The 56,301-nt window shown below is 64.3% G+C and carries 54 protein-coding genes (2 of these 54 only partly in view); 27 read left to right on the top strand and 27 right to left on the bottom strand.

Annotation, left to right across the window (positions count from 1 at the left end):
* The 3 genes in view from J2X54_RS09965 to pcaH are tightly spaced (at most 22 nt apart) and all read right to left on the bottom strand, a layout consistent with a single transcriptional unit that may run on beyond the window.
* Positions 1–213 carry the beginning of a lyase family protein gene (locus tag J2X54_RS09965; RefSeq protein WP_310180192.1) on the bottom strand. 1,164 nt of this gene lie to the left of the window's left edge, so the window shows 213 of its 1,377 coding nt (coding positions 1–213); the start codon lies at positions 211–213; its stop codon lies beyond the left edge, outside the window.
* Between the two features lie 12 nt (positions 214–225).
* Entirely contained in the window at positions 226–741 is a 516-nt protein-coding gene (locus J2X54_RS09960; RefSeq protein WP_310180190.1) for a protocatechuate 3,4-dioxygenase, read from the bottom strand.
* 22 nt (positions 742–763) lie between these two features.
* Entirely contained in the window at positions 764–1,456 is a 693-nt protein-coding gene (gene pcaH, locus J2X54_RS09955) for a protocatechuate 3,4-dioxygenase subunit beta (RefSeq protein ID WP_070247506.1), read from the bottom strand.
* Positions 1,457–1,586: 130 nt separating this feature from the next.
* On the opposite strand from pcaH, the gene J2X54_RS09950 reads away from it, so the two are divergent.
* Complete coding sequence (locus tag J2X54_RS09950; RefSeq protein WP_310180188.1) at positions 1,587–2,372, top strand: IclR family transcriptional regulator C-terminal domain-containing protein; 786 nt, start codon at positions 1,587–1,589, stop codon at positions 2,370–2,372.
* Between the two features lie 5 nt (positions 2,373–2,377).
* Here J2X54_RS09950 and J2X54_RS09945 read toward each other — a convergent pair whose 3' ends face one another.
* Positions 2,378–3,289: a helix-turn-helix domain-containing protein gene (locus tag J2X54_RS09945; RefSeq protein WP_070247505.1), complete on the bottom strand. Its 912-nt coding sequence runs from the start codon at positions 3,287–3,289 to the stop codon at positions 2,378–2,380.
* A gap of 124 nt (positions 3,290–3,413) precedes the next feature.
* On the opposite strand from J2X54_RS09945, the gene J2X54_RS09940 reads away from it, so the two are divergent.
* Together J2X54_RS09940 and J2X54_RS09935 are read left to right on the top strand one after the other, a co-directional pair.
* The gene (locus J2X54_RS09940; protein ID WP_310180186.1) at positions 3,414–4,583 is read left to right on the top strand and encodes a 4-hydroxybenzoate 3-monooxygenase; all 1,170 of its coding nucleotides are present in this window, start codon (positions 3,414–3,416) and stop codon (positions 4,581–4,583) included.
* Positions 4,584–4,770: 187 nt separating this feature from the next.
* Positions 4,771–5,526, top strand: a complete 756-nt coding sequence (locus J2X54_RS09935) for a Crp/Fnr family transcriptional regulator (RefSeq protein ID WP_310180183.1) — start codon at positions 4,771–4,773, stop codon at positions 5,524–5,526.
* Positions 5,527–5,529: 3 nt separating this feature from the next.
* Here the strand turns inward: J2X54_RS09935 and J2X54_RS09930 are convergent, their stop codons facing one another.
* Entirely contained in the window at positions 5,530–5,730 is a 201-nt protein-coding gene (locus J2X54_RS09930) for a hypothetical protein (RefSeq protein WP_310180181.1), read from the bottom strand.
* Positions 5,731–5,892: 162 nt separating this feature from the next.
* Here J2X54_RS09930 and J2X54_RS09925 point away from each other — a divergent pair, with 162 nt between their 5' ends.
* From J2X54_RS09925 to J2X54_RS09915, 3 genes are all read left to right on the top strand, one after another.
* Positions 5,893–6,903 (top strand): fatty acid desaturase, encoded by a 1,011-nt coding sequence (locus J2X54_RS09925; RefSeq protein WP_310180180.1) that lies wholly within the window; start codon positions 5,893–5,895, stop codon positions 6,901–6,903.
* On the top strand, positions 6,872–7,684 hold the full coding sequence (locus J2X54_RS09920) for a PhnD/SsuA/transferrin family substrate-binding protein (RefSeq protein ID WP_310180178.1): 813 nt from the start codon (positions 6,872–6,874) through the stop codon (positions 7,682–7,684). The genes J2X54_RS09925 and J2X54_RS09920 overlap by 32 nt, the downstream gene beginning before the upstream one ends.
* 119 nt (positions 7,685–7,803) lie before the next feature.
* On the top strand, positions 7,804–9,468 hold the full coding sequence (locus tag J2X54_RS09915) for a methyl-accepting chemotaxis protein (RefSeq protein ID WP_310180176.1): 1,665 nt from the start codon (positions 7,804–7,806) through the stop codon (positions 9,466–9,468).
* A 17-nt stretch (positions 9,469–9,485) separates the two neighbouring features.
* Here the strand turns inward: J2X54_RS09915 and J2X54_RS09910 are convergent, their stop codons facing one another.
* Positions 9,486–9,800: an addiction module antidote protein gene (locus J2X54_RS09910; protein WP_310180175.1), complete on the bottom strand. Its 315-nt coding sequence runs from the start codon at positions 9,798–9,800 to the stop codon at positions 9,486–9,488.
* Positions 9,801–10,029: 229 nt separating this feature from the next.
* Here J2X54_RS09910 and J2X54_RS09905 point away from each other — a divergent pair, with 229 nt between their 5' ends.
* Positions 10,030–11,001 (top strand): DUF2268 domain-containing putative Zn-dependent protease, encoded by a 972-nt coding sequence (locus J2X54_RS09905; protein WP_310180173.1) that lies wholly within the window; start codon positions 10,030–10,032, stop codon positions 10,999–11,001.
* 200 nt (positions 11,002–11,201) lie between these two features.
* Positions 11,202–11,867: a hypothetical protein gene (locus J2X54_RS09900; RefSeq protein WP_310180172.1), complete on the top strand. Its 666-nt coding sequence runs from the start codon at positions 11,202–11,204 to the stop codon at positions 11,865–11,867.
* Positions 11,868–11,889: 22 nt separating this feature from the next.
* Here J2X54_RS09900 and J2X54_RS09895 read toward each other — a convergent pair whose 3' ends face one another.
* The 3 genes from J2X54_RS09895 to J2X54_RS09885 form a co-directional block, all read right to left on the bottom strand.
* Complete coding sequence (locus J2X54_RS09895) at positions 11,890–12,381, bottom strand: DUF6702 family protein (protein ID WP_310180171.1); 492 nt, start codon at positions 12,379–12,381, stop codon at positions 11,890–11,892.
* Entirely contained in the window at positions 12,381–14,747 is a 2,367-nt protein-coding gene (locus J2X54_RS09890; protein ID WP_070247415.1) for a M1 family metallopeptidase, read from the bottom strand. Before J2X54_RS09890 ends, J2X54_RS09895 begins: the two co-directional genes overlap by 1 nt.
* A gap of 177 nt (positions 14,748–14,924) precedes the next feature.
* Complete coding sequence (locus J2X54_RS09885) at positions 14,925–16,496, bottom strand: carboxylesterase family protein (protein ID WP_310180168.1); 1,572 nt, start codon at positions 16,494–16,496, stop codon at positions 14,925–14,927.
* 154 nt (positions 16,497–16,650) lie between these two features.
* Here J2X54_RS09885 and J2X54_RS09880 point away from each other — a divergent pair, with 154 nt between their 5' ends.
* A complete protein-coding gene (locus J2X54_RS09880; protein ID WP_070247413.1) occupies positions 16,651–17,019 on the top strand; it encodes a response regulator in 369 nt (122 codons plus the stop codon).
* Here J2X54_RS09880 and J2X54_RS09875 read toward each other — a convergent pair whose 3' ends face one another.
* Complete coding sequence (locus J2X54_RS09875) at positions 17,020–18,192, bottom strand: MFS transporter (RefSeq protein ID WP_310180165.1); 1,173 nt, start codon at positions 18,190–18,192, stop codon at positions 17,020–17,022.
* Position 18,193: 1 nt separating this feature from the next.
* Positions 18,194–19,876 (bottom strand): alkaline phosphatase family protein, encoded by a 1,683-nt coding sequence (locus tag J2X54_RS09870; protein WP_310180164.1) that lies wholly within the window; start codon positions 19,874–19,876, stop codon positions 18,194–18,196.
* A 242-nt stretch (positions 19,877–20,118) separates the two neighbouring features.
* Here J2X54_RS09870 and J2X54_RS09865 point away from each other — a divergent pair, with 242 nt between their 5' ends.
* From J2X54_RS09865 to J2X54_RS09835, 7 genes are all read left to right on the top strand, one after another.
* On the top strand, positions 20,119–20,751 hold the full coding sequence (locus J2X54_RS09865) for a hypothetical protein (protein WP_070247410.1): 633 nt from the start codon (positions 20,119–20,121) through the stop codon (positions 20,749–20,751).
* Between the two features lie 187 nt (positions 20,752–20,938).
* Positions 20,939–22,468: an efflux transporter outer membrane subunit gene (locus tag J2X54_RS09860; protein WP_310180159.1), complete on the top strand. Its 1,530-nt coding sequence runs from the start codon at positions 20,939–20,941 to the stop codon at positions 22,466–22,468.
* Positions 22,469–22,495: 27 nt separating this feature from the next.
* Positions 22,496–23,647: an efflux RND transporter periplasmic adaptor subunit gene (locus J2X54_RS09855; RefSeq protein WP_310180158.1), complete on the top strand. Its 1,152-nt coding sequence runs from the start codon at positions 22,496–22,498 to the stop codon at positions 23,645–23,647.
* 13 nt (positions 23,648–23,660) lie between these two features.
* On the top strand, positions 23,661–26,708 hold the full coding sequence (locus J2X54_RS09850; protein ID WP_310180156.1) for an efflux RND transporter permease subunit: 3,048 nt from the start codon (positions 23,661–23,663) through the stop codon (positions 26,706–26,708).
* Positions 26,709–26,742: 34 nt separating this feature from the next.
* Complete coding sequence (locus J2X54_RS09845; RefSeq protein ID WP_310180155.1) at positions 26,743–27,780, top strand: GGDEF domain-containing protein; 1,038 nt, start codon at positions 26,743–26,745, stop codon at positions 27,778–27,780.
* Between the two features lie 91 nt (positions 27,781–27,871).
* Positions 27,872–28,768: an alpha/beta hydrolase-fold protein gene (locus J2X54_RS09840; protein WP_310180152.1), complete on the top strand. Its 897-nt coding sequence runs from the start codon at positions 27,872–27,874 to the stop codon at positions 28,766–28,768.
* A 48-nt stretch (positions 28,769–28,816) separates the two neighbouring features.
* The gene (locus J2X54_RS09835; protein WP_310180149.1) at positions 28,817–29,476 is read left to right on the top strand and encodes an acyltransferase; all 660 of its coding nucleotides are present in this window, start codon (positions 28,817–28,819) and stop codon (positions 29,474–29,476) included.
* 27 nt (positions 29,477–29,503) lie between these two features.
* On the opposite strand, the gene J2X54_RS09830 is transcribed toward J2X54_RS09835, so the two are convergent.
* The 4 genes from J2X54_RS09830 to J2X54_RS09815 all read right to left on the bottom strand — a co-directional run bounded on the left by J2X54_RS09830 (position 29,504) and on the right by J2X54_RS09815 (position 34,396).
* Positions 29,504–30,979 carry a serine hydrolase gene (locus J2X54_RS09830; RefSeq protein ID WP_310180147.1) on the bottom strand — a complete coding sequence of 492 codons (1,476 nt, stop codon included), beginning with the start codon at positions 30,977–30,979 and terminating at the stop codon, positions 29,504–29,506.
* Between the two features lie 106 nt (positions 30,980–31,085).
* Positions 31,086–33,236, bottom strand: coding sequence for a TonB-dependent receptor domain-containing protein (locus J2X54_RS09825; RefSeq protein WP_310180145.1), 2,151 nt, complete (start codon positions 33,234–33,236; stop codon positions 31,086–31,088).
* 99 nt (positions 33,237–33,335) lie between these two features.
* Entirely contained in the window at positions 33,336–33,662 is a 327-nt protein-coding gene (locus J2X54_RS09820) for a hypothetical protein (protein WP_310180143.1), read from the bottom strand.
* A 59-nt stretch (positions 33,663–33,721) separates the two neighbouring features.
* Complete coding sequence (locus J2X54_RS09815; RefSeq protein WP_310180141.1) at positions 33,722–34,396, bottom strand: response regulator transcription factor; 675 nt, start codon at positions 34,394–34,396, stop codon at positions 33,722–33,724.
* Between the two features lie 341 nt (positions 34,397–34,737).
* On the opposite strand from J2X54_RS09815, the gene J2X54_RS09810 reads away from it, so the two are divergent.
* The 7 genes from J2X54_RS09810 (at position 34,738) to J2X54_RS09780 (ending at position 41,573) form a co-directional block, all read left to right on the top strand.
* Positions 34,738–35,004, top strand: coding sequence for a XapX domain-containing protein (locus tag J2X54_RS09810; protein ID WP_310180139.1), 267 nt, complete (start codon positions 34,738–34,740; stop codon positions 35,002–35,004).
* Positions 35,004–36,935, top strand: a complete 1,932-nt coding sequence (locus J2X54_RS09805; protein ID WP_310181155.1) for an amidohydrolase — start codon at positions 35,004–35,006, stop codon at positions 36,933–36,935. Before J2X54_RS09810 ends, J2X54_RS09805 begins: the two co-directional genes overlap by 1 nt.
* The gene (locus J2X54_RS09800) at positions 36,935–37,360 is read left to right on the top strand and encodes a DoxX family protein (protein ID WP_310180136.1); all 426 of its coding nucleotides are present in this window, start codon (positions 36,935–36,937) and stop codon (positions 37,358–37,360) included. The genes J2X54_RS09805 and J2X54_RS09800 overlap by 1 nt, the downstream gene beginning before the upstream one ends.
* Before the next feature lie 71 nt (positions 37,361–37,431).
* Positions 37,432–38,088, top strand: coding sequence for a YoaK family protein (locus J2X54_RS09795; RefSeq protein WP_070247398.1), 657 nt, complete (start codon positions 37,432–37,434; stop codon positions 38,086–38,088).
* A 125-nt stretch (positions 38,089–38,213) separates the two neighbouring features.
* Positions 38,214–38,789 carry a hypothetical protein gene (locus tag J2X54_RS09790; RefSeq protein ID WP_310180131.1) on the top strand — a complete coding sequence of 192 codons (576 nt, stop codon included), beginning with the start codon at positions 38,214–38,216 and terminating at the stop codon, positions 38,787–38,789.
* A 149-nt stretch (positions 38,790–38,938) separates the two neighbouring features.
* The gene (locus tag J2X54_RS09785; RefSeq protein ID WP_310180129.1) at positions 38,939–40,975 is read left to right on the top strand and encodes a M13 family metallopeptidase; all 2,037 of its coding nucleotides are present in this window, start codon (positions 38,939–38,941) and stop codon (positions 40,973–40,975) included.
* Positions 40,976–41,081: 106 nt separating this feature from the next.
* Entirely contained in the window at positions 41,082–41,573 is a 492-nt protein-coding gene (locus J2X54_RS09780; protein ID WP_070247395.1) for a VOC family protein, read from the top strand.
* A 28-nt stretch (positions 41,574–41,601) separates the two neighbouring features.
* On the opposite strand, the gene J2X54_RS09775 is transcribed toward J2X54_RS09780, so the two are convergent.
* The 6 genes from J2X54_RS09775 to J2X54_RS09750 form a co-directional block, all read right to left on the bottom strand.
* Positions 41,602–43,110, bottom strand: a complete 1,509-nt coding sequence (locus tag J2X54_RS09775; RefSeq protein WP_310180127.1) for a M48 family metalloprotease — start codon at positions 43,108–43,110, stop codon at positions 41,602–41,604.
* Entirely contained in the window at positions 43,110–43,475 is a 366-nt protein-coding gene (locus tag J2X54_RS09770) for a hypothetical protein (protein WP_310180124.1), read from the bottom strand. The genes J2X54_RS09775 and J2X54_RS09770 overlap by 1 nt, the downstream gene beginning before the upstream one ends.
* A gap of 13 nt (positions 43,476–43,488) precedes the next feature.
* Positions 43,489–44,886 carry a CHASE2 domain-containing protein gene (locus J2X54_RS09765; RefSeq protein WP_310180123.1) on the bottom strand — a complete coding sequence of 466 codons (1,398 nt, stop codon included), beginning with the start codon at positions 44,884–44,886 and terminating at the stop codon, positions 43,489–43,491.
* An 81-nt stretch (positions 44,887–44,967) separates the two neighbouring features.
* On the bottom strand, positions 44,968–45,366 hold the full coding sequence (locus J2X54_RS09760) for a GFA family protein (protein WP_310180122.1): 399 nt from the start codon (positions 45,364–45,366) through the stop codon (positions 44,968–44,970).
* Positions 45,367–45,374: 8 nt separating this feature from the next.
* Entirely contained in the window at positions 45,375–45,773 is a 399-nt protein-coding gene (locus J2X54_RS09755) for a hypothetical protein (RefSeq protein ID WP_310180119.1), read from the bottom strand.
* Positions 45,774–45,823: 50 nt separating this feature from the next.
* Positions 45,824–45,958, bottom strand: coding sequence for a hypothetical protein (locus tag J2X54_RS09750; RefSeq protein WP_310180118.1), 135 nt, complete (start codon positions 45,956–45,958; stop codon positions 45,824–45,826).
* Between the two features lie 223 nt (positions 45,959–46,181).
* On the opposite strand from J2X54_RS09750, the gene J2X54_RS09745 reads away from it, so the two are divergent.
* A complete protein-coding gene (locus J2X54_RS09745; RefSeq protein WP_310180117.1) occupies positions 46,182–46,472 on the top strand; it encodes an EexN family lipoprotein in 291 nt (96 codons plus the stop codon).
* Between the two features lie 131 nt (positions 46,473–46,603).
* Here the strand turns inward: J2X54_RS09745 and J2X54_RS09740 are convergent, their stop codons facing one another.
* Both J2X54_RS09740 and J2X54_RS09735 read right to left on the bottom strand, forming a co-directional pair.
* On the bottom strand, positions 46,604–47,689 hold the full coding sequence (locus J2X54_RS09740) for a nitronate monooxygenase (RefSeq protein ID WP_310180116.1): 1,086 nt from the start codon (positions 47,687–47,689) through the stop codon (positions 46,604–46,606).
* Positions 47,690–47,726: 37 nt separating this feature from the next.
* Positions 47,727–48,356: a response regulator transcription factor gene (locus J2X54_RS09735; protein WP_310180114.1), complete on the bottom strand. Its 630-nt coding sequence runs from the start codon at positions 48,354–48,356 to the stop codon at positions 47,727–47,729.
* A 169-nt stretch (positions 48,357–48,525) separates the two neighbouring features.
* On the opposite strand from J2X54_RS09735, the gene J2X54_RS09730 reads away from it, so the two are divergent.
* The gene (locus tag J2X54_RS09730; protein WP_310180111.1) at positions 48,526–49,491 is read left to right on the top strand and encodes a LysR family transcriptional regulator; all 966 of its coding nucleotides are present in this window, start codon (positions 48,526–48,528) and stop codon (positions 49,489–49,491) included.
* Between the two features lie 6 nt (positions 49,492–49,497).
* Here the strand turns inward: J2X54_RS09730 and J2X54_RS09725 are convergent, their stop codons facing one another.
* From J2X54_RS09725 to J2X54_RS09715, 3 genes are read right to left on the bottom strand one after another with little or no spacing between them, the layout of a single operon-like run.
* Positions 49,498–50,487: a tetratricopeptide repeat protein gene (locus J2X54_RS09725; protein ID WP_310180109.1), complete on the bottom strand. Its 990-nt coding sequence runs from the start codon at positions 50,485–50,487 to the stop codon at positions 49,498–49,500.
* 35 nt (positions 50,488–50,522) lie between these two features.
* A complete protein-coding gene (locus J2X54_RS09720; RefSeq protein WP_310180106.1) occupies positions 50,523–51,800 on the bottom strand; it encodes a D-amino acid dehydrogenase in 1,278 nt (425 codons plus the stop codon).
* Between the two features lie 17 nt (positions 51,801–51,817).
* A complete protein-coding gene (locus tag J2X54_RS09715) occupies positions 51,818–53,701 on the bottom strand; it encodes a DUF885 family protein (protein ID WP_310180104.1) in 1,884 nt (627 codons plus the stop codon).
* A gap of 311 nt (positions 53,702–54,012) precedes the next feature.
* Between J2X54_RS09715 and J2X54_RS09710 the strand changes: the two genes are divergently transcribed.
* Positions 54,013–54,519 carry a DUF6622 family protein gene (locus J2X54_RS09710; protein ID WP_310180102.1) on the top strand — a complete coding sequence of 169 codons (507 nt, stop codon included), beginning with the start codon at positions 54,013–54,015 and terminating at the stop codon, positions 54,517–54,519.
* Here the strand turns inward: J2X54_RS09710 and J2X54_RS09705 are convergent.
* Positions 54,474–56,054 carry an FAD-dependent monooxygenase gene (locus J2X54_RS09705; RefSeq protein WP_310180100.1) on the bottom strand — a complete coding sequence of 527 codons (1,581 nt, stop codon included), beginning with the start codon at positions 56,052–56,054 and terminating at the stop codon, positions 54,474–54,476. The genes J2X54_RS09710 and J2X54_RS09705 overlap by 46 nt on opposite strands.
* A 131-nt stretch (positions 56,055–56,185) precedes the next feature.
* Here J2X54_RS09705 and bla point away from each other — a divergent pair, with 131 nt between their 5' ends.
* Positions 56,186–56,301: the start of a class A beta-lactamase gene (bla, locus tag J2X54_RS09700; protein ID WP_310180097.1), read on the top strand. The gene runs 772 nt beyond the window's last position; only the first 116 of its 888 coding nucleotides appear in the window; its start codon is at positions 56,186–56,188; its stop codon lies off the right edge, out of view.

Genomic DNA, 56,301 nt, shown 5'->3' with positions numbered 1-56,301 from the left:
GCCGGCCGTGATCAGGGCGGGGATGTCGTACAGCTGGGCGTTGCACACGCCGGCAATTGCCCGTGCGGCCGACTGCGGCAGCAGGCCTTCGTCGGCCTGCGCCTGCGACAGCGCCTGCTCGAAGCGGAACATGCCTTGCATGATGGCCGCGTCGTCGAACACGGCGATCATGTCGGTGGTGGTCAAAAAACTGTCGAAGATCGATACACTCACTGCGGCTCCAGGCTAAACGTAGTCGAAGAAGGCGGTTTCCATGTCGCCTTGCATGCGGATGTCCCAGCGATACCGGCTATCCGAGGTTTTTGCGGCGAGCAGGGTGGGGCGGCGCGCGGTCGGCACCTGTTCCAGTATCGCAGATGTTGCCAGCGCCGGGTCGTCGGCCAGGAACACGGCGGTGAACTGGTGCTTGACCAGGCCACGCGCGAACACGGTCACGTAGGCCACCGGCTGGCCCGGCTGCGCGCCAATATCGGCCAGCGTAAAGGTAAAGCCGCCCTGGTCGTCGCTGGGAATGCGGCGGAAGGCTGGAACATCGAGCGCGGCCTCCGCGTGTTCAGCGCCCGGTTGCCATACCTCGATCTGGGCGTCGTTGATCGGGGTGCCGTCGCCGTCATAAATGGTGCCGGCAATCGCGATGCCGGCGGCGGCCGCGCTGGCGGCAGTGCCCAGGTCCACGGCCCATTGCCAGGCCTCGTGCGAGAAGGGGCCGATGGTTTGCGATGTGGTGATAGCTGTTGTCATGTCTGGTGCTCCGGTTGTGCTCTCAAATACCCATGGGCGTGGCGTCGCGTCCGCGCAGGACGATGTCGAATTCATAGCCGAGCATCTGGTCGCTCACGGTCTCGTCGAGTGAAAAGCGCGAGACCAGGCGCTGGCGCGCCGCCAAGTCGGGAATACTCTGGAAGATCGGGTCATAGTCGAACAGCGGGTCGCTGGGGAAGTACATTTGCGTGACCAGGCGCTGCGCATACACGTTGCCGAACAGGGAAAAATGGATATGGGCCGGGCGCCAGGCCTTGTGGTGGTTGCCCCACGGGTAAGGGCCGGGCTTGATGGTGACGAAGCGGTAGCGACCTTCGTCGTCGGTCATCATTTTGCCCCAGCCATTGAAGTTGGGGTCGAGCGGTGCGTCGTGCTGGTCCTTCTTGTGGCGGTAGCGGCCGGCCGCGTTGCATTGCCAGACTTCGACCAGCGAGTTGCGCACCGGCTTGCCGTCCTCGTCGAGCACGCGGCCGGTGACGACGATTTTCTCGCCCAGCGGCGCGCCGTCGCCTTGCGCAGTCAGGTCGGTGTCGTGGGGCAGCAGGATGCGCGGGGAGGGCGCGATATTGTCGCTCACCGGCACCGGTGCGGCGATGCGCAGCAAGGGCTGCAACGGGCCGCGCTTGAGCGTGGATTTATACGGCGGATAGACGAGTTCCGGGTAGACGCCGGCGGCGATGGTGTCGAATTTCACAGCGGTCTCCTTGTTGTTGGTGCGGTCGATAGTAGGCAAAGCGCAGCCAGGCCACAAGCCGGGCAGTGCATGCTATATTCGCTATGCGCACGTTTTGTGCGCATAGCGCCCAAATCTCGATTTATCTTCCATGAACACCGATACCACCGATACCGACGACATTCCCAGCCCGCGCGACTTCGTGGGCGGCCTGGAAAAAGGGCTGCAAGTCATACAGGCCTTCGACCAGGAACGCAGTCGCCTCAGTATCGCGGAGGTCGCCGCGCACACGGGACTGACGCGTGCGGCGGCGCGGCGCTACCTGATCACGCTCACGCACCTCGGCTATATGCGCCACGAGAACAAGCTGTTTTCGTTGACGCCGATGGTGCTGCGACTGGGGCAGTCGTACCTGCATTCGGCGCGCCTGCCTCGGCTGGCGCAGCCGCTGTTGTACCGGCTCGCCTACTCGCTGGGCGAGGCGGCGTCGGTGGGCATCCTCGATCAGGATCAGCTGGTGTGCGTGGCGGCGGTGAGCGCGGGCCAGATGGTGTCAAGCACGCTGCAACCGGGTACCCGCGTGCCTGCCTGGTGTACCGCCAACGGCCGCATGCTGCTCGCCAGCCTGCCGCCGGCGCAGCTGGAGGCATACCTCGAGCGGTTGCAACCGGAGCCGATCACCGAGCACACCATCACCGGCAAGGAGCGCCTGGCCCTGGAGATCACCCGCGCCCGTGCCCATGGTTATGCGCTGGTGGACCAGGAACTGGAGCTGGGCTTGCGTACGCTCTCGGTCCCGCTGCGAAACTTCCGCAACGAGGTGGTGGCGGCGATGAACATCAGCGTCCATGCCGGGCGCATGCGGCCAGGCGAGATGGTGGATCGCTGCCTGCCGGCGCTGATCAAGATCCAGGTGGAACTGAACGCCTTGCTGTGAGCACCCTACTGTGACGTTACCTTGAGCCGGAACGCCTTGGGCGTCGCACCCACGCGCTTCTTGAACAGGCGGCTGAAGTACGCCGGGTCCTGGAACCCCAGCTCGTAGGCGATGCTGGCGATGCTGGCCGGGACGTAAGTGAGCTTGCGACACGCTTCGAGCATCAGCCGGTCCTGGGCGATGTCGAACGCCGATTTGCCAGCCAGCTTGAGGCACAGGCGATTGAGGCGGGTGGGCGTGGCGCGCAGCGCGCCGGCGTAGTCGGCCACCTGCCACTGGTCCTTGTAGTGCTGCTCCACCTCGGCGCGAAAGCGCGAAAACAGCTCGAAGTCGCTGCGGCCCGACTGGTCGGCGATGCGGTGTTCGGCGTGTACGCGCACCAGCAGCAGCAACACGCAGCGCGCCAGCCAGTCGAGCATCAGTGTATGGCCGTGCTGCGGCCAGGTGGCCTCGGCCAGCAGCTGCTGCAGCAGGGCTTCGAGGCGCGTGCACATCTCGGGCAGCGCCGCCAGGTCGATCGCCAGCGGCGCCATGAACAACGAGGCGTACAGGTCGGCCTGGTTTTCGGCGGCCGAATACACCACGTTCTGGTCCACCGTCAGCACGTAGCCATGCGCCCCGGGCGCGAAGTCGAAGCCGTGCGCCACGGCGGGATTGATGGTGATGACAGTCGGTCCCCGGCACTTCCATAACTGGTCTTCCACCCCCGCGCGCACATCGCCACCGAACAGAAAAAGTACCTGAAACATGCCCGGGTGCGTATGCCGGTCGATATGCCAGTCGTACACGCGGCTGCGGGTTTCGATCAGTTCGATGTGGACGAATTCGGCGTTTTCCGCCCGTGTTTGCTCGCCGTACAGGGCGAAGCGGGGAATCCCGGCGTTGGCGTTATCTAGCAAGGTCGCAGTCTTGGGCATGATGGGCAAGGTCGAGAGTCTGTCGAAATAGTACAAGTTTTATGCGGTTTCCTCCATGTTTTTTCTGCCCGCGCGGCGCTACGATGCAGCCATAACATCTGCCACAACAAACCGGAGACACATCATGAAAACCCAGGTAGCCATCGTCGGCGCCGGCCCTGCCGGCCTGCTGTTATCCCACCTGCTGCACCTGCAGGGGATCGAATCGGTCGTCATCGAAACCCGCTCACGCGCCGACATCGAGGCGACCATCCGCGCCGGCGTGCTGGAGCAGGGCACGATGGACATCCTCAACGAATCGGGCGTCGGTGAGCGCATGCGCACCATCGGCGCGCTGCACCACGGCGTGGAGCTGTCGTTCGACGGCAAGCGCCACCGCATCGACCTGCTGGATCTGACCGGCAAGGCGATTACCGTCTATCCGCAGCACGAGGTGATCAAGGACCTGGTGGCCGCGCGGCTGGCGGCACAGGGCCAGATCCTGTTCGAGGTGTCCGATGTGGCGCTGCACGGCGTGGAGACCGACCAGCCCTCGGTCACGTTCACCCATCGCGGCGAAGAAGCGCGGATCGACGCCGATTTCATTATTGGTGCGGACGGCTACCATGGCGTGTCGCGCGCGTCGATGCCGGGGCAGGACCAGCGCCGCGACTTCCAGCGCATCTATCCGTTCGGCTGGTTCGGCATCCTGGTCGAGTCGAGCCCGTCGTCCGACGAATTGATCTATGCGCAGCACGATCGCGGTTTTGCGTTGGTCAGCACACGGTCGCCTACCGTACAACGGCTATACTTCCAGTGCGACCCGAAAGACCATGTCGATAACTGGTCCGACGACCGCATCTGGTCGGAGCTGCACGCGCGCCTGGAAAACAACGATGGCTGGAAGGTCAACGAAGGCCGCATCTTCCAGAAGGGGATTATCGCCATGCGCAGCTTCGTCTCCACGCCGATGCAGGCGGGGCGGCTGTTCCTGGCGGGCGATTCGGCGCACATCGTGCCGCCGACCGGCGCCAAGGGTATGAACCTGGCCGTGGGCGACGTCAAGCTGCTGGCGCGCGGCTTCGAGCAGTACTACAAGCAGGGCAAGGGCGGGCTGCTGGCCGGTTATACCGAAGATGCGCTCAAGCGCATCTGGCGCGCCGAGTACTTCTCGTGGACCATGACGCGGCTGCTGCATACCTTCGAAGGCGCCACGCCGTTCGAACGCGAGATGCAACGCGCGGAACTGGCCAATATCGTGTCGTCGCGGGCGATGGCCACCGCGCTGGCCGAGAACTATGTTGGTGACTTCTAGTCGCGCATTTCAAGCGGCGTGGTTTGAGTAGGACTGGTCTTACGCTGTGTTATGTTCCTAACCTACATTAGCCGTGTAGGTGGTCCTATAAGGTAGCGAACATAGCGGGGATATAGTGTTGTTCATCAGCCGGCACTTGTAAATAGGCGCCGGCAGCAGACAACAACCCTATTCGAAGAGGCCCGCCATGTTCCACGCTACTCAAACTTCCGTCTCCGCCAACACCATCGGCAACGTAGGTCGCACCATCGCGGCGGATGCCTCCCCGACTGTGAGCCTGACCGGCGCCCAACAGAACGAACTGCTGCGCGCCCTGTCGCGCGACGAACTGGTGGCCATGTTCGCCGACCTGGAACTGGTGCCGCTGGAAGCTGGCAAGCACCTGTTCGACATCGGCGACAAAATGGAATATGCCTTCTTCCCGACCAACGCCATCGTCTCGCTGCAATACGTGACCGAAGAGGGCGGCGCCACCGAGATCGCCGTGGTTGGCCGCGAAGGTGTAGTCGGTGTGTCGATGTACGAAACCGAACGCGCCAACTGCTCGGCCGTGGTGCAAACCTCCGGTTACGGCTACCGTGTGCGCGCTGCGGTACTGCGCAACGCCTTCTTCAGCGGCGGCGCCCTGGCCCAGCAACTGATGCGCCACACCAGCGCCTTGTTCGCGCAACTGGCGCAAACCGTCGCCGGTGTGCGTCACGGCAGCATCGAGCAGCGCCTGTGCCGCTGGTTGCTCGAACGCCTGGACCGCTCGCTGTCGAACGAACTCAAAGTAACCCAGGAAATGATCGCCAACATGCTGGGCGTGCGCCGCGAGAGCATCACCTGCTCGGCGGGCAAGCTGCAGGAAGAAGGCCTGATCGTTTACCGTCGCGGCACCGTGACCGTGATCGACCGCGCCGGCATGGAACGCCGCGCCGGTGGTTGCTACACCCCTGCATAATCCTCAATGTAAATAGCGCGGCGCTTGCTGGAGCTGGTCCAGCTTGCGCTGCACCAGCTGGTACCAGGCGTTGGCCCAACGCGAAGCCCTCACCGATTCTTCCACCGTAGCAGCGGACATGGTCCGCTGCACGGCCATCATCTGCCGATGCAGAGCGTAGGCCGCCGGGTGGGGTTTTTTGGCGATGTTGAGCGAGGTATCCATGGCTTCATTCTGACTCCCCGCCGCACTCGCGGCTGTACGTTGCCACACCTAGTGCCACCTTCACGACCCATCGAAAAACACATAACGATGCGTGTTTTCATTCGTTTTACCATCTAACGACCCTCCCTATACTTGATCCACGTGCCAGTTGGCGGGGATGAAATGGGTGAAAAGTACACAAGGTCGGAATACATCGATGCTCACCAGCACGCGGAAGTGGCGTTCGAGCGCGCCCGCCCACTGTGGCGCGCCGAGTGGCCGACCTGGCTGCTGATCGTGGCGATCTACGGCGGCTGGCTGCTCACATTGGCCAACTGGCGCGTGCTGGGCGCAGTGCCGGCCACTTTGTTGCTGATCTGCTGGAGCACCTGGTATATGTCGCTCCAGCACGAGCTGATACACGGTCATCCTACGCGGTGGCCATCGGTGAACCGGCTGTTCGGCTATGCGCCGCTGGCGATCTGGTACCCGTACCGCCTGTACCGCGACAGCCACCTTGCGCACCACATCGATTCCCACCTGACCATGCCGGCGCTCGATACCGAGAGCCAGTACATCTGCCCGCGCGAGTGGGCGGGCATGAACCGGCCGGTGCGCCTCGTGTACTGGTTCAACAAGACGTTCTGGGGCCGGGTGCTGGTGGGGCCGGCGCTGGCGATCGGCGGCACGCTATTCGAGGCGGTGCGCCAGCCGCTGCGCGGCGATTGGCGCTACGTGCCGATGTGGCTTGCGCACATCGCCATGGTGGCGGCGCTGCTGTGGTGGATCTCGTCGGCGTTCGGCCTGCCGGCGTGGTGGTACCTGCTGGTGATAGCGTACCCGGCGCAGTCGCTGGCCATGGTACGCTCATACCACGAGCACCGCCCGGCCCAGGACCACAAGCAGCGCATTGTGCTCAACGAGGCCGGGTGGTGTTTCCGCCTGCTGTTTTTGAATAACAATCTGCACCTGGTACACCACGATCTGCCGTCGTTGCCATGGTATCTGCTGCCGAGCGTGTACCGCGCCCGGCGCGAGACCTATAACGCGCGCAGTGGCGGCTTCCACGTGGACGGTTACGGTGAGTTGGTGCGCCGTTACGGCTTTACTGCCATCGACGCGCCGGTCCATCCCTTCATGCCCCAGCACCCTTCGAACGATCATGCACTGGAAAACCGCGCTGCCCATGTATAACGTCTCGCCCCGCTTGACGCAGGGTTACGAAACCCTGCTCGCGGAGCTGTTCGACCAGGTGGGAGTGCACGCCACGCTGGAGCAGCCTGGCACGCTGATCGACTTCTGGCGCCAGCCCGGCCTGCTGGTGAGCCAGACCTGCGGTTACCCTTACGCCGCGCAGTTGCGCGGCCAGGTGCAACTGCTGGCCACGCCCGCCTACGATTTCCCCGGCTGCGACCACTGCGACTATTCGAGCGTGATCGTCACCCGCACCGGCAGCGGCATCGCCTGCCTGGCACAGGCGCGCGGTCGCGTCGCTGCAATCAACGACGCCCACTCCAATAGCGGCATGAACGCATTGCGCCATGCAGTGGCGCCGTTTTCTAACGGCGCAGAGTTCTTCCGGGACGTGAAGTGGTCAGGCAGCCATGCGGCCAGCCTGGCGCTGGTGGCAAGTGGCGATGCGGACATCGCCGCCATCGATTGCGTTACCTATGGCTATATCGCGCAGGAGTACCCGGAGCGGCTGCGCGCGATCTCGGTGCTCGACTACTCGGCGTCTGCGCCAGGGTTGCCGTTCATCGCTGGCGGGCAGGTGCCTTTGGTGCTGGTGGAGCGCTTGCGGGCGGCGTTGTTGTGGCCGAGCGCGCGGCTGCGCGCGGCCATGGATGTGTTGCGCATCAAGGGTTTCGGTTATCTAGACGATGCGGCGTACGACCGCATCACCGTCATGGCCGCCGTCCCTGCCAGAACGATGGTAACTGGCCCATCCGCGACGGCATCCCCGGTTGTCACGTGATTGAGGCAACAACTGTGTAGATAATACGTTAGTATAATTGCCCATCGGAACATTGAGAGTATAGTGCCGGCAGGTCGCGTCAAGATGACCGCCACCCCTCACTTTCCATGGAAAAGACTATGAGTATCACCAAGCGCTTGATCTTGACCTTGTCGGTGGCCTTGCTGGCGCTGATTTTTGTTGGCGTGACTGGCCTGTCCCAGCTGTCCAACGCCCACCATCGCCTCGACATGGTGCAAACCCGTTTGATCCCGAGCATCGAAGGCCTGAACTCGGCCAAGGGCTTTGCCGCCGCCACCCGCCTGGCCGGCTATCGCCTGTCGGTGTTCTCCAACCTGGCAGACAAGACGGACCTGGACAAGGCCTACAACGACGCCCACGCCAAGTTCGACGAGGTGCTGGCCAGCTACGAAAAAAACCGCATCTTCGACGACACCGACCGCAAGATGCTGGAGCAGGACAAGCAGAACATGGCTGCCTACCGCCAGGCGCTGGTGCCGTTCATCGCCGGCGCCCATGCCGGCGACATGGACGCGGTGCGCGCCACGCTGTTGCCCGGCACGCCGCTGGCGCTCACCGCCGCTGCGCTGACCAAGGGTTTCGATGACCACATCGCCTATAACAACAAGCTCATCGCCAACGTTCGCGACGAGAGCGTGGCCGCCTACGATTTCGCGTTTACGCTCTTGGTAAGCGTGGTGGCGCTGGCGCTGCTGGTGACCGGCGCGCTGGCCTGGCAGCTGTATAAGCTGATCAAGGGCAGCCTGGAATCGATCCGCAGCACGCTGGTGCACGTGAGCGAAACGCTGGACCTGACGCGCAAGATCCCGGTGGCGCGCATGGACGAAATCGGCCAGACGGCAGTGGCCTTCAACCAGTTGCTGGCGAAGATCGGCCGCGTGATCGACACCGTGCGCGCATCCACCAGCGCGGTCGGTTCGGCTTCGAGCCAGATCGCTGCCGGCACCGGCGACCTGGCGCAGCGCACTGCCACCCAGGCCGCAGCGCTGGAACAGACGTCCGCCAGCATGCACCAGCTGACGTCCACCGTGGGCCAGAACGCCGACAATGCGCGCCAGGCCAACCAGCTGGCGCGTTCGGCCTCGCGGGTCGCCTCCGAGGGCGGCGCGGTGGTGGAGCAGGTGGTGGTGACCATGGGGTCGATCAACGAATCGTCGCGCAAGATCGTGGACATCATCTCGGTCATCGACGGCATCGCTTTCCAGACCAATATCCTGGCCCTGAACGCGGCCGTGGAAGCGGCGCGCGCCGGTGAGCAGGGCCGTGGCTTTGCCGTGGTGGCGAGCGAAGTGCGCAACCTGGCGCAGCGCTCGGCGGCCGCCGCGAAAGAGATCAAGACCCTGATCGACGACTCGGTGGAAAAGGTAGGCTCGGGCACCAGGCTGGTGGAGCAGGCCGGCACCACCATGCATGACGTGGTCTCGAGCATCCGCCAGGTGACCGATATCGTCGGCGAAATCAGCGCCGCCACGCAAGAGCAGAACGACGGCATCGCCCAGATCCACAAGGCCATCACCGAGATGGACGGCACCACGCAACAGAACTCCGCGCTGGTGGAAGAAACCGCCGCCGCCGCCGAGACCTTGCGCGAGCAGGCCGACATGCTGGAGCAGACGGTGGCTGCGTTTACCATCGCGGCCGGGCAGGGCGCCAAGACGGTCGTGAAGCCGGCGCCGGTGAAACCGGTGGCGCGCGTTGCGGCCAAGGCGCAACCGAAGCTGAAAGCGCCGGCTACCGCTGCCGATGAGTGGGAAGCGTTTTAACCGTCGGCCTTGGACTATCAGGCTGGCAGTGCGCGATGCACGCCGAGCTTGAGTCCGGCCGCATCGAGCACCGCCAGCAGCGTCTTGATGGTGGGATTACCGTTTGGGGAGAGGGCACGGTACAGGCTTTCGCGAGGAATACCTGCGCGCTCGGCAACGTTCGCCATGCCCTGCGCTTCGGCAACATGGCGTAACGCCGCCAGCAGTGCCTGACGACCGCCTTCTTTGTCTGCATCTTCCAGGGCTGCTGCGAGGTATTCATCGACCAGTGCTGGATCCTCTCGCAGTAGTTCCACGACTGCATCGTCGTGCGGGCGGGACGAATTACTCATATTGCATTTCTCCTGTTCCAGTCTTTCCAGTCAGTCAACGGTTTGCAGTCGCAAAAACTTCCGGCAATCATGCGTTGCAGTCTGACCAGTATCCGCGCGCGGGCCTGTCGATCAGCCAGACTTTACGTTCACAGCCTGATTGTTCTCATTTAACTGTCGCCCAAGTTATTGGATGGGTTAAAGTTCGATAAGTTCGCCTAACCAGGCCCCAAACGATGACCCCACCACAATGATAAAAAAGCTTGCAGCACTGTTGGTCTTCACCGTGGTCGCAAGCCAGGCCCTGGCGCAACCAGTTGCCCACCCGCGCGGCGGCGTCGATCCGCTGGCAGCCGACATCGACGCGCGCGATGCGCAGCGCTTCGCATTCTTGATGAAGGACGGCGCCGTACCCACCGCAGAGATGCTGCAGCGCGACTACCTTGACGGCGCTGGAGCTGGCGTCGGCATCTTCACGCCCATGCGCATCGTCGACGCCAGGCGCCTGGCGCGCGCGGTGGCCGCCAGGACCGACAACTATCGCTACGCGATCAGGGAGTGCCTGCCGCAGTTGCCAGCACTGCGCAGCGACCTGCGGGCGATCTACCTCGCTTTCGCCGGCTTGCTGCCGGAACGTCCCTTGCCGGCGATTCACGTGGTCTTCGGCGCTGGTAACTCGGGCGGAACTGCCAGCCGGGACGCGCAAGTGATCGGCCTGGAAGTGACCTGCTTGCCGGGCACCACTCCCGAGCAGTTCCGCACCAGGATGCGCGCGTTCTTCGCCCACGAGACGGTGCACACCTGGCAGGGTGACGACACGCCGCAAGCCGCAGCCGATCCCCTGCTGAACCAGGCGTTGCTCGAGGGTGTCGCCGATTACCTGGCGAGCCTGGTCACGGGCGAAGTGCCGGATCGGCAGCGCGATGGGTGGGCCCGAGAGCGTGAGCCATGGCTGTGGCAGGAGTTCCAGCGCGATCGCCTGGCCATGCAAAAAGACAGCGCCAGCCTGGCCAACCCGATGGCTGACAGCCGCTTCCGGCGCTGGTTCACCAATTACGGATCGGCGCCAGCAGGGTGGCCTCACGAAGCCGGCTACTGGATCGGCATGCGCATCGCGGAAGCCTACGTGGCACACTCGCCGGATCCGCGCGCCGCCATCGGCGAGCTGCTCGCGTTGCGTGATCCGGCGGCCATCCTGAAAGCCAGCGGCTATGCACCGTGAACAACGAGAGGCGATCGCACGCGATTCGGAATGGTTCAGGTGGGCGCTGCACAGCCTTGCCGAGGCGGTGTCGACATGGCCGGAGTTAGCCACCTTGGCGCGAACCAGGAGCAAGCGTTATGTTGAGAAGAGTGATTTGCTTTAATTGCAACTTTTGCCCACACTGCGCAATGACACGTCTCTCATCCATCAGGAAAACCATGAAGCTTGGCCCATCACTGCTGCTTGCCCTGGCAATCTCGTCGCCGTCGTTCTCGTACGCCCAGGCTACCTGTCCCGCCACGCTGAAATGGACAGACGCCACTGACGTCGAGCGCACCACCGCAAAAAAGGGCCGCGTGTGGAAAGCCAGGGTCGAGAACTACACGAATGCCTCGGTGGCCCACCTGGATGTCGACGGCAAACAAGCGGCGATCATCACCATATTGCCCAGCAATTCAAGCGATACCATCCGCCTGACTTCGGGCCCGGACAAACCCAATCCCGCCATGTTTTCCGAAATCTCCATGCTGCTTGCGCCTCCCATGACGCGCGGAGACTGGCCCAGGATGAAGAGCCCGTGCGCATTGGCCGATGGCGCCGGCATCGACTTTGACGAGACCGATATCCCGGGTCTGGAACACGCAAAGGGCGAGGATGGACCGACAGTAACAGGCACCATCAAGCGCGAAGGTCTGAACATCACCTATTCGATGGAAGCCGATGGCAAGGAAAGCTGGCAAGGCCGCCTCGGTTACGCGCCGGCCGCAAAAGAAATCGACCCGAACACCGATGTCCAAGGCTGGCATGTGTTCCGTGGCAGGGATTACGTGGAAACGCTGCCAGCCGGGCAGCCAGTGGCGCTTGGCACGGTCATCAAGAAGTGACCAGGAAGTGACCAGGAAGTGACTAAGGAATGAGCTGATCCAGATTGCCCTGGTCGAAGACCAGGGTCTTGACCGGCCCGTCCACCTGCACATTGACGGTGTTCTTCTGCGTTGGAATCAGGTCCGTCAGCACCGCGTTATGGATACGCGATCCGGCAGCCAAACGTGTGCGGGCAATCTCCTGGAAGATCACCACGCTGTCCGCATCGGCCTTCATGCCGATCCAGGTGAGCGGCAGGCGTTCGCCCTTGCGGCCCGACACGGTGAACTGCTGTTCGGCGTACTTGCGCAGCAGCGCTTCGCTGCCCGGCTGGCCGAGGTCCACCACGCGGCCGGCCTGCCTGGTGAGCAGCGTGGCCACGTCGTGCGCGGTGTAGGTGTGGACGATCTCGGTGCTGCCGGTGCGCTCGTTGTAGCTGATGTCGGCGATGCCCATGTGGTAGTTATGGGCGCTTGCCGCCGCGCTGGAGAACGCCAGCACGGCGGCGGCGCAGCGGATCACGCTGCGCAGCATCAGTTGCCCGCTTCGGCCTTGGACTTGTCGTCCTTGGCTTTCAGGGGGGTATTGTAGTCGCGCATCAGGTTGACCTTGTCACGCTCGGTCTTGAACAGCTCCAGGCGCGACTGGGTCGGTTTGCGCGGCCAGGCGTTGTTGCTGGTGTCGATATCGGCGGTTTCCCAGTACGGGTCCTGGGTCAGGCCCACCATCGGCTCGTCGGTGACGATCAGCTTGGTGATCTTCTTCGGCGAGTAGCGCCATACTTCGGCAGGCACGCGCTCAATGTATTTCTTGCCGCTCTTGAGTTCAATCTCGAGAATCAGCGGCATCACCAGCCCGCCCACGTTGGAGAAGTCCACCAGGTACAGGTGCTTGCCCTGGTCGAGCAGCTGCTTTTCCCACGGTTCGAGTTTGCCCACCGATTCGGCATACGTGTTGCGGTCCTTGTTGGTGACCGTGAACTCGTCATGCTCGTTGTAGAAGTCCTTCAGTTCCGGGTGGGCGTCGGTGCGCTTCGGGATGGACTTGTTCAACTGCTGCGAGATCGAGACTGGCTGCGCTTCCTTCTGCGCGCGGCGCCATGCCTTTTCCTTTTCCGGGTCTTGCGTGTTGACGCCGTACTCGCTGATGCCATCGACGCTGATGTCGACCGGGTCGGTGGTGTAGAACCAGCCACGCCAGAACCAGTCGAGGTCCGTGCCCGACGCGTCTTCCATGGTGCGGAAGAAGTCGGCCGGGGTAGGGCGCTTGAACTTCCAGCGCTGGGCGTATTCCTTGAACGCGTAGTCGAACAGTTCGCGGCCCAGGATGGTCTCGCGCAGGATGTTCAGTGCGGTGGCCGGCTTGGCGTAGGCGTTGTTCCCGAATTGTAGCAGCGACTCCGAGTTGGTCATGATCGGCACCTGGTTCTGGCTGCGCATGTAATCGACGATGTTGCGCGGTTCGCCGCGCCGTGACGGGTAGTTGTCTTCCCAGGCCTGTTCTGCCAGGTATTGCACGAAGGTGTTGAGGCCTTCATCCATCCAGGTCCACTGGCGCTCGTCGGAGTTGACGATCATCGGGTAGTAATTGTGGCCCACTTCGTGGATGATCACGCCGATCAGACCATACTTGGTCTGCTGCGAGTACGAGATTTCGCCGGTCTTCTTGTCCTTGGTCGGACGCGGACCGTTGAACGAAATCATCGGATACTCCATGCCGCCCACCGGGCCGTTGACCGAGATCGCGGTCGGATACGGGTAGTCGAAGCTGAACTTGTTGTACTGCTCGATGGTGTGGATGATCGCCTGGGTGCTGTACTTCTCCCACAGCGGGTTGCCTTCCTTCGGATAGTAGGACATGGCCAGCACATTGGTGCCGCCCTTCTTGTAGCCCTGTGCATCCCAGACGAACTTGCGGCTTGACGCCCAGGCGAAGTCGCGCACGTTGGCGGCCTTGAAGTGCCAGGTTTTCGCGGCGGTGCTCACCGATTTTTCGGCCTGCTCGGCTTCGGCCTGGGTGACGATGACTACCGGCTTGTCCGACGTCTTGGCCTTGGCCAGGCGGTCGCGCTGCGCTGCGGTCAAGACGTCGCCGGGGTTTTGCAGTTCGCCGGTGGAAGCGACCACGTGGTCGGCCGGCACCGTCAGTTTCACATCGTAGTCGCCGAATTCCAGCGTGAATTCGCCAGCGCCCAGGAACTGCTTGTGCTGCCAGCCCGTGACGTCGTAGTAGGCGGCCATGCGCGGGAACCACTGGGCGATCTCGAACAGGTCGTTCTTGTCCGCTTCAAAATGCTCGTAGCCGGAGCGGCCGCCCAGCACCAGCTGCTCGTTGATGTTGTACGACCAGTCGATATTGAAGCTGTAGGTCTGGCCCGGCTTCAATGGCGCTGGCAGGTCGATGCGCATCATGGTGCGGTTGATGACGTGCCTGAGCGGCTGGCCGCCGGCGGTGACGGCGCTGATCTTGAAGCCGCCGTCGAAGTCGCGGCCGGCCAGCACGCCGCGCAGGCCTTCGAACTTGAAGCCGTCTTCGGCGCCGCGCGGCTTGGTCCACGCTTCACGCGATGGCTGCGTGAGCATCATGCGGGCGTCGGAATCCTTCTTGTAGATGTTCTGGTCGAGCTGCACCCACAGGTAGGTGAGTGTGTCGGGCGAATTGTTGTGATAGCGGATCTGCTCCGTGCCTGTGATGGCGCGCTTCGACTCGTCCAGCGTGGCGCGGATGGTGTAGTCGGCGCGCTGCTGCCAGTAGGCCGCGCCGGGGGCGCCGGAGGCCGTGCGATAGGTATTGGCGGTAGGGAGAACTTCGTCCAGTTGACGGAACTTGTCGTCGAAAGGTTCGGCCGCAAAGGCGGACACGGTCAGGCATAAGGCCATCAGGCCGAAGGTTGTACGCATAGTTTGGATTCCTGCTCTTTGCCCGAAGAAAAGGAGCTAGTGTATCGCAACCATCTGAACTATTTCCTGCAGATACAATAATATACAAACCAACATACGGTTTACCTGGTTAGGCACCTGTGCGGTGCAAAAATGGCGCATCCTGGCTCGGGACGCACCATTTTTGCCCAGGTCCGATCAGCGTTTTTTGCCTGCCACCGCGTCCTGGAACTGGAACCGGGCGTCGTCCGGCGCGGCGATGGTATGCGGCGCCACGTCCAGCAGCATCACCGGCGAGCCAGCGCCCGGCTGCGCCTTTTGCCAGTTCGGCAGGCCGGCGCCATTCGGGTTGCCGGTCTTGATGAAGTTGGCGAAGTAGCCCTGCATCTGCTGCGACAGCGCCCGGTCGTCGAGCGTCCACGCATAGGTCTTGTTGCCGTCGAGGTTGCCGAGCGCGTATTCGATTTCCGCCGAATGGGACGCGCCCGGGTCGCCCGGCCGCGCGCGCGTGTAGAGGTAGCGCCAGACCGGTTTGCCGCTGTTGCGCGCGTGGCTGTCAATCCAGTTCCAGGTGCCGTACGAGATGAAGCGGTCGCTGGCCAGGTTGACGGCGGCCGCGGTCACGTCGTTGGCCGACGCGCCATCGCCCAGGTAGGCCTGACGTGCGGTGTCGGCCTGGTCGCCGTAGAGTTTTTGCAGCGCGGCCGTGAAGTTCTCGACCGTTGGCTCGTTCTCGCCCAGCACCTGTTTGGCCGACCCTTCGTGCGAGTTCCAGCCGGCCAGCAGCGGCACCTTGGCTTGCTGCCCGGCTGCGTACAGCAGGTCCGGCGCGCGTGGCAGCACGTAGCCATCTTCGATCACGAAGAAGCCGGTGCGGGCGTTGGACATGGCATCGAGCAGTTGTTGGGCGGGCATGGCGCGCAGCGCCGCCAGGTTGGGCGCACCGATTTTTGCCGCAAACGCGGCGCCGGCCCGTTCGCCATCGGCCAGCTTCTGTGGCGCGAACAGGCCTAGCAGCGAACCGCTCTCGCCGATGGCGCCGGCGATCAGCCCCTTGGCCAGTGGCGAGATCATTTGCGCGCTGACCGAGAACGAACCCGCCGATTCGCCGGCGATGGTTACGCGCGCCGGGTCGCCGCCGAATGCCGCGATATTCTTGTTCACCCATTGCAGCGCCGCCGCCTGGTCCATCAGGCCGTAATTGCCCGACGCCTTGTGCGGCGATTCGGCTGTCAGCTCCGGGTGCGCCAGGAAGCCGAACACGTTGAGGCGGTAGTTGACGGTGACGGTAACGATGCCCTTGGCGGCCATGGCGGCGCCGTCGTAGCGCGGCTCCGAGCTGTCGCCGGCGGCAAAGCCGCCGCCGTAGAAGTACACGAGCACCGGCAGTTTAGATGCCTTCACCTTGGGCGGCGGCACCGGCGTCCACACGTTCAAATACAGCGAGTCTTCGCTGCTGGTATCGGAGCGGAATACCATGTCGGCAAACAGCGGCAACTGCATCGGGCGCGGCCCGAACTGCGTGGCCGCGCGTACGCCGCGCCATTTTGCTGCCGGCTGCGGCGCCTTCCAGCGCAAGTCGCCCACCGGCGGCGCTGCGTACGGAATGCCCTTGTACGAGGCCACGCCGCTGGGTTCCACCGCGCCTTCGACCACGCCGCTGGCGGTGATGGCGCGCGGGGCCTTGGCAGGTGAAGTCTGGGCGGCGGCAGGCAGGGACGCCAGCGCCAGGGCGCTGGCGGCGAACAGGAGGTGGGCGGGTCGGTTCATGTCGTATCGTGGATGAGGAAAACGACAACTATACTCCTGCCCGCTTTCAGGTGCGTGGCGGCAGGGTGCGCTGGCGAACATACAGGGCACTCACCGGTTGCTACGATCAGCTCATCAACAACATCATTCAACAACAATCATAACGAGGTCCATCATGGCAAGCGCAAAACAAGTCCTGGTCGTAGACGACAATGTCGAAATGGTGGAAATGCTGTCGGCCATGCTGCAGCACCACGGTTACGAAACGGCGTCCGCCCATAACGGCTACGAGGCCTGCGACTGGGTGCGCGAAGGGATGCCGCGCGCGATCATCATGGACCTGGGCATGCCCTGGATGGACGGCTTTGGCGCGGTGCGCGCAATTCGCCGCATGCCGGGCGCCGAAGCGCTGCCGATCATTGCGCTTACCGGTTCAGCCGACAGCGACTCGGCCAAGAAAGCGGTGGCTGCCGGCTTTACCCAGCACTTCTCGAAGCCGCTCAACTTCGACCACCTGAACCACTACCTCAATACCCTCAACTGATCACGCCTGCGGTGCGGCCTGGCGCTTGCCGGCCGTGCCTGCGAATACCAGCAGCAGGCCGGCTGCCGCCAGCACGGCGCCCGCCACGGGAATCGCCGCATAACCGAATCCTGCGGAAATCACGGCGCTGCCCACTGCCGCGCCCAGCGCGTTGCCCAGGTTGAACGCTCCCACGTTGACCGACGACGCCAGCCCCGGCGCCTCGGCTGCCGCGTGCATCACGCGGATCTGCACCGGCGGCACCAGCGCGAACGCCGCCGCGCCCCATAATGTCAACCCGATCAAAGCCCCCCAGTGGCTGCCCAGCAGCAGCGGCAGCGCCAGCATGATCGCAGCCAGCGACGCCAGGAAAATCTTGGTGGCGCCGTCGAGCGACCAGTCTGCCAGCTTGCCGCCGATGCCGTTACCGATGGTGAAACCCACGCCGATCAGCACCAGCGCCAGCGTGATGAACAGCTGCGAAGCACCCGTGAGCGTGGTGAGCACCGGCGCCACGTAGGTGTACATCGTAAACATCGCCGCCGAACCCATGACGGTGGTGGCCATCGCCATCAACACCACCGGGCGCGCCAGCACCCGCAGTTCCTTGCCGATGTTTGGCATCGCGCCTTTTTCGCCGCGCGGCAGGGCCAGCACCAGCGCCACCATCGCCAGCAGTCCCAGGCCGGCGGTGCCGGCAAAGGCCATGCGCCAGCCGATTTGCTGGCCGATCCAGGTGGCGGCCGGCACCCCGCCGATATTGGCGATCGTCAGGCCCATGAACATGGTGGCCACCGCGCTGGCGCGCTTTTCGGGCGCCACCAGGTTGGCCGCGACGACCGAGCCGATGCCGAAGAACGCGCCGTGATTGAGGCTAGTGACCAGGCGCGAGGCAAGCAGGGTCCAGTAACCGGGCGCCATGGCCGAGAGCAGGTTACCGACGACGAAAATCGAGATCAGCGTAAGGAGCGCGTGCTTGGCGCGCAGGCGCGCAAGCAGGAGGGTCATGATCGGCGCGCCGATCATCACGCCCAATGCGTAGGCGCTGATGAGCAGTCCGGCGCTGGGGATGGAGACGTGGACGCCGTCGGCGATCACCGGCAGCAGGCCCATGGGAGCGAACTCCGTGGTGCCGATGCCGAAGGCGCCGACGGCCAGCGCCAGCAGCGGCCAGGTGGGACTGGTATTGGCCATATTATTTCAGCGTCTCCACCAGCACGCGGCCTTCTGAGCCTGCTGGCGGACGCACGCGCAGGATGTTGGCCAGCGTGGGCGCGATGTCCACCACCTCAGCGTACTGTCCGTAGTAGCCCGGCTTGATCCAGCGCTTACCCATGATCATCAACGGCACATTGGTGTCGTAGGCATACGGCGAGCCGTGGGTGGTGCCGGTGGATCCGCTGGCGAAGTACCAGTAGGGGCGCGTGATCACCATCAGGTCGCCCGAGGCTTCGCGGTTCCAGGCGCGGCGCATCAGGGTGGCGATGCGGGTGCCGGTGACGGCGCCGCTTTCGAACTGGGTGCGGGTGAAGGTGTCGCTGATGCCCGGCTGGTGCAGCAGGAACTGGGCAGCGGCGTCTTCCACGTCGGCGTGGCGCAGGCCGGCCTTGTCGGCGGCTGCGTAGTCGAGGTGGATGTTCGGCAGCGACCAGGCGGCGAGCAGCGTGGCGCCGCCGAATTTGTCGGACAGGTGCTGACCCAGCTCTTTCATCAGCTGGTCGCCGTTGATACGCTTCGATTCGCTGCGCTGCTGGTTCGAGAACTCGGCGGTGTTGGTAAAGCCATGGTCGGCGGTGAGCACGACCAGCACGTTGTCCATGCCGATGCGCTGGTCGAGGTAGTTGAAGAATTCACCGAGCATGCGGTCCACGCGCTGCAGGTGGTCGTGCGACAGTTTGCTCTCCGGGCCATAGGCGTGGTTGACGTAGTCGTGCGCCGACAGGCTCACGCCCAGCAGGTCCGGCACGCCGCTGTCGTTGCGGCCCAGGTTTTCGCCTTCCACCGCCGCGCGCGCGAAGTCGAGCGTCAGCTGGTCGAGGTACGGGCCGGTTTTCAGGCTGTTGTAATAGGCCGCGTCGATCTGGCCGCTCTCGCTGTAATAGGTGTACGGCAGGCGGTTATGGCCGCCCGGTTTGGCCGGGGTGAGGTCGTCGTGGGCGTCGCCGGCGTAGGCAGCGTCGGGCAGCAGCGCGCTCCAGGTTTTGCCGTAGTAGCGGTCCTGCGGCTTGCCGGCCAGATACTGGGTGACCCAGGCCGGGTGGGCCTGCATATAAAAGGTGCTGCTGGCGAAATTGCCGGTTTTTTCCATGTACATATAGGGCGTACCGGTCTTACCGGCCAGCAGAATCGCGCCCCGGTCCTTGCCCGATACCGTGATCACCTTGCTGCGGTTGCCCGAGGCGTAGCGCAGCTGGTCGCCCAGCGTGTCCACCCGCAGCTTGGTCGGCGCGGTGCCGTCGCTCGGGTCGGTGTGCTCGCCGATATAGGTGTAGTTGGTGTCTTCGGTGCAGTACACCGATTTTTTGGTGGTCGGGTCGATCCAGTTGTTGCCGATGATGCCGTGCACGTACGGGTAGGCGCCGGTGAGCACCGCCGTGTGGCCGATGGCGGTCACCGTCACGCCGTGGGCCTGGTGGGCGTTGCTGAAGGCGGCGCCTTCGGCCAGCATGCGTCCGAGTCCACCTTTTGTACCCTTGCCGAACTGGTCGCGGTAACGCTGCACCTGCTCGTTCGGCAAGCCGTCCACCACCAGCACGACGACCAGCTTCGGTTGCGGCGCAGCGGTGTTGGCTGTGGCGGGGGCGGCGAGGGCGCAAGCGTGCAGCGCGAAGCTGGACGCGGCGATCACGAGGGCGGGCAGGGACAGTGATTTCGGCATGGAGGTGGTTTTCAAGTGGATAAGATGGTAACGAAGTGCAACGGCTGATAGCGTACCATGGGCCGGGCGACAGATTAAGGGATTCATGTGACGGCCTCGTGACATGAAGGCTAGGCATATTGGCAAGGTTACCGTTGGGAAAAGTACACTAATCTCTCTTGAAAGCCGCTAAATTACGTGCCTCTTGGAAAAATTATTGCTAGAATGATGTCGTGAGGAATCTCTCTTCGGGAGCGGGAAAAATGATTACGGTAAACAGTATTGGTGGCGGTACCTTGTCGGCGGCAGTGGCCGTGGAGAAGTCGCAGGGCACCCAGCAGGTCGCGCCGGCGCAGGCGCGTTCGGATGATGACGGCGGCGCCTCGATGGCTGCCTACCTGTCACTGCCAGGGTTTAATGCCGCCAGTGCTGTCGAGACCAGCAACGACACCTCCACCGACGCGCAAGCCGATGGCGGCCAGGCCGCCGCGCTGCAAGCCGTATCGGACTCGGCTGACGATGGTCTGAAACAGGCGCTCAAGGATTTCGACGACGCCCTCAAAAGCCTGTCGCAGCGTCCCGAAACCCAGGTGTTTCGCGCCAGGTTCGGCAGCGAGCCGCTCGCTGAAGACAGCCTGCCGCCACCGGCGCCGCTGCCTGGAATGGACGAGAACGGCTTGCTGCGGATGCCGGGCCGCGACAGCATGTCGGCCGACGCCGACCACGATGGCAAGGTCAGCGAGGAAGAGCTGCGCCGCTACCAGGAACCGCTGACTTACCGTATCGCCGCCGGCGCCGGCCGCCTCGATGCACTGGCCGATGGCCCATCGGCGTTCTCGCTGGTGGAAGCCAACCGCGCGTATGGCGTGGTGTCCGCCGCTGCTGCCGCCGCCTGATCGGCGTGGTTTCGTGAAAACGGGTTTTGCCTGCGCGGCAAAGCCCGTTTTTTTTTCGCCGACCGTCGTGACAATTGAACACCGGCGACGAAAAAAATGCGAATATGTTATCTGATGTTCACCTTTTTCGAGACAGCAGGCTGCGGAGCATGACCTCTCCCGTTCCCTGCAATACGGGAGCCGGTTAATGGATACAAGGTATGTGCGTTGGCGCCTGCAGGCTGCGCTGCTTGCCGTGGTTGCCGGCCTCGGCGGTTGCGCGGTCGGCCCCGATTTCAACACCCCGGCCGCGCCGACCGCGGACAGCGCCACTTATACCCCCGACCCCTTGCCGGCGCAGACAGCATCGAGCCCAGGGGCTGCCGGTGGCGCCCAGCGCTTTGTCACCGGCATGGATATTCCGGCGCAGTGGTGGTCGGTGTTCCGCTCGCCCGCGCTCGACCAGCTGCTGCGCAATGCGCTGGCGCAAAATCCCGACATGGCCGCAGCCGAGGCGGCGCTGCGCCAGGTGCGCGAAAACTACAACGCCCAGGCGGGCCAGCTGGTGTACCCGGCCGTCAACGGCGCGCTTGGCGCCGGGCGCCAGAAAACCCAGGTGGCCACGCCCGCCGGCAGCCAGGCGACCGTGCTCAATCTGTACAACGCCTCGGTCAACGTCTCGTACACGCCCGACGTGTTCGGCGCCACCCGGCGCACGCTGGAAGGCGCGCAGGCAGCGGTGGACTACCAGCGCTACCAGGTGGAAGCGACCTACCTGGCGCTGTCGGCCAACGTGGTCACGGCCGCCATCCAGGAAGCCTCGCTGCGCGCGCAGTTGCAGGCCACGCGCGACGTGCTCGAGGCGCTTACCCGCCAGCAGAGCGTGATCGAAAAGCAGTTCGAGTACGGCGCCATCGCGCGTACCCAGGTGCTCAGCCAGCGCAACCTGGTGGCGCAAACGGCTGCCACCGTGGCGCCGCTGGAAAAAGCGCTGGCGCAAACCCGGCATTTGCTGTCCACCCTGGCCGGCAGGCTGCCGGGGGAGACCGGCATGCCAGAATTTACGCTGGCATCGCTCACGTTGCCGGAACAACTGCCGGTGTCGCTGCCATCGGCGCTGGTGCGCCAGCGGCCCGACATCCGCGCCAGCGAAGAGCTGCTGCGCCGGGCCAGCGCCGACATCGGCGTGACCACTGCCGCGCTGTACCCGCAGTTCACCCTGAACGGCAGTTACGGTTCGGCCTCGCCTGCCTTCAGCAAGCTGTTCGAGGGCGACAACGCCATCTGGAGTCTTACTGCCGGCCTTACCGCGCCCATCTTCAACGGCGGCGCGCTGCGCGCCCGCAAGCGTGCGTCCGAAGCGGCCTACGATGTCGCGGCGGCGCAGTACCGCGCCACCTTGCTCACCGCGTTCCAGAACGTGGCCGATACCCTGCGCGCGCTCGAATGGGATGCCGCCGCGCTCACCGCGCAAGCCGAGTCCGAGGCGCTGGCGGCGGAAACCCTGGCGCTGTCCGAAGAGCAGTACAAGCTCGGCGCCATCAGCTACCTGTCGCTGCTCGACGCCCAGCGCGTGTTCCAGCAGGCGCATATCAGCCTGGTGCAGGCGCAGGCGGCCCGCTATGCCGATACGGCGGCGCTGTTCCAGGCGCTGGGCGGCGGCTGGTGGAACCGCGCCGACGGCGTGCCGGCCGCCACGCCGGTCTCCACCATGCAGTCCATCAGTCGGAATCCCTAGTACACCTCTATTGCAGGAGAGAGTTTCATGACCAAGCGTATGCTCATCATGGTTGGCTGCGTGATCTTGCTGGTCGCCGCGCTGGCGTTCGGTAAATATCTGCAGATACAAAAACTGATCGCCAGCGCGCCCAAGCCCGGTGCGCAAACGGTCACCGCGATCAAGGTCACGGCGTCAGAATGGCAACCACAGATCAGCGCGGTGGGCACGCTGGCGCCGGTGCGCGGCGTGGATGTCACCACCGAGATCGCCGGCCTGGTACGCAAGGTCAACTTCAAGTCCGGCGACGAGGTGAAGGCCGGCCAGGTGCTGTTCGAACTCAATGCCGAATCGGACCTGGCGCAGCTGCGCTCGTTGCAGGCGGCGGCCGACCTGGCCGCCACCACGCTCCAGCGCGACAAGCTGCAGCTGGCGGCGCAGGCCATCAGCCAGGCGCAGGTGGACAACGACGAGGCCGAGCTGAAAAGCCGGCAGGCTCTGGCCGCCCAGCAGCAGGCGCTGGTCAACAAGAAAACCATCCGCGCGCCGTTCGCCGGCAAGCTCGGCATCACCGCCGTCAATCCAGGCCAGTACCTCAATCCCGGCGACACGCTGGTCACGCTGCAAACCATCGATACGGTTTATGTCGATTTCTACGTCCCGCAAAAGCAGGTGGCCGAACTGTCGGTGGGCCAGAAGCTCAAGCTCACCAGCGACGGTTATCCGGGCGTGTCGTTCGACGCCAAGGTGACCGCCATCAGCCCGAAGGTGGATGCAGCCACGCGCAACGTGCAGGTGCAGGCCACGGTACCGAACCAGAAGCGCCAGCTGTTGCCGGGTATGTTCGCCAACGTCAGCCTGGAGCAGGGCGCACTGAAAAAATACCTGACCCTGCCGCAGACGGCGATTACCTACAACCCTTACGGCTCCACGGTGTTCGTGCTCGCGCCTGCGGTTGTTAAAGAACCGGGCAAGGACGCACCCAGGGATGACAAGGGCAATGCGCAGCTGATCGCCCAGCAGGTTTTTGTGACCACCGGTCCCACGCGCGGCGACCAGGTGGCGGTATTGACGGGCGTGAAGGAAGGCCAGACCGTGGTCACCAGCGGCCAGCTGAAACTGAAGAACGGCACCCCGGCGGTGATCAACAACCGCGTGCAGCCGGCCAATAGCCCGAACCCCACGCCGCAGGAACAGTGAGGACGCGCGCGCCATGAACTTTACCGACATCTTCATAAAACGGCCGGTGCTGGCCACCGTGGTCAGCCTGCTGATCGTGGTGCTGGGCCTGCGCTCGTTGTTCAGCCTCCCGGTCAACCAGTATCCGAAAACGCAGAACGCGGTGGTCACCATCTCCACCACCTACTACGGGGCTGACGCGGCCACGGTCGCCGGCTTCATCACCCAGCCGCTGGAAGCGGCCATCGCCCAGGCGCAGGGGATCGACTACCTGTCGTCGTCGTCCAACAGCGGCGTCTCGACCATCACGGCCACGCTGCAGCTGAACTACGATTCGAACAGGGCGCTGACCGAGATCACCACGCAGGTCAATTCGGTGCGCAACCAGTTGCCCGCGCAGGCGCAGCAGCCGGTGATGAGCGTGCAGATGGGGCAGACCACCGACGCCATGTACATGGGCTTTTACAGCGACACGCTGCCCACCAATAACGTCACCGACTACCTGGCGCGGGTAGTCAAACCCAAGCTCGATTCGATCGACGGCGTGCAAACCGCAGAGCTGCTGGGCGCGCGCCAGTTCGCCCTGCGCGCCTGGCTCGACGCCGACAAGATGGCGGCCCACGGCGTCACCGCCGCCGAGGTCAGTGCCGCGCTGGCGGCCAATAACTACCTGGCCGGGCTGGGCGCGTCCAAGGGCCAGATGGTGACGGTGCCGCTCACCGCTGGCACCGACCTGCACACGGTGGAGGAATTCAAGGCGCTGGCCGTGCGCCAGAGTAATGGCGCCATCGTGCGCCTGGAAGATATCGCCAACGTCACGCTGGGGTCCGAGAACTACGATTTCAATGTCGCCTTCAGCGGCGTGCGCTCGGTCTTTGTCGGCATCAAGGTGGCCCCCGACGCCAACATCCTCGACGTGGCCGAGCGGGTGCGCAAGGTATTCCCGTCCGTCCGCGAGCAGCTGCCGGCCGGGCTTACCGGTGAAATCGTCTACGACTCCACCGAGTTCATCAACACGTCCATCGTCGAGGTGGTCCATACGCTGGTCGAAGCGCTGATCATCGTCACGGTGGTAATTTACCTGTTCCTGGGCAGCCTGCGCGCGGTGATCGTGCCGGTGATCGCCATGCCGCTGTCCCTGATCGGCACCTTCTTCGTGATGCTGATGTTCGGCTATTCGATCAACCTGCTCACGCTGCTGGCGATCGTGCTGGCGATCGGACTGGTGGTCGATGACGCCATCATCGTGGTGGAAAACGTCGACCGCCACATGAAGGAGGGCATGAAGCCGTACGACGCTGCGATCCAGGCCGCGCGCGAACTCGGCAGCCCGATCCTGGCCATGACCGTGGTGCTCATTGCGGTGTACGTGCCGATCGGCTTCCAGGGCGGCTTGACCGGGGCGCTGTTTACCGAGTTCGCCTTCACCCTGGCCGGCGCGGTGGCGGTGTCGGGCATCGTCGCGCTCACGCTCTCGCCCATGATGTGCGCCAAGTTCTTCAACGAGCACCAGGACGAGGGCAAGTTCGTCAAGTTCATCGACCGCACCTTCGCCAGGGTCCACGACGGCTACCTGCGCGTGCTGCATCGCCTGCTGGAAACCTGGGCGGTGCTGATCGTGCTGGGCGTAATTCTCACCGGCCTGCTGGGCGTGATGTTCGCCATGTCGCAGTCCGAACTGGCGCCCGAGGAAGACCAGGGCATCGTGCTGGCGCAGGTGGTGGGGGCGCCCACCGCCACGTCGGACCAGATGCAGGCGTATGCGAAAGAGATTTTCGAGATCTCCAAATCGCTGCCCGAGTACGACCAGATGTTCCAGATTACCGGTGTGCCCACCACCAATGCCGGCATTGGCGGCGTGCTGTTCAAGCCGTGGGACAAGCGCAGTCGCTCGGCGCAGGAGATCCAGCAGGAGCTGCAACAGCGCTGGGGCAACGTCGCAGGCGGCCGGGTGGCGGCGTTCCAGTTCCCGGCGCTGCCGGGCAGCTCGGGCCTGCCGGTGCAGTTCGTGATCACCACCACGGAGCCGTTCGAGAACCTCAACACGGTGGCGCAGGCGGTGCTCGACAAGGCCACCAAGGAAGGCAAATTCTATTTCGCCGACGTCGATCTGAAAATCGATTCGCCGCAGGCCAAGGTGGACGTGGACCGCGACAAGCTGGCCACGCTGGGCCTCACGCAACAGGACTTCGGCAACGCCATGGCGGCGGCGCTGGGCGGCGGCTACGTCAACTACTTTTCGATTGCCGGGCGCTCGTACAAGGTGATTCCGCAGGTGCGCCAGGTGGACCGCCTGAATCCTTCCGATGTGCTCAACTTCCACATCAAGACGCCATCGGGCGCGATGATCCCGGCCAGCACCGTGGCCAGCATCTCTTACAGCGTGCAGCCGGAATCTGTCACGCGCTTCCAGCAGCTGAACTCCGCGACCATTTCCGGCGTGTCCGGCGCCTCGCAGGGCGAGATCCTCGAGTACCTGCGCAATGCCGTGGCCGAGGTGGCGCCGTCTGGCTACACCATCGACTATGCCGGTTCGTCGCGCCAGTTCATGAACGAGTCGGGCGGCTTCGGTCTGACCATGGGCTTTGCCGTGATCATCGTGTTCCTGGCGTTGGCCGCACAGTTCGAAAGCTTCCGCGACCCGATCGTGATATTGTTCTCGGTGCCGATGGCGCTGTTCGGCGCGATGATGTTCATCTTCCTCGGCTTCGCCTCGATCAACATCTATACCCAGGTGGGGCTGGTGACCTTGATGGGACTGATCTCCAAGCACGGCATCCTGATCGTGGAGGTGGCCAACCACCTGCGCGAGGCCGGCAAGAGCAAGCGCGAGGCGATCGAGGAAGCCGCCGCCACGCGGTTGCGGCCCATTTTGATGACCACCGCGGCGATGGTGTTCGGCGTGGTGCCTTTGGTGATCGCCTCCGGCGCCGGCGCGGCGGGGCGCCATGCGATGGGACTGGTGATCTTTACCGGCCTGTCGATCGGCACCTTGTTTACCTTGTTCGTGGTGCCGGCGATGTATATGTTCCTGGCCGGTGAGCACAAGGCGGCAGGCACCGTTGAACACGCACCGGCATAGCACGGCGACCGTAAATAGAATAAAGAGACAAGCAGTGCCGATACCAGAGTCGAGAAACAGCAAGGACAGCCCGTTTGCGTGGCTGTCGGACCGTCGCGAGCGCAGCAAGGAAGAGATCATCCTGATGATCATGTGCGCGCTGAGCATCCCCAGCATTTTGCCGTTCGGCCTGTACCGGCTGTGGCAGGGCGCCTGGCTGTCGGCGGTGGTGGACCTGGCGCTGGTGCTGGCCATGTCGCTGGTGATCGTGCACGTGTGGCACACGGGCCGCTACAAGCTGGCCAGCCTGGGCGTCACGCTGTTTTACTCGGCCGGCATGCTGGCGACCATCTACCTGCGCGGCATGCCGCTGGTGTACTGGGCGTATCCCACCATGATCGCGGCGTTCTTCATGCTGCGGCCCAGGGTGGCGCTGGGGATCAACAGTGTCTCGCTGCTGGTGCTGGTGGCCATGCTGCTGCCGCAGATGGAAGTGCTCAACCTGCTTACGGTGGTGGTCACCATTTCGCTGGTCAACCTGTTCGCCTACATTTTCTCGTACCGCACCGGCCTGCAGAACCGCGAGCTGCACATCGAGGCGGAGCGCGACTTCCTCACCGGCGCGGGCAACCGCCGCGCCTTCGACAGCAAGCTGATCAGCTACGCGGCCGAGCGCCGTCCGCAGCCGGAAGCCTGCCTGCTGCTGCTCGACCTCGACCACTTCAAGCAGGTCAACGACCAGCATGGCCACCCGGCTGGCGACCAGGTGCTGCGCCGCCTGTGCGACGTGCTGCGCCACCACACCCGCGTGACCGACGAAATTTTCCGCTACGGCGGCGAGGAATTCGCCATCATCGCCAACGGCGCCAGCCTGCGCGCCGCCGGCAAACTGGCCGAAACGCTGCGCAGTGCGGTGGCCACCGCGCCCTTGCTCGATGGCCACCCGATCACCGCCTCGATCGGCGTGGCGCCGATGCCGCGTGGCGGCCTGGCGTCGGAATGGCTGGAGCAGGCGGACAAGATGCTGTACGCTGCCAAGGAGGGTGGACGTAATATGGTGCGCCTGGCGGGGGCGATGGAGGAGCGTCAGTGAGGCGTCTGGCCATATTGGCGCTGCTGGTGTGACTTGCTCTTATGCGACAGACGTCGCATAATGACTCTTCCTGTCGCAAACCGGAGTCCGCGTGTCCACTTTTCGTTTCGCCATTGTTGCCATTCTCGCACCGCTCATGATGTCATCGATGGCGGCGCCTGTCGTTCAGCGGGACGGCCAACCCTACCAACTGGGCAATACCTCGGTCACCACCATCCGCGCCAAGTCGTTGAACCGCGATTACCAGGTGTTCGTCAGCCTGCCCGCCGGTTACGCCGACACCGGCCCGCCCTTGCCGGTGGTGTTCGTGACCGATGCCGATTACGCCTTCCCGCTGGTGCGCGCCATCGCCGCCCGCGTGGGCAGCGACAAAAAATCGATCGCCCCGTTCATCCTGGTGGGATTGTCGTATGCAGTGGGCGATACGCCGGAATACAGCCGCCGCCGTGACTACACGCCGACGCCGCGGCCAACTGATGGCTTGAGTTCCGATATGCCGGGACGACCGGTATTGTTCGGTGAAGCCGAAGCTTATCGGCGGTTTCTTGCCAGCGACGTCTTGCCGCTGATCGCCGCACGCTATCGGGCCGACATGACGCGCACGACGTTCGTCGGCCATTCGTATGGTGGTTTGCTCGGCGCGCATATCGTATTGACCAGCCCGAGCATGTTCAGCAAATACGTCATCAGCAGCCCATCGCTGTGGTATGACGATGACGTGATGTTCAGCCGCCAGAAAAAATTCGTCGCGTCCAATAGCGACCTCATCGCAGACATATTCTTTTCGGTCGGCGCGCTGGAGTCGGCAGGCGATGCCGACATGGTGGCGGACCTGAAAAAATTCGACCGGGCCTTCAAGGCCCGCCGCTACCCGCACTTGACCACGCAACTCCACGTGTGGAACGGCCGCGATCACCTCGATGTATTTCCGGACATGATTACGGCAGCGTTGAAATGGGCGGTGCCCGCCACGCTTGTCAAACATTGACCGACTGAAATAAATATGAGAGGCTGACCGTCCCCAAAGGAGGCTGCATTGACATTCAACCCGCTGGACCTGGAAAGTTTGCGCATTGGCGTGATCCAAAGCGAGCCGACGCTGCTCGAGAACGCGGTGCGCGCGGTTCTGATCCATTATTTCTATCATGTGTCGAACAAGGCCATGGTGGAAGTGGTGCCGGTCGTGCCCGGCGGCGCAACCGCACTGAACCTGATGAGCCCTGCGCTGTTTCGTGGGCGCGGCCGGATACGCTTGTCCGGCACTACCGTGCTGGGGGTGGCGCAATCACCGGGCGCCTACGCCAGTAGCTACCTGGAGGCGCGCAACGAGGCTTCACTGATCGAGATCGGTGCATGCACGACGTTGAATAACCGCGCTTCGATCCTGTCGGAGGGAGCGGGCATCCATATCGGCGAGCGCTGCATGATCGGCCAGGAAGTGCTGATCACCGACTCGAATTTCCACGAACTGGCGGTGGCGCGGCGGGCCATGAACGACCAGCGCCCGCGAGCGGTGCACATCGGCAACGACGTGTTCATTGGCGCCCGCGTCACGATACTCAAGGGCTGCCGCGTGGGCGACGGCAGTGTGCTCGCGGCAGGCAGCGTGCTGCCGCCGGGCTTCGAGGCGCCGCCGTTGTCCATCGTCGCCGGCAATCCGGCGCGCGTGGTGGGGCAGGTGGAGACCGGCACGTAGCCATTCATAGCTGAGCGGCGGCGCTTGTCAGTCCGACTCCTCGTCCGGATCAAGGTCCGGCACCACATTCGATTGAACCACAGGCGCCGGCATCGCATCGACCTGCTTGACCACCGCCGCCAGCAACGCCTGCGGCCGGTACTGCAACGCCCGTGGCGTCAATCCCAGCCGCACCACCACCAGCTGGCGCGACGGCACGATGGCGATCGACTGGCCGTCGTGACCCTGCATCCAGTATGTGTCTGCCGGCAGGCCGTACGGACCGTCGGCGTTCTGTCCCGACGACGGTCCCTGGCGCCACACCAGCCCCTGGCCGTACTGGCCGCCGGACGCCGGCGCCACCGCCTGCATCGACGCGACAAACCCCGCCGGTAAAATCCGCTTGCCTTGCCAGACGCCGTCCTGCAGCAGGAACTGGCCGAAGCGCGCCCAGTCCTGGGTGCTGGCGTACATATAGCTCGAACCGACCAGCGTGCCGCGCGCGTCGGCTTCGATGATGGCGCTGCTCATGCCCAGCGGTGCAAACAGCTGGTCGTGCGGCAGGGCCAGCACGCCGACCGCCGTGGGACCGGTCATCGGCTTGACCGGCATGTTGGGGCCCGCTGCCGCGCGCTGCCAGACGCGCGACAAGAGCACCGTGCTGCCGCTCGAATAATTCCACACCGTGCCCGGCGCGTGCGCCAGTGGCTGTGCGGCGGCGTAGGCCGCCATGTCCGGCTCCAGGTACAGCATGCGCGTCACATCGGAGACGTCGCCGTAGGATTCATTGAACTGCAGGCCGCTGGTCATCGACATCAGTTGCGCGACCGTGATCTGTGCGCGCGGGTCGGCATGTTCGGGCCAGAAGCCTTTGCGGTCCGGCGCCAGGTTGCCTCTGGCGATCTCGATGCCGACCAGCGCCGCACTGACGGTCTTGGTCATCGACCAGCCCAGGAGCGGCGTGGCAACACCGAAGCCGGCGCCGTAGCGCTGCGCCACCAGCCGGCCGCGATGGATCACCACCAGGCCGCGCATGCCGGGTCCGGCCAGCGCGTCGTCGTTGACGGCCGCCTGCAATGCCGGCACGGTCTCCGTCATCGAGCCGGTGGGCCAGGGCACGTTGGGGGACGCGCTCCAGATGCGCAGCGGCGGATATTGATATTGGTTGGCCTGCGCCAGGTCGCCATCCGGCACGGCAGCACAGCCGGTGCCGGGACGGTACACGGCCAGGCCCTTGCCCAGGATGCCGAGGAAGTCGGCGTGGACGGTCTTGTGTTGTTGGTCCACCCGCACCCGCAGGTATTTGAGCAGAGGATGGCCGGGCGCCTGCACGTCGGCGGCCAGCACGGATTGCGGATCGCGATGGGCGATGAAGACATTGGAGCAAACCATCTTGGCGCCGTAACTGGCGCCCACGCGCAGCAGCTCGGGCGGACGGCCGACGAGGGTGAGGGCGCCACCGGCGGCTACCACCAGCAGGGCGCCGGTGGCGATGACCAGGCGGGAGACCAGCTTATTCGGCATAGAGCAACATGCAGGCAACTTTCGAGTCAACTTTCACGAGCAAATCGACTCGATTATGCCTGCATCATCCTGCGAGCACAACGGCCACGCGTGCGCGCATGGGCTCTTAAAAACTGGTCGACAGCCCCGCATACAGCGAGCGGCGGGCGCCGTGCTGCGGCGCGCCCACGCCCACGCCGGAGCCGTCGCGCAGCAGGTACGATTTGTCGAACAAGTTGATCACCGCGATGCGGCCCTCGATGTCGCCGGCGCCGGTCTGTTTCCAGTTGTGCGTGAACGCCAGGTTGACCGTGGTGTACGACGGCAGGTGGCCCGAATTCGGCGCGGCGCCGTCCGGCGTGGTGCGCAGGCCGCTGCCGTACAGGAAGTCGCTGCTGACCTGCGAATCGCCCCAGTGGTAATGGGCGCCGCCCGATACCGTGTAGGTCTGGTCGTGATCGACGTAGATGTAGTGGTTGCTGATGTACGCCAGTTCGTCCACGCCAAACAGCGACTGGCCCGAGACGATATTCTGCGCCTTGGCCCGCTGCGTGGTCAGGTTGAGGAAGCCGCCCCAGTGGGCCTGGCTGTAAATCGCCGACAGTTCCACGCCCTTCGCAAAGCCGCGCTCATAGTTGAACGGCGACAGGATCAGCGCCTGGCCGAACTGGCCTTCGTCGAGCATGTTGTGGATCTTCTTGTAGTAGGCGTCTGCGGTGACGGTCAGCTGGCCGTTCACCTTGTGGCTCACGCCCACGTCGAAGTAGTTGGTGCGCTCGGCGCGCACGTTGTCCGACACGCCCACTGCCGGCGCATTGGTGGTGCCGGCATACTTGTCGATGCTCTCCTGCGCGGCCAGTTCCTGCGGCGGCGGCGTGAAGTAGCGCGAGTAGCCGGCGTGCAGCGCGGTGTCCTTGCCCACCTGCCAGGCCAGGTTTGCGCGCGGGCTCCATTGCTGCTCGTTGATGAAGGCCTGCACCTTGTCGTAGCGGATGCCGTAGTTCAGCGTGAGCGGGGCGGCGATGTGCCATTCGTCCTGCACGTACACGCTGCCCAACTTGCCGGTCTGGCGGCTGTTGTCGACGATGGTGCGCGGGTCGCTCGATGCCTGGGTGCCGTCATCGTTGGTGTCGAAGACTGCAACCGAATTGTCGCTGTGGGTGTTCTGGCGCGTGTACGCCAGGCCGGCGCGCAGCGTGTGTTCGGGATTGAGCTTGTAGCTGGTGTCGAATTGCGCGCCGCTGGCCGAATTGGAACGCAGCGTATTGGAACCGACGCCGTTGTAAATCAGGTCGCCCAGCGCATCGGGCGTGTAGTGCAGTTCCGAGTACTGGTGGAAGGCCGACACCTGGTAATTGAGGTCGCCCAGGCTTTTTTGCAGCGACAGTACCACGAAGCGGTTCACTTCGCGCTGCTTCTGGTCCAGCTGCGACGACGGCGCGTTGGTGGTGCCGGCGCCGGCATCGCTCTGGCCGGTGAGCGAGAATGCGGGCGCCTGGTCCGGGTTGTTCGGAATCTGGAAGCGGCCGTTATAGGTGCCGAACATCAGGCCCAGGCGGGTCTGGTCGTCGAGGAAGTACGACAGCGCGCCGAACGACTTGGTTTGCTGGGTATGGTTGTGCAGGGCGTCGCGCGTGGGCAGCGGATTTTCGATGCCCATGTCGTTGCGTACATAGCTGCCCGACAGGTAGTAATTGAAGGCGCCCTGGGTGCCGAAGAATTCCGCGCTCGGCGCGTAGTAGTTGTTGGTGCCGGCCAGTACGCCGATGCGCCCGCCCGGCTGGGTGGTGCCTTCCTTGGTCTGGATGTCGACGATGCCGGCCGTGCGCAGGCCGAATTGCGCCGGCAACGCGCCGGTAATGAAGTCGGTTTGCTGGACGAAACGGGTGTCGATCGACTGGCCGAAGCCGCTGATACTTTCCGGCAGCTGCACGCCGTTGACGCGGTACTGGACGTTGGCATGGTCGTCGCGCACGTGGATGGAACCGGACGCCTTGGAGTCCTGGCTCACGCCGGGCAGGCGCAGCAGCACTTCGTTGAACGGCGTGTTGTCGCCCTGGCCCAGCTGGTCGATCATGTGGCGGTCGATCGAATACACGGTGGTGCCCACGTTGGGCGACAGGTCGATGCGGGCGCTCTTCAGGTGGGCGGCGGTGACCTCCACTTGCTGCATCGGCTTGTCGGTGCTGGTGTCCGCATCTTCGGCGTGGGAGTGGGTGGTGTAGAAAGCGGCGGCCAGCAGCAGTGGCAGGGCGCGCAGTTTAGGGGCGTGTTGCATGTTCTATCCTTGGGTATTGGCGAGTTGGAACCCCGCAAACACGTGGGGTCGGACCCCGTACGGGGTCAGACCCCGGCTGGCAGTGCGGGGTAAGTACGGTCAGGAGAGGACAGCAGCAGGCGGTGCGTGCGAAGGCGGGGTGATGCAGCTGGTGCATACCAGCGGATCGTGGTGCGAAGGGATCGGCGGCGCATACGCCACCAGGGCAGCGACCGGCGCCACCGTGGCCGGCGGCGGCAGGTCGCCCAGTGGCATGTCGGCCACCTGGCAGGCGGCGCAATCGGTGTGGTTTTCGGCGTACGCGTGTGCGTGCGCATTCGAGCCGAGCAGCTGCAACGCCAGGAACAGCAGCACGAACACCATCACCAGGCGCTGGTAGCGCGAGTTGCGGTGTGACGTGGTGGAACTGGAGGCGAGGGCGTGCATGGGCGCGATTCTACAGGGATGAACCCATAACGACAACGATTGTTAGTTTATTAACTGTGTCAATGCTGGCTTTGTTCACGCGCGCCCGAGTAATCGCCCACCAGGCCGCGCCTGGTGGCCAGCACTACCGCATGCGTGCGGGCCGTGGCGCCCAGCTTGTCGAACAGGCCCTTGACGTGGGTTTTGACCGTGCCCACGCCGATGCCCAGCTCGCGCGCAATGGTCTTGTTGCACTGGCCCTGCGCCAGCAGTTGCAGCACGTCGGTTTCGCGGCTGGTGAGGCCAATGCGGGTAAAGCTGTCGGCCACGCAGCGGCTCAGCTCCGCGCTCAGGTAGCGTGTGCCGCGTCCCAGCGTGCGCACGGCGGTAAGCAGCTGGTCGGCCGGGCTGTTTTGCAGCAGGTAGCCGTGCACGCCCGCCATCATCGCCGTGCGCACTTCCCATTCGCGGTCGAGCTGGGTGACGATCAGCACGCGTGGCTGGGCGTCGCCGTGGTGGGCGCTGCCGGCGCGGCGCATGTGTTCCATGCCGGCCTTGTGGTCGAGGATGACGACGTCGGCGCCGGCCACATCGGCGCCTTCTTGCACCACGCGCACGTTCATGTCGACGCTGGCGCCGAGCAGCGCGGCCAGGCCGGCGCTGACGATGGCGTCCGCGTGGGCCACCAGTACCGTGACTTTTTCTCCGTGTTGCGCGGCGCCGTTGTATCCGTTCTGGCCCGAGCTATTTCCCATGGCCCCTTGAGGCCAGCTTTTGCTATCGAGTCGCATATCGTTTTCTCCGTGTTTGCCGTGCCGGCGATGGTTCGCCAGCGTGACCACAGCGTACCTGCGATTGTGCAAATTGCCACGACCCGATCCGGGGGTACGTCCCTCCCTAGATAGAGTGATACGAAAGGGATAGGGCGCAGCATCACCCGAAAGAGGTAGTGGCAAAGGGTCAATACCAGTGATGGCAAGGCCGGGCCGCGCCCCTACACTGTGCTCTCCAGTTTGAAGCTGCGCCCCCTGCCCAAAGACAGGTGTGGCGCCGGACTTCAGGTAGTACAGTTTTGACTTTTAAGGAGCGCCCCGCCATGAGAATGTATGTCATATCGATCGCTACCGGCCTGCTGGTCGGTGTCATCTACGCGTTGTTGAATGTACGTTCGCCGGCGCCGCCGGTGATCGCCTTGCTCGGCCTGGCCGGTATCCTGATCGGCGAGCAGATTCCGCCTTTGGTGCGCACGTGGATCAAGCCCGAAGCAACCAAGGTCTCGTGGGTGGAAGACCACGTCAAGCCACACTGCTTCGGTGAACTGCCGGGCGCCCAAAAATCCGACGACACCAAGAGGAGCGCATGATGTCCCAATCCACCACCAACGCCACGCCTGACCTGATCCTGCATCGCGGCCTGTTTACCACGCTCGATCGCAGCAACCCGCACGCCGAAGCGGTGGCCATCAAGGATGGCCGCTTTACCCACGTGGGCCGCGCCAACGAAATCATGGCGCTGGCCGGTCCCAACACCCAGGTCATCGACCTGCATGGCAAGCGCGTGCTGCCAGGCCTGATCGACAACCACTGCCACATCATTCGCGGCGGTCTGAACTTCAATCTCGAACTGCGCTGGGACGGCGTGCGCAGCCTGGCCGACGCCATGGGCATGCTCAAGGCGCAGGTGGACATCACCCCGGCGCCGCAATGGGTGCGCGTGGTGGGCGGTTTCACCGAACACCAGTTCATCGAAAAGCGTTTGCCGACCATCGAGGAGCTGAACGCGGTGGCGCCCGACACCCCGGTGTTCATCCTGCACCTGTACGACCGCGCGCTGCTCAACGGCGCCGCGCTGCGCGCCGTGGGCTACACCAAGGACACGCCGGAACCGGCGGGCGGCCAGATCCTGCGCGACGGTGCCGGCAACCCGACCGGCCTGCTGCTGGCCAAGCCGAATGCGGCCATCCTGTACTCCACGTTGGCCAAGGGCCCCAAGCTGCCGCTCGAATACCAGGTCAACTCCACCCGTCACTTCATGCGCGAACTCAATCGCCTGGGCGTGACCGGTGTGCTGGACGCTGGCGGCGGTTTCCAGAACTACCCGGACGACTACGAAGTGATCCAGCAGCTGTCGGACGCCAAGCAGCTGACCATCCGCCTGGCCTACAACCTGTTTACCCAAAAGCCGAAAAAGGAAAAGGAAGACTTCCTCAACTGGACCCAGAGCGTGACGTACCAGCAGGGGGACGACTATTTCCGCCACAACGGCGCCGGCGAAATGCTGACCTTCTCGGCAGCGGATTTCGAAGACTTTCGCGAGCCGCGTCCGGACCTGCCGGACACCATGGAAGACGACCTGGAAGGCGTGGTGCGCATCCTGGCGCAGAACCGCTGGCCATGGCGCATGCACGCCACCTACGACGAAACCATCAGCCGCGCGCTGGACGTGTTCGAGCGCGTGAACCAGGACATTCCGCTGACGGGCCTGAACTGGTTCTTCGATCACGCCGAAACCATCTCCGACCGCTCGATCGACCGGATTGCCGCACTGGGCGGCGGCGTGGCCGTGCAGCACCGCATGGCGTACCAGGGCGAATACTTCGTCGAGCGTTACGGCCACGGCGCCGCGGAAGCCACGCCTCCCGTGAAAAAAATCCTCGAGGCTGGCGTGAAAACCTCGGCCGGCACCGACGCCACGCGCGTGGCCTCGTACAACCCGTGGGTGTCGCTGTCGTGGCTCATCACCGGCAAGACCGTGAGCGGCATGCAGCTGTACCCGCGCGCCAACTGCCTCGACCGCGAAACGGCGCTGCGCATGTGGACCGAGAACACCACCTGGTTCTCGAACGAAGAAGGCAAGAAGGGCCGCATCGAAGCGGGCCAGCTGGCCGACCTGATCGTGCCGGACAAGGATTTCTATGCGTGCGCCGAAAGCGAAATCACCGACATGACATCCGAGCTCACGGTAGTCGGCGGCAAAGTCGTGTACGCGGCCGGTCGCTTCGCCGCGCTCGACACGCCACCGCCACCGGCCATGCCGGACTGGTCGCCGGTGCGCCGCTTCGGCGGATACGCCGGTTGGGGCGAGCAGATCGGCAATAACCGCGCTGCCTTGCAGGAACTGGAAAAGCGCAAGCAGCAGCAAGCCCAACTGCGTGCCCAGGCGGCATCGTGCGGCTGCGCCAACGAGTGTAACGTCCACGGCCACCAGCACGCTTCGGCGTGGGCCAGCAAGCTGCCTACCACCGACCTCAAGAGTTTCTGGGGTGCGTTGGGCTGCGCCTGCTGGGCGGTGTGATGTCGGGCGCCCTGGCTTTGCCGGCTTTCCTGCGCGCTCCGTGGGTGCGCTGGGTTTGCCTGTTGCTGCTGTGCTCTGCGTACCTGCAGGGCGGTATCGACAAGCTGGCCGACTTCAACTCGGCGATTGCCGAGATGGAGCACTTCGGCGTGTCGCCGGCCGCGCCGATGGCGGCGGTCGTCATCATCGGCGAGCTTGGCTGCTCTTTGATGATACTGACCGGCTTCTATCGCTGGCTCGGGGCTGCTTACCTGGCCGTGTTTACGGTGATGGCATCGGCCGTTGCCGGACCGTTCTGGCAGATGACGGGCGCCGCCCGCATGTCGGCCGAGAACGGTTTCTTCGAGCACCTGGGCCTGGCGGGGGCATTCCTGCTGGTCGCCTGGCTCGACCTGGCGGAGCGCCGTCCGGCTCGGCCGAAGTAAAGTAAGGCAAGTAATTGAAGTAATTGAAGTAATTGAAGTAATTGAAGTAATTTAGCAATTAAGGAAACAGTATGGAACGAGGCAATATCAAGCAAGGCATATCACTGGCATTTTTGGGCGGCTATGTCGACACACTGGGCTTTATCGGCCTGTTCGGGCTGTTCACCGCCCACGTCACGGGCAACTTCGTGCTGATCGGCCGCGCGCTGGTCGAACCGGCGCACGAGATCATCCCGAAATTGCTGGTGTTCCCGGTTTTCATTTTGTTCGTGGCCATTTCGCGCATGCTGATCCTGCACTGGGAGCGCAACAGCAGCCCTGCACTGCGCAACAGCTATCTGCTGCAATTGTTCCTGCTGGTAGCCACCGTGGTGTGCGCTGATATCGCCTCGCCGATGGCCAATGCCCACCAGCCGTTGAGCCTGCTTACCGGCATGATCTGCGCCGGCGCCATGGCCACCCAAAACGCCTACGGCAAGCTGCTGCTCGGTAAGTCGGCCGCCACCACGGTGATGACCGGTAACGTCACCCAGCTGGTAATCGAACTGACCGACTCGCTGCGCGGCGACCCGGCAGCACTGGGCCGCTGCAAGGTGCTGGTATGGCCGGTGCTGGCCTTTGCCGCCGGCTGTATCCTCGGCGCCTATGCCTACATGTCGTTCGGCTTTACCGGTTTGCTGGTGCCGTGCGTGGTGCTGGTGTTCATGGCCGCCGCCACCAAGGACTGATCTTCCTGTGCAGTGCTTCGAGCCGCGCCGCCCACCAGGGCCGCGCGGCTTTTTTTGCGATACCACCGGTGTTGTCATGGTCGTCCCGGCACTGCCACAATCGGATTTTTGCTGTCGAGGATGGTATGCGCGAATTTCCACCGATCGACCGTGCGGCCGAAGCCGCAGCGTCGCAAACGCTGTTCTTTACCGACGGTGAATTCGACGGTCGTCCGCACCGGGTCAGCCGTTTCAACTACCTGGCGTTTCTGTCGCTGACAGGCAGTGCGGCGCAGCAGGAGGTGGACAAGATCAGATCATTTCTCGCCGATCAACCCGGAGCGCAACTCGAAACGGACATCGTGCACCTTCTCGGCTCCCTGAACTGGCGGTATCACAACATTGCATGTATCGCGCTGGCTGCGGGTTTTACCTCTCCGCGGACGATCGAGGCGCTGTGGCAGCGCATCCGGGCAGGCAGCTGGACCGCGCCGCAACTGGTGGCGACAGCGGCTTACGTCGATGCCGGGTTCCAGGAGCGGGCCGCCGACGCGCTGGCCAGGCACGCGACGTATTACAAATCCCTCGTGGCGCTGGCCGCACTCGCGGCCGGCAGTGACAGTGACAGTGACATCGTGGCAGAGGCCAAGGCTGTCGATCGCGACGATTCAGGCGCCATTGCCATCGGCTGGTTGCACAATCTGCGGCAAGCCCTGGGGTGAAATGGAGCGCCACCGGCGAATTGGTTTGTATCCTGGCTTGATACATATTCGCCCTGTTTTCGGTATTGCTTGATAGGTATAATCTTTTGTCGCATTCCTGGTGTGACCAACACTGGCATGTGCCTCCTGATTAACCCTGAAGGAATCCTGTGTACCGTACGCTGATCAGCGCCGCCTGTTGCGCCTTGCTTGCCCTGTCCTCCCCATCGTTGCGCGCCGAAACGGCTGCGCCTGTCTCCGGCATCGACCTCAAAACCCTCGATCCGGCTGTCAGCCCCAAGGTTGATTTTTATGGTTATGTCAACGGCGTGTGGGCCCGCAACACCGAGATCCCGGCCGACAAATCGACCTGGGGCACGTACGTGGAGCTGCGCGAGATTGCCCAGGGCCAGTTGCGCGCGCTGTTCGACGACACGGTCAAGCACCCGGGCAAGGCCGGCAGCGACACTCGCAAGATCGCCGACCTGTACACCAGCTACATGAATGAAAAGGCGCGCAACGCTGCCGGCTTCAAGCCGCTCAAGGCCGAACTGGCCAGTGTGGCCGCCCTGAAGGACAAGCAGGACTTGCCGGCATTGTTCGCAGCGCTGCAGCGCAGCGGCATCCAGACACCGTTTTCGGCCGGCGTGGCGCCCGATGCGCAGGATCCCGAGCGCTACACCATCAACGTCAGCCAGTCCGGCCTGGGCCTGCCCGACCGCGACTACTACCTGAAGGACGACGACGCCAAGCTCAAGGCCGTGCGCGACAAGTACCTCAAGCATGTCGAGGCCATGCTCGCCATGAGCGGCGACAAGCAGGCCGCCGCCCACGCGGCCCAGGTGCTCGACATCGAGACCCGCCTGGCCGCCGTGCAATGGACCCGGGTGCAGATGCGCGATCCCGTCAAATCATATAACCGCGTGGACTTGGACAAGTTTGCCGCGCTGGCCCCAGCCTTCGACTGGAACGCCTACTTTGCCGCCGCCGGCTACGCGGCCAAGGAGAGCTCGGCCGTGGTGCGCCAGCCGAGCTTCCTGACCGGCTTTTCCGAGACCGTGGCGGCCGTGCCGCTCGACGCCTGGAAGAGCTACCTGAACTGGCGCATCGTCGAAAGCTACGCCTCGTACCTGGACAGCGCGGCAGTCAAAGAGCGCTTTGCCTTCGAAGGCACCACCCTGCGCGGCGTGCCACAAAGCGAACCGTTGTGGCAGCTGGCGTTGAAATTCACCGATGGTGCACTGGGCGACGCGGTCGGCAAAAAATACGTGGCGATGTACCTGCCGCCGGAAACGCGTCCGCGCGTGATGGCCATGTTCGACAATTTCGTCGCGTCGTTCAGGGACGGCATCGAGCACCTGGACTGGATGAGTGCCGAGACCAAGAAGGAAGCGCAGCTCAAGCTGGCTGCATTGAAACCGAAGATCGCCTACCCGGACAAATGGCGCGACTACAGCGCCATGAAAACCCAGCCGAAGGACCTGATCGCCAACGTGCGCGCCGCGCGCGCCTGGAGCCGTCAGAACAACTTCGACAAGCTGGGCAAACCGGTGGACCGCGACGAATGGTCGATGACGCCGCAAACCGTCAATGCCAGCTACAGCCCGGCGCTCAATTCGATCACGATTCCGGCCGCGATCCTGCAACCGCCGTTCTTCAACGTCAAGGCCGAAGACGCGGTGAACTACGGCCTGCTGGGCATCACTTTCGGTCACGAAATCAGCCACGCCTTCGACGACTCCGGCAGCCAGTACGATGCCAAGGGCCGCCTGCGCAACTGGTGGACGCCGGCAGACCGCACCGCCTTCAAGGCCCGCGCCGCCGGCCTGGTCAAGCAATACGGCGCCTACAGCCCGGTGCCGGGCTACCACATCAACGGCGAGCTGACGCTCGGTGAAAACATCGGCGACAACTCCGGCCTGTCGCTCACCTACAAGGCATACCAGCGCTCGCTGGGCGGCAAGCCATCGCCGGTCATCGACGGCCTGACCGGCGAGCAGCGCCTGTACATCGGCTTTGCCCAGAAATGGCGCGCCAAGCTGCGCCCCGAAGCGGCTATCGCCCAGATCAAGAGCGACCCCCATTCGCCCGGCGAATTCCGCGCCAAGGGCACGGTAATGAACCAGCCAGGCTTCTACGAAGCGTTCGACATCAAGCCTGGTGATCCGATGTATTTGCCGCCGGAGCAGCGCGTGCTCATGTGGTAACCATTTGGTAATCATTTGGTAATCATTTGTTAATCATGCAGCGTGCGGCCCGTTGTCTGCCTTCGGCGTAGTATTTCCTCTCTCGCCAACCTTCCCGAGGAGAGTGATGATGGCTAAAAATACTATTTGCCTGTGGTACGACCGCGACGCCCTGCAGGCCGCCAACTTCTACGCCAGCGTGTTTCCCGACAGTGCGGTCGGTCCGGTGCACCTGGCCCCGGCCGACTATCCCAGCGGCAGTGCGGGCGACGTGCTGACGGTGGAATTTACCGTGTGCGGCGTCGCCTGCATCGGCTTGAACGGTGGCGACACTTTCCGCCACAGCGAAGCCTTCTCGTTCCAGATCGCCACGGACGACCAGGCCGAGACCGACCGCTACTGGAACGCCATCATCGACAACGGCGGCGTGGCCAGCGAATGCGGCTGGTGCAAGGACCGCTGGGGCCTGTCGTGGCAAATCACGCCGCGCGTGCTCACCGATGCCATCGCGCAGGGCGGGGAGGTGGCGCAGCGGGCGTTCCAGGCCATGATGACGATGCAGAAAATCGACGTGGCCCGTATCGAGGCGGCAATCGCCGTGACCGCTACCAGCGACTAGATTGATCGGTGCGCTGGCGCAGGCAGCATCACTGCTTGATCTTGAAAATCGTGTTGATTTTTTTCTGCAAGCTGTCCGCCTGCTGCTGTTCGCGCGCGGCCTGCTGGGCGGCGGCCTGCTGGCGCTGGGCATCGGTCCGGGCGCGTTCGCTGCAGGCATCGCGGAAGCGCGCATCGGTGACGCACTTGAGCGAGAGGGCCATCTGCGACAGCTTGTCGTCGTTGCGGAAATAAAAGCCCACCATGTCCGGCCAGGTACGCGGCGTTTCGCCGAAGTATGCGTACTGCTCCTGCAAGAACTCTTTCGCGAAGACTGCCTGCTCCGGTTTGACCAGCGCGGCCGCCTGGTATTGCAGCGACCAGGCGCGCTCCGGCCAGTTGCGGTTGCGCAGCAGCACAGTGCGCTGCTCGTCGATGTTGGTACCGGCTTTGCTCATCGCGTCTTGCAGCACCAGCAGCATGGTGGCGTCGCCGGCGGTGGCGCCCGATGCTGCCTTCTGCGCCAGTTTGACGGCGTCGGCATGGCGTCCTGCCGCTTGCAGGCTGGTGATGTCGGCGCGCAGCGCGAAATGGGCCAGCAGTTCGGCGGTCTCCTGCTCTTGCAGCACGGCTTGCCATTCCTGCTTGCGCGGCGCGGGACGCGGGCGCGGCATCAGCGGCAGCATTTTGGCGGTCAGGACCTCTTCGCGCTCGCGCGCGGTGGCGTGGGTTTTGCGGGCAGCACCGGTGGCCGGCGCGGCAGCTGCGCCGGTACCGGCACCAGTGCCAGCAACAGCGTTCTGTGCAAACGGCGACGGCGCCACGTCGCGCTGTTCCAGCGTGGCCAGCCGTTCGAGGAACACCTTGTAGCCTGCGGGATAAGAATAGCGTTCGCGCAGCATCAGGGTGCCGGCAAACATGTCGGCCTGTTCTTCCACGTCGCGTTGCCAGACCGGCAGCAGTGATTCGTGCACCACCGAATCGACCAGCGCCACGCTGTCGAACGGACTCCAGCTGGTATTGGTACCCGGCAGCTTCTTCTTGAAAAACCCCAGCAGCAGCGCCTTGGCGCCGGCGGCTACATTCGAGGTGACCTGGTGCGCCTCGTAGGCGGCCTGGTGGTTCAGGTAGACGTGGGCGAATTCATGCGCCATGACGCCGTAAATTTCGTCTTCCGAATCCACCGATTGAATCAGCCCCATGTGCAGGTAGATATTGCCCGACGCCGAGGCATGGGCGTTGAGCGTGGTGTCGGACGAGATATATACCTGGCCCGGCCATTCGGACACGCCGGCGGCAGTCTTGATGCTGGTGTAGAGCCGGTTCAGATAGCGCTGCAGCGCCGGCGCCGACACCAGGCCGTTGCCGGCCGCGCGATTGTCGTTCAGGTCCGCGGCCAGGTCGCTCCACTGGTGCGGCGGTGCGGGTGGCAGTTCGCCGACGGTTTTCACGGCCGCGATCATTTTCGACTCGGCCTCGGCTTCTGCCTGCGCGCTGGCGCACAGCGTCAGCAGTGGCAAAGCCAGCAAGCTGGCATACAGCCTGGCGCCGCGCCTCATTACGGGCACCGCGTCATGGCCGCGCCCGGGGTTGCCGCGTTGTTATCCGGCACTTTACCCTGGTGCATGCCGATCTTGGGGGCGCAATCGGACTTGACGCTGCGCGGCACCATCACCTGCATGGAGTCCACCCAGCCATCCTTGCCGCCAACGTTCACCTTGAAGAAGGCGTTTTTTTCTTCCTTGATGGCCCACGGCAGGCCGGTGACGTCCACCTTGCGGCCCGGCTTGGCGTCGTCGGGGGTGTCGAACAATTCCACCTGCTTGCCCTTGACGCTGGTGATCAGGTCGCCGGCAAGGGCGGCGGGGGAGGCCAGCACGCACAACATGGCGGCAATGGCGAGACGGGGAAAACGCAGAGACATGCCAGGTTCCTTTCTAGTGGGCTTCAGGTGCTTCAAGGTGCGGGAAAATATAGTCGAGCAGTTTTTCATTGAAGTCGAACCATTCGGCCAGCATGGTCAGGACCATGACATTGATAATCGAGAGGAAGCCGAGTCCCAGCCAGTACTGGCCGATCCACAGCAGCAGGCAGCCCACGGCCAGCGACAGCAGCACCCGCACCACGCACGACAGCAGATAGCGCGCGGCCCCGCGCCAGTCGTGCTTGCCTGCGGGCTTGCGGGCCAGGCTCCAGCCCAGCCATTCCATGAGCTGCTTGGGCAGCAACGTGACCAGCACCATGGCCACCACCAGGAACAGCAGCAGCTTGATGTTGCTGACGTCAAACGAGAGATGCATGGCGCGGGCATAATCCTCGCCAAAATTCATCAGGTTATCGAGCGCCATCGCATGCAGGTAGACGCCGGGAATGCGGCCGTGCAGCGGCGAGAGCACCAGGTCGTTGGAGTCGGACAGGGCGGTGCCGATCAGCACGACCTTGCCGGCGATCAGCTGGCGCAGGTGTGCATCTTCTTCCGGCGTGGTCGAGGCCAGTGCGCCGGCCCGGATGGTTTCATGGAACACGCAGATCGGCTTGTCGCCGTCGGTGTAGAAGCTGCTGCGCATGCCCGGAGGCATCAATTCGCCGAGGCCCAGCGTGTTGCGGCAGTAGGACGTCGGCTTGCCGGTCTCGGGATTGTTGACCACCCAGTCCACGCCGTGGGCAGCGCTGTGACTGCCCCAGGTCAGCGCCATCGCGTGGTGCTCGACCGGCACGGTTTTGCCGCTGGTCTCGTACAACGCCAGCGCGGCGCTTTTCAGGCCGGCTGCGCCATGGCCGGCGCCGGGCGTGCCCAGGTTATAGGTCCAGGCCAGGCGGTCGAGTTCATCCGGGGTATAACTGACGGCGACTTTTTCAAAACAGCGGCCGGCCAATGCTTCGAGTTCCGGGCGCAGGGAATATTGCTGATCGCGGTTACGGGCAGTGGCCATGAATACCCGGGTACCCTGTGCATGCAGCGCACACACCTGGTCGATCAGGGAGCGCAGGCTCTCATCGTCGCGGCGCGCGCTGTAATAGATATCGACAAACACCGCCTTGGGCTGGTACTGGCCCACTGCACGCAGCAGGCGCGCCGAATAACTGTAGCGGGCCGGCCACTCCTGGCCGGCGGCGGCCAGCGCGGCATCGTCGATCAGCAGCACGCGGATATCGTCCCGGCTGCCTTCACCATACGTGATGCCGGCGATGGGAGCATAGGCCCGCGCCTGCTGGCGCGTCATGAAGTCTTCACCCACCGCCCATTCCATCATCATTGTCAGCAGCAGCCCCACTGCCAGCGCAAACAGGCACTCGCCCATGCGCCGCTTGAACGTCTTTCGATCTGCTGACATGCGGTTAACTCTTTATCTATGGAAATAGTTTCCATAATGCCTTAAGAGAGTTTTTTTTACAACAAAAAGCTATCTTGATAACTACAGGTGTCGTACCCCGGTTGGTGCAGCATCCCAGTTGTCGTTTTTTCCGTCCAGGTAAGTGATGGGAGCATTTGCCAGTTCTTCCGGGGTCGCATCGTCGAGGCACGACAGGTTGACGGCGTAAAAGTCGCCCCAGCGCGGCGAGCGGCCGATACCGAAGGCGTGGACGCCGCAGTGCTGGCAAAACAGGTGCTGATCGGTCCTGGTCAGCAACTGGTAATTGCCCAGTTCTGGCTCGCCGCGCAGCAGGCGGAACGCCGCCGGCTTGACGATCGCCGGCCAAAAGCGCAGCTTCGCGCAGATCGAGCAATTGCACTTGATGGTGCCGGCAGCGAGGTCGATGTCCGCTTCAAAGCGCACTGCGCCGCAATGGCAGCTGCCATGGTAGGTTTTCAATGGTTTTCCTACCTCCGGTTGCCGCGCGGTCGCCAGGTGCTCCACGCGATCAATGCCAGCAACGCCGCCTGTATCGGCAGGCGCAGCCACAGCGCCCACAGCGGCACATTGAACAGTTCCGGCTGTTGCAGCATGTAGATGTGGGCTGGCGTGACCGCCAGTGTCAGCAGAAAGAGGCCGACTCCTGCGGCCCGGCGCAGCGCTGGTACCAGGATGCCGGCTGCCCCCAGCAACTCGAACACCCCGCTTACCAGCACTGCCGTTACAGGCCACGGGATGTAGGGCGGCACGATGGTCGCTTCGAGGTCGGTGGCGACAAAGTGCGCAATGCCGCCGATGAAAAACCAGACGAAGATGATCGATAAGCCGATCAATTGCGGTCGGGACATCTGCTGCCGGTGGTTCATCAGCTATCCCCTCTTAGTTGCGGCCTGAGTCGCGTAAGCCATGCACGTTATCAGAAAATATCGATGCGCAAGTGCTTGGGCACTACGACCAGGCTGGCGTCCAGCGCATTGGCCAGCGCTTCGACGGTACCGAACCGCGCGTCGACCTTTCCACCCAAAACGTTGCTGACCTGTGGCACGCTCATGCCGGTCAAAGTGGCAAGGCTCTGCAGGGTTTTCCCTTGTGATGGCGACGCTGCTGAAGTTGCTGAAAGATCGCCATCTTATGCTTTCGTATAAATGCATAGATGATTTTCACGTTAAAAGATAAATTAAGGTAGACAGTCTTGATCAGGTGCAAACGTACCGTGCCAAGCTTTCGTATTTTCCTATGTTATCTTTATGGAAACCCCTTTCTGGAGAATAAAAATGAAGCAAATAACCGTTCTGCTAGCGATGACTGCTGCGTTGTCGGCCTTGGCTGGCTGCAAAGAAGCCAAGGCGCCTGAAGTGGTGCAAACCGTGGACTGGTACAAAGCCCACCAAACCGAGCGAACAGCCGTTCTGGAGAAGTGTAAAAACAATCCTGGTGAGCTGGCGGCAACGCCCAATTGCGTGAATGCGCATACTGCAGCGAACCAGCTCGTGTGGAGCTCAAGGGGGAGCGGCATCACGATCAAGGCCAAGACCGCCGAGGAGCTCCGCAACGCCAACAAGTAGTTGCCAGTACAAGTAGTTGCCAGTACAAGTAGTTGCCAGTACAAGTAGTTGCCAGCACAAGTAGTTTCCTGTGTGAGGCGCTGACGCGCCAACCTTGGTTGGCGTGATACCCCGTAGCGCTCAGTTGGTGGTCACCGTGGCGGCAACGTCCCGGTGATCGCGTTCACCTCATCCATCAATACCCGCACCAGGTCCGCCGCCGGCATCGCGCGGATCAGCGGCGCGCCTTGTCCTGCCCAGTGCGCCGCGAACTCGTGGTTGCCGGCCTTGCTGGCGGCTGCGTGCAGCTGCTTGCCGGCGTCGTAGGCGACCGGGTAGTCGGCTGGCGGCGGCGCGCCATTTGCTGCGCCATGGACGATCAGCTGGTTGACCATGCCCCGCGCCAGGCGGCCCGAGATGGCAGCGGTCAGCCGGGTGGCGCCCGCGCGGTCGCTTTGCAGCATGGCGCGGTAGCCGGCGTTGGCGGCCGATTCCGGGCACAACAGGAAGGCCGTGCCCAGTTGCGCGCCGGCCGCGCCCAGGTCGAGCGCAGCCTGAATGCTGGCGCCGTCCATGATGCCGCCGGCGGCAATTACCGGCAACTGCACGTGTTTTGCCAGCAGCCGCACCAGCACCGAGGTGCTCAGCAGTTCATCGGGCGCAGCGGGATCGAACATGCCCCGGTGGCCGCCCGCTTCCACGCCTTGCGCGACGATGGCGTCGATGCCGGCCTGTTCGATGCGCCGCCCTTCATCGAGGTTGGTGGCCGTGGCCATGGTGCGGATGCCTGCCGCGCGAAATGCCGCCAGCCACTCCGCGCGCGGCAGGCCGAAATGAAAGCTCACCACCGCCGGGTGCAGGTCCAGCAGCATCCGGAACGCTTGCTCGTCCTCGATGAAGGTCTGGTAGATCTCGTCGAGCGCGGTGGGCGGGACGATGCCGGCCTGCGCGAACAGCGGCGCCAGGTACGCCAGCCAGGCCGCTTCGCGCTGCGCGTCGCGCCTGGCCGGGGGATGGCAAAAGACGTTGACGTTGATCGGGCCAGCGGTCAGTGCCTGGGTCTCTTCGATCATCTGGCGCGACTGCGCCACCGTGGCCGCGCCGATGGCCAGCGAGCCGAGCGCGCCGGCATTGGTCACCGCAGCGGCCATCGTCGGCGTGGAGAAGGCCGCCATGGGCGCGGCGATGAGGGGGTGGCGTAAGCCGAGTTGCGTGAAAAACGGGTGCAGTGCTGCCATGGTGCCGCCTCCTGGCTCAGGGTCGGAGCGGTTTGCTCTAGATCGTAATGATCCCACGTTTGAGCGCGATCGTCACCGCGTGGGTGCGATCGTTGGCAGCCAGCTTGGACAGCACGTTTTTCATGTGCGCCTTCACCGTCTCTTCGGAAATCGACAGGTGCTCGGCGATGCGCCGGTTGGAGTTGCCGCCAGCGGCGTGGTTCAGCACTTCCATTTCGCGCGGGCTGAGCGGACCCTGGCCCATGTGCTGCGCCAGTTCCATGGCGATTTCGGGCGGAATGCGGCGCTGGCCGATGTGCACGCCGCGCACGGTGTCGAGCAGTTCGCGGCGCAGGGTGCTCTTGAGCAGGAAGCCGGCGGCGCCGGCCTGCACCGCGCGCAGGATCTGGGCGTCGCCCTTGTAGGTGGTGAGCATGATCACGCGCGCGTCGCTATGTTCGCCGCGGATGCGCTGCAAGGCGGCCACCCCGTCCAGTTCGGGCATGGCGATATCCATGATGGTGACATCGGGACGCAGTTCCTGGTAACGCTCGACCGCTTCGCGGCCGTTGCTCGCTTCGCCGGCCAGGCGCATGTCGTCCTGGCTGGAAATGGCCTCGCCCAGGCCGGCCCGCAACAGCGGGTGGTCATCGACGACGAGGACGGAAATGGGGCGTGGAGAGTCCATGCTGAAACGAGTGTGGTATTCCAAATTAACTTTTCTGAGGATCGCTGCCTGGCGATCTGGAGTAACCGCTAGTGTGCGGTGCAACACAAAGTATGCATCCCTTGAAAGAATGGCACAATAGCCGTACATGCAAATGACCTTTGCAACATCTGCAAACTTGGAGAGCATCTTGATCGATACATTGCACTGCCTGCTGGCGGTGGTGGAGCACCGCAGCCTGTCGCGCGCGGCAACACAGCTGGAAATGTCGATATCGTCGGTATCGCGCAAGCTCGACGCGCTCGAGGCGCAACTGGGCGCGCGGCTGCTGGTGCGTGGCGCGCGCCAGGTAGCGCTCACCGACGCCGGCGAACGCTTTTTGCCGCGCGCGCGCAATATGCTCGCCGAGCTGGCCGAAGGCATGGCAGCGGTGCAGGAACTTGATCAGGCGCCGCGCGGCGTGCTGACGATGACCGTGCCGGCCGGCTTTGCACGGATGCACATGGCGCCGGCGATTGCCAGCTTCCTGGCGCGATATCCAGCGCTGGAAGTGCAAATGCTGGTGGGCGACAGCGTGGTGGACTTGTCCGAACAGCGCGTGGACGTGGCGATCCGCGCCGGCGTGCCGCCCAGTGGCGAACTGGTGGCCACCCGGCTGGCGCCGCAGCACCGGGTGGTCAGCGCCAGCCCGGCCTACCTGGAATGCCATGGCTGGCCGGCCACACCGGCCGACCTGGTGCAGCACCAGTGCCTCTCGATGGTGGGCAAGTCGCCACGCGCCTGGTGGCGCTTCGACGGCGTCAACCACAACCAGCCGCTGCCCGTCAAGTCAGCCTTCCGCTGCGACGACACCGACACCCTGATGCAGGCGGCCGTTGCCGGTGTCGGCATCATTCACCTGGCCAACTGGATGGTGAGCGACGCCATCGTCGCTGGCACGCTGGTACCGGTATTCCCGATGGCGCCGCTGGCGCGCAGCACAGCCGCGCGGCACGATCCGACCGAGTCGGCAATCCACGCAGTGCACATGCCGGGACGTTCCAACCACGCCAAGACGCAACTGCTGATCAATCATTTGAAGGAATTTTTTGGCGATCCGCCGTACTGGGATCTTGCGATGAAGAGGGCAGGGGCGGCCGAGCGGCGCGCCCCTTGAATTAAATCAGTTCCAGTCGTCACCACCGGCGTCGCCACCGCCGCTGCCCCCGGCATCATCCCAGCCGCCACTGACGCCGAAGTCGCTGCCGCCCATGTCGTCGTTCTGGACGATATTGCTGCGGGTAGGGTCTTCGTAAATGATGTCGCTGCGGCCGCCATCGGTGGCCGCGCTGTCGGTGGCGCCATGGTTACCGCCCAGGTTGCGGGCGATCGCCTCGGCCGCCATGAAGCCCGCGCCCACTGCCGCACCGGTGGCCAGGCCACCCATGATGCGCGAACCCATGCCAGGGCCTTGCTGCGGATAGCCACCCTGCTGTGGATAGCCCTGCTGCGGGTAGCCTTGCTGTGGATAGCCGCCCGGTGGATAGCCGGGCGCCGGCGGGTTGCCCGAGTTGTAGCCGGGATTGAAACCGCCGCCATTACCACCGCCACCACCACCCATGCCGCCGCCTTGCTGCTGCTGGCGGTTGCGCATGAAGCGCGTGGCCACGAAGATGAAGGCCACCAGCACGCCACCCATCAGCAGCACGCTGCCCCAGGGGATGCCGGCGCTGGACTGTGGCGCCTCGGCGCGGTTGGCGTAGCCGCCACTTTCACGGCCGGCGCGGTGGGCGGGCGCCTGCTGGTTGTAGTTTGGGGACGAGGTACCTACCGCGCCGCTTTCACCTTTGGCGATCAGCGCTTTGAGGTTGGCCACCGAGGTGGCATTGACCTTCGGCAGACCGGGCGCCAGTCGCTCGGCCGTGGCCAGCGACTGTTGTGCGGCGGCGAACTTGCCCTGCTTGGCCAGCAGCTCGGCCTCGACGAAGTGCGCCTGCGAGCTGTTGGGATGCTCCTTGAGCACCTGGTCCATCATGGCTTGCGCTTCGGCGAACTTGCCTGCCTCGGCCGCGACATAGACTTCGTGCACGGTGGGCGACGCCGCGAACACGGGCGCCGACAGCGCAAGTGCGCCGGCAAAGAGAAGACGGGTGGCGATGGATGTTGTTTTCATGGTGGATCTCCAGTTGGGACAGCCCCTAAGTGACATCAGCTTACGCCTTTTTCAAGGGCCTGGTGGTGCGGTGCGCCACAGAACGTGGCAACCTGGCCATAGGAGGTATGGACCAGCGTCGCGACGATTTCGGCAGTGGCAGCCGAGAGCGTCCATCCCAGGTGGCCGTGGCCGGTGTTATAGAACACGCACGGCGCCTTGCCGCGGCCCACGCGCGGCACCAGGTTCGGCATCATCGGCCGCAGCCCGGTCCAGGGCGTGATGTTGCGGGTGGCGACGCCTGGGAAGCAGCGCTGCACCCAGTCCACCAGCGGCGCAATGCGGTCGGCGCGGATGTCGCGGTTAAAACCGTTGAACTCCGCCGTGCCGGCCACCCGGAAGCGGTGTTCGCCCAGGCGACTGGCCACCAGCTTGGCGGCGTCGTCCTCGAGGCTCACCAGCGGCGCGCAGGCGCGGCTTTCGGCATCGTCGAGGTGCACCGTGATCGAATAGCCCTTGACCGGATACACGTTGACGCGGTCGCCCAGCATGGCGGCCAGCGCCCGGCTGGCGGTGCCGGCGCAGATTACCACGCCGTCGTACACGGCGATGTCCGGCGCGCCGTCCTGCAGCAGCGTCACGCAGGCGCCGCGCGCATCGGCCGACAACCCCACCACTTCCTGTGCGTAGCGGGTCTGCACGCCCAGGCGCTGGGCGGCGCGCGCCAGGCCGGCGGTAAATTTGTGGATGTCGCCCGAGCTGTCGCTCTCGGTGTAGTGGCCGGCGTAGTAGTCGCCGGCCAGCGTGGGTTCGATGGCGCGCATTTCGTCCGGCGTGACGGTGCGCCGCTGCACGCCGCCTTGCGCCAGCAGCAGCGACACATCCTCACCGTGTTCGAAGTCGGCGCGGTCGCGGTAGATGTGCAGGATGCCGCGCCGTTCCAGGTCGAAATCGATGTTTTCGTCGTCGGCCCAGCGGAACAGGTGCTGGCGCGCCGCCACCGCCAGTTTGGCAATCGCAATGGTGTTCTCGCGGTAGTGGGGCATGGCCGCCAAAAACTCGGCCAGCCACGACAGCTTGTGCCAGCCGGGTCTTGGATTGAGCAGCAAGGGCGCGTCGCTGCGCAGCATCCAGCGCAAGCCCTTGGCCACGGTGCTGCGGTGGTTCCACACCTCGGCGTTGGACGCCGACAACTGGCCGCCGTTGGCGTACGAGGTTTCCATCGCCGGATAGCGGTGCCGCTCGATCAGCGTCACGCGCATGCCGCGCTTGGCCAGTGCGTAGGCGGTCGTCACGCCGGTGATGCCGGCGCCAATGACGGCAATGGTCTTCATGGCGCCTCGTGCTTACATCAGGTCCGCTGGGCGGCGGCGATGTAGCGGTCGATCACGGTCGGCAGCACCGTGAGCGGCACGCCGCAGCTTTGCACCAGCGCGTCGTTAAAGCCGGGCAGGTCGAAGCGGCTGCCCAGCGCCGCGCGTGCACGCTCGCGCTGGCGCACGATCTCGTTGTGGCCAACCTTGTAGCCGCAGGCCTGGCCCGGGGACACACTGTAGCGATCGATCTCGCTGGTCATGGCCTGTTCGCCGCGGCCAGTGTTCTCGACCAGGAAGCGGATCGCCTGTTCGCGGCTCCACTTCATGGCGTGGATGCCGGTATCGACCACCAGGCGGCAGGCGCGGAACTGCTGCGCCTGCAGGTAGCCGATCTGGCTGAACGGGTCCTTGGCGTACAGGCCCAGTTCATCGACCAGCTGCTCGGCGTACAGCGCCCAGCCTTCGATGAAGGCGTTAAAGCCGATCAGCGACGAGATCAGCGGCAGGCGGTCGTGGTGCTCGGCCAGGTAGGCGCCCTGGAAGGCGTGGCCCGGCAAGCCTTCGTGCGCGGTGAGGGTGGTCAGTTCCTGCTTGGGCCACAGCGTGGTCGATTTCAGGTTGATGTAATAGATTGCCGGACGGGTGCCGTCGAGCGAGGCGAAGTTCATGTAGCCAAGCGGCGCGCCCGCTTCGATATCGGTGGGCACGCGCTTGATTTCCAGCGGCACCTTGAGGTTCATGCGCGAGATCTTCGGCATCAGGTCGCGGATCGCCTCCACCCGCTCGTTGCAGAAGGCGATCAGTTCCTCGCGGCCCTTGTCGTTGTCGGCATAGAAGCGCTTGGGGTCCTTGGTGAGCGCCAGCAGCCGGGCGCCCACCGTGCCCTGGGTGATGCCTTGCGCTTTCAGGATGGTGTCGATGCGCGCTTGCAGCATCAGGTTCTGTTCCATGCCGATGGCGTGGATCTCCTTGGCCGACAGGCGGGTGGAGGTACCGAGGCGCAGCGCCCATTCGTAATACGCTTCGCCGTCGGGCAGGCGGTGCACGCCGGGGACGTCGGTGGCCTTGGCGGTGGCGGCGGCAAACGCCTTGATCTGGCGGTCGAGCGCGGGATACACCTGGCGCTCGACGAGCTTGGCGGCGCGCGCGGCCCAGTCGCCGTCGATGCCCAGCTTCTGGGTGCGATCGACCAGCGACTGCACCAGCTTCTGCTGGCCCACCGGGGTGGCGCGGAACTCCTTCAGCTGGCCCAGCGCGGTGCGGGCGATAAAGTCGGGCGGCATGATGCCGCGCCCGGCCTGGTTGCTGATGCGGGTGGTTTCCTGTTCCAGCATGCGCGCCAGGCCGTTCAGGCGGTCGAGGTAGGCCTCGGCATCGGCGGCGTTGGCGATCTGGTGCTGCGAGTGCAAAAACTCCGGCACCCGGATGATGGCGCCATCCTGCTGCGTGACCGGGTACGGCGACGCATAGCCATTGAAGCCGCTCGCCGCGCCGCCGTACGAGAAGCGCAGGCCTTGCACGCCTTCGCTGGCGGCGTAGCGCACGGTGTCGTAGCGCAGCTGGGCGTCGGGACCAAGCTTGACGCGGTCCACCGCGTCCAGTCGCTTGAGGATCGACTTGACCTGGCTGGCCCAGGCGGCATCGCCGGAGCGGCTGATGTTCTCGAGCTTCGACTTGAGGTCGGCGCGGGCGCCCTTGTCCAGTCCCAGCGACGTGGCGGTGGTGGGCGACAGGCGCAGGATTTCATCGGCAAAGGTGTCGAGCAGCTTGGCGAACGTGGCGTCGCCCGGCGCCGCAGGGGCGACATTCCCCGCTTGTCCCTGGGCCAGTGCAAATCCCGGCAAGACCGAAACGGCGGTGGCGGAGAGGGCGGATAACAACAGGTCGCGGCGGGAGAAATTCTGGGGCTGGTGGCTCATGACATCCTTTTTCTTTGTTAGAAGTATTTTTCGTAACTTGACGGCAATGCAACAGTTGCGAAAAAACAGCGCGACGATGACCATAGCGCGCCGTGCTGATCGATGTCAATGGGGATAACTGGAATTGCGTGCAGGTTAAGGCGCGATTAATTGGAAAGGGGGTAAAGCTGGGCCCGGCGCTGTCATCGTGTCATTCGCTCTGCCATGCCGCGTTTGGCGCCGCCGACAGGCATTTCGTCGCATCGCTGCCCGAGGCCGAAGGGCGGCGGGCATAGTGTGCCCATCTCAACCGCACACCAACGGAGCCCGCCATGTTGCAACAAATCGTCTCGCACACCCCCCTCTACGTCTGGGCGCTGCTGGCTTTCCTGACATACCGGGGGTATCTGGCCGCCAGCGACCGCGAGGTCAGCCTGCGCAACCTGTTCATCATTCCGGCCGTGATGCTCTACCTGTCCGTGAGCGGCATGCAGCAGTACTTCGGCGGCGGCGCCACGGTATGGGCCTGCTGGCTGGGCGGCGCGGCGGCGGGCGCGGCGCTGGCCTGGCGGCCGAACGGCGCGGCGATCACCGTCAACCGTGCTGCCGGTACCGTCGTGCAGCGCGGCAGCTGGACCCCACTGGCCCTGATGATGGGCATCTTCGCCACCAAGTACACCATCGCCGTGCTGATGGCCATCCATCCAGCTGCCGCCCATGACGCCACCATCGTTGCGGCCACCTGCGCCATCTACGGCCTGTTCAACGGCATCTTCGCGGGCCGCCTGGCGCGCTACGTGTCGGCCTGGCTGCGCCAGCCGGGTGCCGTCGCAGCTTGATCATCGTCACCAAACCGCAACCCCCACCGCGCAATCAATTCTTGCAGCACATCGGTCTCCTGGCGCGGCAGTGCCAGCGCCACGTGCATGTCGGGGCGCAGCAGGTAGGCGGCGTCTTCGAGCAGGCCGGCCTGTTCGGCTGCCTCGGTCCATGGCCAGGCGCGCAGCGGCAGGCGCAGGGCGGTGGCCAGCGCCGCCAGTTGCGCATCGACCGCGCCATAGACGTGCAGCTGCCAGTCCAGCGTTTGCATCGGCGCGAAGTTGTCGGGGCCAGCCTCGCCACCCTGGCCCGGCACCCACGGCAGCCGGTCGCCGCCGATGATCTCGCCGGCGCGCCCGCCTGACAGGCCGCTATCGTGGTAATGGATGCGCACTTGCGACACGGTGCGGAACAGCGCCCGCCGGGCGGCGTCGAAACCGGCCAGCGCCGGCAGCACGTGCGGCACCAGCCAGTTGCGCAGCAGCCGGCCACCGGCGCCTTGGGCGACGATCAGCTCGAACGCGCGGTCGGTGGTGGCCACCAGCTTGCGGGCAAAGGCGCTGCGTTCGGGTTCGTAGGTGTCCAGCAGCGATGCATCGGCCCCGCCGCGCAGCACTTGCGCCAGTTTCCAGGCCAGGTTGACGGCGTCGCCGATGCCGGTGTTCATGCCCTGGCCGCCGGCAGGGCTGTGGACGTGGGCGGCGTCGCCGGCCAGGAGCACGCGGTCCACGCGGAAGCTGCCCGCCACGCGGTGGTGCACGAGGTAGGTGGAAAACCAGTTGACCTGGTCGATGGCGATGCCCAGCAGCGCCTCGAGCCGGGGGCGCAGGTCGTCGAAGATGACGTTGGCATGTTCGGTCTGCGGCACGATGCCGATCAGCCGTTGCATGCCGGCCGTGCGCACCGGCAGCATGAGCGCGAAGCTGTTGGCGTCCAGGTGCACCATCAGGTCGCGGTTGGCGCAGGCGGTGTGAACGTCGGCCACGTAATACAGGTTGTCGTAGGTGCCGCCGTCGAAGGCGACGCCGAGCGCGTGGCGCGTGCTGCTGTGGACGCCGTCGCAGCCGCACAGGTATGCCGCGCTGGTGTTGATGCGCTGGTCGCCCTGCAGCAACGTGGCGCGCACGCCCCATTCGTCCTGTTCGAAGTGTTCGAGCGCGGTGTTCCATTCCACTTCCACGCCAGCCGCGCGCAACTGATCGACCAGCAGGCGTTCGTGCTCGTCCTGCGGGAACGACAGCACGAACGGGTATGGGCTGAGGCCTGCGCCGATGTCGCCCAGCGGCAGTTCGGCAGCTTCTTCACCGTCTTCGCGCAGGTGCACGGCGTGGATGGGAATGCCGAGGTCCACCACCTGCTGGGCGAAGCCGAGCTGGCGGTAGAACTCCAGCGTGCGGGCGTGGACCACCATGGCGCGCGAGGCCAGTCCCGGGCCGCTGGCCTGGTCGACGATGCGCACGGCCACTCCGCGCCGCGCCAGGCAGAGGGCGAGCACCAGCCCGGTGGGGCCGGCGCCGGCGATAAGTACTTGTGGTTGGGAGGCTTGTGGTTGCATGGGGACAGTGTAGCGCCGCATGTCGGGGCCGTGCGCGCGATTGGGCGACGGTTGGGCTACTGGTGGCGCCGGGGGGCTGGTATGATGGAGATGCAAATTGCACCACCATTTTTTACCTGGGCGAACTTCCGATGACTCGTTTTACTACTCGCCGCAGCGTGCTGCTGGCGCTGGCCGCCGCGCCCATGGCCGGCATGGCGGAAATTCTCGACAAGCCCCCGGCGGCTACCGTGCTGTCGCCGGCCGC

The organism is Duganella sp. 3397 (assembly GCF_031456625.1).
GTDB lineage: Bacteria > Pseudomonadota > Gammaproteobacteria > Burkholderiales > Burkholderiaceae_D > Rugamonas > Rugamonas phyllosphaerae.
Note: the sequence above shows the minus strand (reverse complement) of the source record. Positions and strands in the feature narration are given on the sequence as shown.

Bases quoted from the DNA above. Each gene is read 5' to 3' on its own strand.
- J2X54_RS09960 (WP_310180190.1), bottom strand. From the start codon at position 741: ATGACAACAGCTATCACCACATCGCAAACCATCGGCCCCTTCTCGCAC.
- J2X54_RS09950 (WP_310180188.1), top strand. From the start codon at position 1,587: ATGAACACCGATACCACCGATACCGACGACATTCCCAGCCCGCGCGAC.
- J2X54_RS09945 (WP_070247505.1), bottom strand. From the start codon at position 3,289: ATGCCCAAGACTGCGACCTTGCTAGATAACGCCAACGCCGGGATTCCC.
- J2X54_RS09940 (WP_310180186.1), top strand. From the start codon at position 3,414: ATGAAAACCCAGGTAGCCATCGTCGGCGCCGGCCCTGCCGGCCTGCTG.
- J2X54_RS09935 (WP_310180183.1), top strand. From the start codon at position 4,771: ATGTTCCACGCTACTCAAACTTCCGTCTCCGCCAACACCATCGGCAAC.
- J2X54_RS09930 (WP_310180181.1), bottom strand. From the start codon at position 5,730: ATGGATACCTCGCTCAACATCGCCAAAAAACCCCACCCGGCGGCCTAC.
- J2X54_RS09925 (WP_310180180.1), top strand. From the start codon at position 5,893: ATGGGTGAAAAGTACACAAGGTCGGAATACATCGATGCTCACCAGCAC.
- J2X54_RS09920 (WP_310180178.1), top strand. From the start codon at position 6,872: ATGCACTGGAAAACCGCGCTGCCCATGTATAACGTCTCGCCCCGCTTG.
- J2X54_RS09915 (WP_310180176.1), top strand. From the start codon at position 7,804: ATGAGTATCACCAAGCGCTTGATCTTGACCTTGTCGGTGGCCTTGCTG.
- J2X54_RS09910 (WP_310180175.1), bottom strand. From the start codon at position 9,800: ATGAGTAATTCGTCCCGCCCGCACGACGATGCAGTCGTGGAACTACTG.
- J2X54_RS09905 (WP_310180173.1), top strand. From the start codon at position 10,030: ATGATAAAAAAGCTTGCAGCACTGTTGGTCTTCACCGTGGTCGCAAGC.
- J2X54_RS09900 (WP_310180172.1), top strand. From the start codon at position 11,202: ATGAAGCTTGGCCCATCACTGCTGCTTGCCCTGGCAATCTCGTCGCCG.
- J2X54_RS09895 (WP_310180171.1), bottom strand. From the start codon at position 12,381: ATGCTGCGCAGCGTGATCCGCTGCGCCGCCGCCGTGCTGGCGTTCTCC.
- J2X54_RS09890 (WP_070247415.1), bottom strand. From the start codon at position 14,747: ATGCGTACAACCTTCGGCCTGATGGCCTTATGCCTGACCGTGTCCGCC.
- J2X54_RS09885 (WP_310180168.1), bottom strand. From the start codon at position 16,496: ATGAACCGACCCGCCCACCTCCTGTTCGCCGCCAGCGCCCTGGCGCTG.
- J2X54_RS09880 (WP_070247413.1), top strand. From the start codon at position 16,651: ATGGCAAGCGCAAAACAAGTCCTGGTCGTAGACGACAATGTCGAAATG.
- J2X54_RS09875 (WP_310180165.1), bottom strand. From the start codon at position 18,192: ATGGCCAATACCAGTCCCACCTGGCCGCTGCTGGCGCTGGCCGTCGGC.
- J2X54_RS09870 (WP_310180164.1), bottom strand. From the start codon at position 19,876: ATGCCGAAATCACTGTCCCTGCCCGCCCTCGTGATCGCCGCGTCCAGC.
- J2X54_RS09865 (WP_070247410.1), top strand. From the start codon at position 20,119: ATGATTACGGTAAACAGTATTGGTGGCGGTACCTTGTCGGCGGCAGTG.
- J2X54_RS09860 (WP_310180159.1), top strand. From the start codon at position 20,939: ATGGATACAAGGTATGTGCGTTGGCGCCTGCAGGCTGCGCTGCTTGCC.
- J2X54_RS09855 (WP_310180158.1), top strand. From the start codon at position 22,496: ATGACCAAGCGTATGCTCATCATGGTTGGCTGCGTGATCTTGCTGGTC.
- J2X54_RS09850 (WP_310180156.1), top strand. From the start codon at position 23,661: ATGAACTTTACCGACATCTTCATAAAACGGCCGGTGCTGGCCACCGTG.
- J2X54_RS09830 (WP_310180147.1), bottom strand. From the start codon at position 30,979: ATGCCGAATAAGCTGGTCTCCCGCCTGGTCATCGCCACCGGCGCCCTG.
- J2X54_RS09825 (WP_310180145.1), bottom strand. From the start codon at position 33,236: ATGCAACACGCCCCTAAACTGCGCGCCCTGCCACTGCTGCTGGCCGCC.
- J2X54_RS09820 (WP_310180143.1), bottom strand. From the start codon at position 33,662: ATGCACGCCCTCGCCTCCAGTTCCACCACGTCACACCGCAACTCGCGC.
- J2X54_RS09815 (WP_310180141.1), bottom strand. From the start codon at position 34,396: ATGGGAAATAGCTCGGGCCAGAACGGATACAACGGCGCCGCGCAACAC.
- J2X54_RS09810 (WP_310180139.1), top strand. From the start codon at position 34,738: ATGAGAATGTATGTCATATCGATCGCTACCGGCCTGCTGGTCGGTGTC.
- J2X54_RS09805 (WP_310181155.1), top strand. From the start codon at position 35,004: ATGTCCCAATCCACCACCAACGCCACGCCTGACCTGATCCTGCATCGC.
- J2X54_RS09800 (WP_310180136.1), top strand. From the start codon at position 36,935: ATGTCGGGCGCCCTGGCTTTGCCGGCTTTCCTGCGCGCTCCGTGGGTG.
- J2X54_RS09795 (WP_070247398.1), top strand. From the start codon at position 37,432: ATGGAACGAGGCAATATCAAGCAAGGCATATCACTGGCATTTTTGGGC.
- J2X54_RS09790 (WP_310180131.1), top strand. From the start codon at position 38,214: ATGCGCGAATTTCCACCGATCGACCGTGCGGCCGAAGCCGCAGCGTCG.
- J2X54_RS09780 (WP_070247395.1), top strand. From the start codon at position 41,082: ATGATGGCTAAAAATACTATTTGCCTGTGGTACGACCGCGACGCCCTG.
- J2X54_RS09775 (WP_310180127.1), bottom strand. From the start codon at position 43,110: ATGAGGCGCGGCGCCAGGCTGTATGCCAGCTTGCTGGCTTTGCCACTG.
- J2X54_RS09770 (WP_310180124.1), bottom strand. From the start codon at position 43,475: ATGTCTCTGCGTTTTCCCCGTCTCGCCATTGCCGCCATGTTGTGCGTG.
- J2X54_RS09765 (WP_310180123.1), bottom strand. From the start codon at position 44,886: ATGTCAGCAGATCGAAAGACGTTCAAGCGGCGCATGGGCGAGTGCCTG.
- J2X54_RS09755 (WP_310180119.1), bottom strand. From the start codon at position 45,773: ATGAACCACCGGCAGCAGATGTCCCGACCGCAATTGATCGGCTTATCG.
- J2X54_RS09750 (WP_310180118.1), bottom strand. From the start codon at position 45,958: ATGAGCGTGCCACAGGTCAGCAACGTTTTGGGTGGAAAGGTCGACGCG.
- J2X54_RS09745 (WP_310180117.1), top strand. From the start codon at position 46,182: ATGAAGCAAATAACCGTTCTGCTAGCGATGACTGCTGCGTTGTCGGCC.
- J2X54_RS09740 (WP_310180116.1), bottom strand. From the start codon at position 47,689: ATGGCAGCACTGCACCCGTTTTTCACGCAACTCGGCTTACGCCACCCC.
- J2X54_RS09735 (WP_310180114.1), bottom strand. From the start codon at position 48,356: ATGGACTCTCCACGCCCCATTTCCGTCCTCGTCGTCGATGACCACCCG.
- J2X54_RS09725 (WP_310180109.1), bottom strand. From the start codon at position 50,487: ATGAAAACAACATCCATCGCCACCCGTCTTCTCTTTGCCGGCGCACTT.
- J2X54_RS09720 (WP_310180106.1), bottom strand. From the start codon at position 51,800: ATGAAGACCATTGCCGTCATTGGCGCCGGCATCACCGGCGTGACGACC.
- J2X54_RS09715 (WP_310180104.1), bottom strand. From the start codon at position 53,701: ATGAGCCACCAGCCCCAGAATTTCTCCCGCCGCGACCTGTTGTTATCC.
- J2X54_RS09710 (WP_310180102.1), top strand. From the start codon at position 54,013: ATGTTGCAACAAATCGTCTCGCACACCCCCCTCTACGTCTGGGCGCTG.
- J2X54_RS09705 (WP_310180100.1), bottom strand. From the start codon at position 56,054: ATGCAACCACAAGCCTCCCAACCACAAGTACTTATCGCCGGCGCCGGC.